The 55740-nt window shown below is 71.0% G+C and carries 53 protein-coding genes (1 of these 53 cut by a window edge); 32 read left to right on the top strand and 21 right to left on the bottom strand.

The features are described from left to right. The 4 genes from ACZ5PB_RS33105 to ACZ5PB_RS33090 all read left to right on the top strand — a co-directional run. A protein-coding gene (locus ACZ5PB_RS33105) for a F0F1 ATP synthase subunit gamma (RefSeq protein WP_468696323.1) crosses the window boundary here: on the top strand, positions 1-221 show its final stretch. 697 nt of this gene lie to the left of the window's left edge; the window shows 221 of its 918 coding nt (coding positions 698-918); the start codon falls outside the window, past its left edge; its stop codon occupies positions 219-221. Beyond that, a complete protein-coding gene (atpD, locus tag ACZ5PB_RS33100) occupies positions 221-1663 on the top strand; it encodes a F0F1 ATP synthase subunit beta (RefSeq protein WP_468696321.1) in 1443 nt (480 codons plus the stop codon). Before ACZ5PB_RS33105 ends, atpD begins: the two co-directional genes overlap by 1 nt. Before the next feature lie 130 nt (positions 1664-1793). Next, positions 1794-2168, top strand: a complete 375-nt coding sequence (locus tag ACZ5PB_RS33095) for a F0F1 ATP synthase subunit epsilon (protein WP_468696319.1) — start codon at positions 1794-1796, stop codon at positions 2166-2168. A gap of 167 nt (positions 2169-2335) precedes the next feature. Then, positions 2336-2782 carry a DUF2550 domain-containing protein gene (locus ACZ5PB_RS33090; RefSeq protein ID WP_468696318.1) on the top strand — a complete coding sequence of 149 codons (447 nt, stop codon included), beginning with the start codon at positions 2336-2338 and terminating at the stop codon, positions 2780-2782. Between the two features lie 89 nt (positions 2783-2871). Here ACZ5PB_RS33090 and ACZ5PB_RS33085 read toward each other — a convergent pair whose 3' ends face one another. After that, positions 2872-4734 carry a glycosyl hydrolase family 18 protein gene (locus ACZ5PB_RS33085; RefSeq protein ID WP_468696316.1) on the bottom strand — a complete coding sequence of 621 codons (1863 nt, stop codon included), beginning with the start codon at positions 4732-4734 and terminating at the stop codon, positions 2872-2874. A gap of 331 nt (positions 4735-5065) precedes the next feature. On the opposite strand from ACZ5PB_RS33085, the gene ACZ5PB_RS33080 reads away from it, so the two are divergent. Beyond that, the gene (locus ACZ5PB_RS33080; protein ID WP_468696314.1) at positions 5066-5707 is read left to right on the top strand and encodes a hypothetical protein; all 642 of its coding nucleotides are present in this window, start codon (positions 5066-5068) and stop codon (positions 5705-5707) included. Between the two features lie 24 nt (positions 5708-5731). Here the strand turns inward: ACZ5PB_RS33080 and ACZ5PB_RS33075 are convergent, their stop codons facing one another. Continuing rightward, on the bottom strand, positions 5732-6304 hold the full coding sequence (locus ACZ5PB_RS33075; RefSeq protein WP_468696312.1) for a cob(I)yrinic acid a,c-diamide adenosyltransferase: 573 nt from the start codon (positions 6302-6304) through the stop codon (positions 5732-5734). Between the two features lie 191 nt (positions 6305-6495). Here ACZ5PB_RS33075 and ACZ5PB_RS33070 point away from each other — a divergent pair, with 191 nt between their 5' ends. The 3 genes from ACZ5PB_RS33070 (at position 6496) to ACZ5PB_RS33060 (ending at position 10724) form a co-directional block, all read left to right on the top strand. Beyond that, on the top strand, positions 6496-7344 hold the full coding sequence (locus ACZ5PB_RS33070; RefSeq protein WP_468696311.1) for a 3-hydroxyacyl-CoA dehydrogenase family protein: 849 nt from the start codon (positions 6496-6498) through the stop codon (positions 7342-7344). 177 nt (positions 7345-7521) lie between these two features. After that, positions 7522-7845, top strand: coding sequence for an STAS domain-containing protein (locus ACZ5PB_RS33065; RefSeq protein WP_468696309.1), 324 nt, complete (start codon positions 7522-7524; stop codon positions 7843-7845). Between the two features lie 260 nt (positions 7846-8105). Beyond that, entirely contained in the window at positions 8106-10724 is a 2619-nt protein-coding gene (locus tag ACZ5PB_RS33060; RefSeq protein ID WP_468696308.1) for an ATP-binding protein, read from the top strand. 89 nt (positions 10725-10813) lie between these two features. Here the strand turns inward: ACZ5PB_RS33060 and nucS are convergent, their stop codons facing one another. Then, a complete protein-coding gene (gene nucS, locus ACZ5PB_RS33055) occupies positions 10814-11485 on the bottom strand; it encodes an endonuclease NucS (RefSeq protein WP_468696306.1) in 672 nt (223 codons plus the stop codon). A gap of 234 nt (positions 11486-11719) precedes the next feature. Here nucS and ACZ5PB_RS33050 point away from each other — a divergent pair, with 234 nt between their 5' ends. After that, positions 11720-12112 carry an SCO5389 family protein gene (locus tag ACZ5PB_RS33050; RefSeq protein ID WP_384351984.1) on the top strand — a complete coding sequence of 131 codons (393 nt, stop codon included), beginning with the start codon at positions 11720-11722 and terminating at the stop codon, positions 12110-12112. A gap of 90 nt (positions 12113-12202) precedes the next feature. On the opposite strand, the gene ACZ5PB_RS33045 is transcribed toward ACZ5PB_RS33050, so the two are convergent. Beyond that, complete coding sequence (locus ACZ5PB_RS33045; RefSeq protein WP_468696304.1) at positions 12203-13237, bottom strand: LLM class flavin-dependent oxidoreductase; 1035 nt, start codon at positions 13235-13237, stop codon at positions 12203-12205. Between the two features lie 217 nt (positions 13238-13454). Between ACZ5PB_RS33045 and ACZ5PB_RS33040 the strand changes: the two genes are divergently transcribed. Beyond that, on the top strand, positions 13455-13790 hold the full coding sequence (locus ACZ5PB_RS33040; protein WP_468696303.1) for an ATP/GTP-binding protein: 336 nt from the start codon (positions 13455-13457) through the stop codon (positions 13788-13790). Between the two features lie 2 nt (positions 13791-13792). On the opposite strand, the gene ACZ5PB_RS33035 is transcribed toward ACZ5PB_RS33040, so the two are convergent. From ACZ5PB_RS33035 to mce, 7 genes are all read right to left on the bottom strand, one after another. Further along, entirely contained in the window at positions 13793-14674 is an 882-nt protein-coding gene (locus tag ACZ5PB_RS33035) for an ABC transporter permease subunit (protein ID WP_468696302.1), read from the bottom strand. Next, the gene (locus ACZ5PB_RS33030; protein WP_468696397.1) at positions 14671-15894 is read right to left on the bottom strand and encodes an ATP-binding cassette domain-containing protein; all 1224 of its coding nucleotides are present in this window, start codon (positions 15892-15894) and stop codon (positions 14671-14673) included. The genes ACZ5PB_RS33035 and ACZ5PB_RS33030 overlap by 4 nt, the downstream gene beginning before the upstream one ends. 153 nt (positions 15895-16047) lie before the next feature. Continuing rightward, complete coding sequence (locus ACZ5PB_RS33025; RefSeq protein ID WP_468696300.1) at positions 16048-16818, bottom strand: ABC transporter permease; 771 nt, start codon at positions 16816-16818, stop codon at positions 16048-16050. A 1-nt stretch (position 16819) separates the two neighbouring features. After that, the gene (locus ACZ5PB_RS33020; protein ID WP_468696298.1) at positions 16820-17749 is read right to left on the bottom strand and encodes an ABC transporter ATP-binding protein; all 930 of its coding nucleotides are present in this window, start codon (positions 17747-17749) and stop codon (positions 16820-16822) included. Positions 17750-17849: 100 nt separating this feature from the next. Next, complete coding sequence (locus tag ACZ5PB_RS33015; RefSeq protein WP_398421386.1) at positions 17850-18791, bottom strand: cellulose-binding protein; 942 nt, start codon at positions 18789-18791, stop codon at positions 17850-17852. Positions 18792-19044: 253 nt separating this feature from the next. Beyond that, positions 19045-23175 (bottom strand): polarized growth protein Scy, encoded by a 4131-nt coding sequence (scy, locus tag ACZ5PB_RS33010; RefSeq protein ID WP_468696296.1) that lies wholly within the window; start codon positions 23173-23175, stop codon positions 19045-19047. A 215-nt stretch (positions 23176-23390) separates the two neighbouring features. Continuing rightward, the gene (mce, locus tag ACZ5PB_RS33005; RefSeq protein WP_468696295.1) at positions 23391-23840 is read right to left on the bottom strand and encodes a methylmalonyl-CoA epimerase; all 450 of its coding nucleotides are present in this window, start codon (positions 23838-23840) and stop codon (positions 23391-23393) included. 138 nt (positions 23841-23978) lie between these two features. Here mce and ACZ5PB_RS33000 point away from each other — a divergent pair, with 138 nt between their 5' ends. Beyond that, positions 23979-25190, top strand: a complete 1212-nt coding sequence (locus tag ACZ5PB_RS33000; protein ID WP_468696294.1) for an acetyl-CoA C-acetyltransferase — start codon at positions 23979-23981, stop codon at positions 25188-25190. A gap of 42 nt (positions 25191-25232) precedes the next feature. Continuing rightward, entirely contained in the window at positions 25233-26189 is a 957-nt protein-coding gene (gene meaB / locus ACZ5PB_RS32995) for a methylmalonyl Co-A mutase-associated GTPase MeaB (RefSeq protein WP_468696292.1), read from the top strand. A 626-nt stretch (positions 26190-26815) separates the two neighbouring features. On the opposite strand, the gene ACZ5PB_RS32990 is transcribed toward meaB, so the two are convergent. After that, positions 26816-27445 (bottom strand): PepSY domain-containing protein, encoded by a 630-nt coding sequence (locus ACZ5PB_RS32990; RefSeq protein ID WP_468696291.1) that lies wholly within the window; start codon positions 27443-27445, stop codon positions 26816-26818. Between the two features lie 118 nt (positions 27446-27563). Between ACZ5PB_RS32990 and ACZ5PB_RS32985 the strand changes: the two genes are divergently transcribed. Next, complete coding sequence (locus tag ACZ5PB_RS32985; RefSeq protein ID WP_468696289.1) at positions 27564-28253, top strand: response regulator transcription factor; 690 nt, start codon at positions 27564-27566, stop codon at positions 28251-28253. Then, complete coding sequence (locus tag ACZ5PB_RS32980) at positions 28253-29668, top strand: sensor histidine kinase (RefSeq protein ID WP_468696395.1); 1416 nt, start codon at positions 28253-28255, stop codon at positions 29666-29668. The genes ACZ5PB_RS32985 and ACZ5PB_RS32980 overlap by 1 nt, the downstream gene beginning before the upstream one ends. A 21-nt stretch (positions 29669-29689) precedes the next feature. Here ACZ5PB_RS32980 and ACZ5PB_RS32975 read toward each other — a convergent pair whose 3' ends face one another. The 4 genes from ACZ5PB_RS32975 to ACZ5PB_RS32960 form a co-directional block, all read right to left on the bottom strand. After that, entirely contained in the window at positions 29690-30181 is a 492-nt protein-coding gene (locus ACZ5PB_RS32975) for a MarR family winged helix-turn-helix transcriptional regulator (protein WP_468696393.1), read from the bottom strand. Between the two features lie 131 nt (positions 30182-30312). After that, positions 30313-31101 (bottom strand): AIM24 family protein, encoded by a 789-nt coding sequence (locus ACZ5PB_RS32970; protein ID WP_468696287.1) that lies wholly within the window; start codon positions 31099-31101, stop codon positions 30313-30315. Further along, a complete protein-coding gene (locus ACZ5PB_RS32965; RefSeq protein ID WP_468696285.1) occupies positions 31098-31748 on the bottom strand; it encodes an AIM24 family protein in 651 nt (216 codons plus the stop codon). Before ACZ5PB_RS32965 ends, ACZ5PB_RS32970 begins: the two co-directional genes overlap by 4 nt. Then, positions 31748-32341: an AIM24 family protein gene (locus ACZ5PB_RS32960; protein WP_468696391.1), complete on the bottom strand. Its 594-nt coding sequence runs from the start codon at positions 32339-32341 to the stop codon at positions 31748-31750. The genes ACZ5PB_RS32965 and ACZ5PB_RS32960 overlap by 1 nt, the downstream gene beginning before the upstream one ends. A gap of 253 nt (positions 32342-32594) precedes the next feature. On the opposite strand from ACZ5PB_RS32960, the gene ACZ5PB_RS32955 reads away from it, so the two are divergent. The 7 genes from ACZ5PB_RS32955 (at position 32595) to glxA (ending at position 39614) form a co-directional block, all read left to right on the top strand. After that, positions 32595-32942: a DUF3817 domain-containing protein gene (locus ACZ5PB_RS32955; protein WP_468696283.1), complete on the top strand. Its 348-nt coding sequence runs from the start codon at positions 32595-32597 to the stop codon at positions 32940-32942. Continuing rightward, positions 32939-33232, top strand: coding sequence for an MTH1187 family thiamine-binding protein (locus ACZ5PB_RS32950; protein WP_468329614.1), 294 nt, complete (start codon positions 32939-32941; stop codon positions 33230-33232). Before ACZ5PB_RS32955 ends, ACZ5PB_RS32950 begins: the two co-directional genes overlap by 4 nt. Positions 33233-33433: 201 nt before the next feature. After that, positions 33434-34147 carry a hypothetical protein gene (locus ACZ5PB_RS32945; RefSeq protein WP_468696281.1) on the top strand — a complete coding sequence of 238 codons (714 nt, stop codon included), beginning with the start codon at positions 33434-33436 and terminating at the stop codon, positions 34145-34147. Continuing rightward, positions 34144-34866 (top strand): DUF4166 domain-containing protein, encoded by a 723-nt coding sequence (locus ACZ5PB_RS32940; RefSeq protein ID WP_468696279.1) that lies wholly within the window; start codon positions 34144-34146, stop codon positions 34864-34866. Before ACZ5PB_RS32945 ends, ACZ5PB_RS32940 begins: the two co-directional genes overlap by 4 nt. Next, entirely contained in the window at positions 34863-35501 is a 639-nt protein-coding gene (locus tag ACZ5PB_RS32935; protein ID WP_468696278.1) for a TetR/AcrR family transcriptional regulator, read from the top strand. Before ACZ5PB_RS32940 ends, ACZ5PB_RS32935 begins: the two co-directional genes overlap by 4 nt. Positions 35502-35662: 161 nt before the next feature. Continuing rightward, positions 35663-37480 carry a glycosyltransferase family 2 protein gene (locus tag ACZ5PB_RS32930; RefSeq protein ID WP_468696276.1) on the top strand — a complete coding sequence of 606 codons (1818 nt, stop codon included), beginning with the start codon at positions 35663-35665 and terminating at the stop codon, positions 37478-37480. Position 37481: 1 nt separating this feature from the next. Continuing rightward, complete coding sequence (gene glxA / locus ACZ5PB_RS32925) at positions 37482-39614, top strand: radical copper oxidase GlxA (RefSeq protein WP_468696275.1); 2133 nt, start codon at positions 37482-37484, stop codon at positions 39612-39614. Between the two features lie 13 nt (positions 39615-39627). Here the strand turns inward: glxA and ACZ5PB_RS32920 are convergent, their stop codons facing one another. Then, positions 39628-40686, bottom strand: coding sequence for a glycoside hydrolase family 6 protein (locus ACZ5PB_RS32920; protein ID WP_468696274.1), 1059 nt, complete (start codon positions 40684-40686; stop codon positions 39628-39630). Positions 40687-40846: 160 nt separating this feature from the next. Here ACZ5PB_RS32920 and ACZ5PB_RS32915 point away from each other — a divergent pair, with 160 nt between their 5' ends. The 4 genes from ACZ5PB_RS32915 to ACZ5PB_RS32900 all read left to right on the top strand — a co-directional run bounded on the left by ACZ5PB_RS32915 (position 40847) and on the right by ACZ5PB_RS32900 (position 44132). After that, positions 40847-41356 carry a MarR family winged helix-turn-helix transcriptional regulator gene (locus ACZ5PB_RS32915; RefSeq protein ID WP_468696273.1) on the top strand — a complete coding sequence of 170 codons (510 nt, stop codon included), beginning with the start codon at positions 40847-40849 and terminating at the stop codon, positions 41354-41356. A gap of 69 nt (positions 41357-41425) precedes the next feature. Continuing rightward, the gene (locus tag ACZ5PB_RS32910; RefSeq protein ID WP_468696272.1) at positions 41426-41764 is read left to right on the top strand and encodes a DUF3817 domain-containing protein; all 339 of its coding nucleotides are present in this window, start codon (positions 41426-41428) and stop codon (positions 41762-41764) included. Between the two features lie 83 nt (positions 41765-41847). After that, positions 41848-43548, top strand: coding sequence for an acyl-CoA mutase large subunit family protein (locus tag ACZ5PB_RS32905; protein ID WP_468696270.1), 1701 nt, complete (start codon positions 41848-41850; stop codon positions 43546-43548). 71 nt (positions 43549-43619) lie between these two features. Continuing rightward, the gene (locus ACZ5PB_RS32900; protein WP_468696268.1) at positions 43620-44132 is read left to right on the top strand and encodes a MarR family winged helix-turn-helix transcriptional regulator; all 513 of its coding nucleotides are present in this window, start codon (positions 43620-43622) and stop codon (positions 44130-44132) included. Positions 44133-44156: 24 nt separating this feature from the next. Here the strand turns inward: ACZ5PB_RS32900 and ACZ5PB_RS32895 are convergent, their stop codons facing one another. The 3 genes from ACZ5PB_RS32895 to ACZ5PB_RS32885 form a co-directional block, all read right to left on the bottom strand. Next, complete coding sequence (locus tag ACZ5PB_RS32895) at positions 44157-45071, bottom strand: aldo/keto reductase (protein ID WP_468696266.1); 915 nt, start codon at positions 45069-45071, stop codon at positions 44157-44159. A 198-nt stretch (positions 45072-45269) separates the two neighbouring features. After that, positions 45270-46685, bottom strand: coding sequence for a HAMP domain-containing sensor histidine kinase (locus ACZ5PB_RS32890; RefSeq protein ID WP_468696264.1), 1416 nt, complete (start codon positions 46683-46685; stop codon positions 45270-45272). Positions 46686-46713: 28 nt separating this feature from the next. Next, the gene (locus ACZ5PB_RS32885; protein WP_468696263.1) at positions 46714-47445 is read right to left on the bottom strand and encodes a response regulator transcription factor; all 732 of its coding nucleotides are present in this window, start codon (positions 47443-47445) and stop codon (positions 46714-46716) included. 64 nt (positions 47446-47509) lie between these two features. Between ACZ5PB_RS32885 and ACZ5PB_RS32880 the strand changes: the two genes are divergently transcribed. Together ACZ5PB_RS32880 and ACZ5PB_RS32875 are read left to right on the top strand one after the other, a co-directional pair. Continuing rightward, the gene (locus ACZ5PB_RS32880; protein ID WP_468696261.1) at positions 47510-48667 is read left to right on the top strand and encodes a UDP-N-acetylglucosamine--N-acetylmuramyl-(pentapeptide) pyrophosphoryl-undecaprenol N-acetylglucosamine transferase; all 1158 of its coding nucleotides are present in this window, start codon (positions 47510-47512) and stop codon (positions 48665-48667) included. After that, positions 48664-49662: a GDP-mannose 4,6-dehydratase gene (locus ACZ5PB_RS32875; RefSeq protein WP_468696259.1), complete on the top strand. Its 999-nt coding sequence runs from the start codon at positions 48664-48666 to the stop codon at positions 49660-49662. Before ACZ5PB_RS32880 ends, ACZ5PB_RS32875 begins: the two co-directional genes overlap by 4 nt. A 10-nt stretch (positions 49663-49672) precedes the next feature. On the opposite strand, the gene ACZ5PB_RS32870 is transcribed toward ACZ5PB_RS32875, so the two are convergent. Beyond that, complete coding sequence (locus ACZ5PB_RS32870) at positions 49673-50317, bottom strand: TetR/AcrR family transcriptional regulator (protein ID WP_468696258.1); 645 nt, start codon at positions 50315-50317, stop codon at positions 49673-49675. A gap of 283 nt (positions 50318-50600) precedes the next feature. On the opposite strand from ACZ5PB_RS32870, the gene ACZ5PB_RS32865 reads away from it, so the two are divergent. From ACZ5PB_RS32865 to ACZ5PB_RS32845, 5 genes are all read left to right on the top strand, one after another. Continuing rightward, complete coding sequence (locus ACZ5PB_RS32865; RefSeq protein ID WP_468696257.1) at positions 50601-51563, top strand: co-chaperone YbbN; 963 nt, start codon at positions 50601-50603, stop codon at positions 51561-51563. 615 nt (positions 51564-52178) lie between these two features. Then, entirely contained in the window at positions 52179-52811 is a 633-nt protein-coding gene (locus tag ACZ5PB_RS32860; protein ID WP_468696256.1) for a DUF6230 family protein, read from the top strand. 116 nt (positions 52812-52927) lie between these two features. Further along, entirely contained in the window at positions 52928-53428 is a 501-nt protein-coding gene (locus tag ACZ5PB_RS32855) for a DUF6114 domain-containing protein (RefSeq protein WP_468696254.1), read from the top strand. Beyond that, positions 53418-54929 (top strand): hypothetical protein, encoded by a 1512-nt coding sequence (locus ACZ5PB_RS32850; RefSeq protein ID WP_468696252.1) that lies wholly within the window; start codon positions 53418-53420, stop codon positions 54927-54929. Before ACZ5PB_RS32855 ends, ACZ5PB_RS32850 begins: the two co-directional genes overlap by 11 nt. A gap of 208 nt (positions 54930-55137) precedes the next feature. After that, on the top strand, positions 55138-55623 hold the full coding sequence (locus tag ACZ5PB_RS32845; RefSeq protein WP_468696251.1) for a hypothetical protein: 486 nt from the start codon (positions 55138-55140) through the stop codon (positions 55621-55623). Positions 55624-55740 lie beyond the last annotated feature (117 nt).

Raw genomic sequence — 55740 nt, 5'->3', positions numbered from 1 at the left:
TCGAAAGCCGTATCTACAACGCACTGCTTCAGGCCGCCGCCTCCGAGCACGCCGCCCGTCGTCGTGCGATGAAGTCGGCGACCGACAACGCCGGGGAGCTCATCAAGAGCCTCTCCCGGCTTGCCAACGCGGCCCGCCAGGCCGAAATCACCCAGGAAATCAGCGAGATCGTCGGTGGCTCCAGCGCCCTCGCCGACGCGAACGCGGGGAGTGACAAGTAATGACGACCACAGTGGAGACGGCCGCCGCCACGGGCCGTGTCGCCCGTGTCATCGGCCCTGTCGTCGACGTGGAGTTCCCCGTCGACGCCATGCCGGAGATCTACAACGCCCTCAAGGTCCAGGTCGCAGACCCGGCCGAGGACGGCAAGCTCAAGACGCTGACCCTGGAAGTCGCCCTGCACCTGGGTGACGGCCTGGTCCGTGCGATCTCGATGCAGCCGACCGACGGTCTGGTCCGCCAGGCCCCGGTCGTCAACACCGGCGAGGGCATCACCGTCCCCGTCGGCGAGATCACCAAGGGCAAGGTGTTCAACACCCTCGGCGAGATCCTGAACAAGCCGGAGGCGAACGCCGAGGTGACCGAGCGGTGGCCCATCCACCGCAAGGCCCCGTCCTTCGACCAGCTTGAGTCGAAGACCGAGATGTTCGAGACCGGCATCAAGGTCATCGACCTTCTCACCCCGTACGTCAAGGGTGGAAAGATCGGTCTGTTCGGTGGTGCCGGTGTCGGCAAGACCGTGCTGATCCAGGAAATGATCTACCGCGTGGCCAACAACCACGACGGTGTGTCGGTGTTCGCCGGTGTCGGTGAGCGCACCCGTGAGGGCAACGACCTCATCGAGGAAATGGCCGACTCGGGCGTCATCGACAAGACGGCCCTTGTCTTCGGCCAGATGGACGAGCCGCCGGGCACGCGTCTTCGCGTCGCGCTCTCGGGTCTGACCATGGCGGAGTACTTCCGCGATGTGCAGAAGCAGGACGTGCTCTTCTTCATCGACAACATCTTCCGCTACACGCAGGCGGGTTCCGAGGTCTCCACGCTCCTCGGCCGCATGCCGTCCGCGGTGGGTTACCAGCCGAACCTGGCCGACGAGATGGGTCTCCTCCAGGAGCGCATCACCTCGACCCGTGGTCACTCGATCACCTCGATGCAGGCGATCTACGTCCCCGCGGACGACCTGACCGACCCGGCGCCGGCCACCACCTTCGCCCACCTGGACGCGACGACCGTTCTGTCGCGCCCGATCTCGGAGAAGGGCATCTACCCCGCGGTGGACCCGCTCGACTCCACGTCGCGCATCCTGGACCCCCGCTACATCGCGGCGGACCACTACGCGACCGCGATGCGCGTCAAGGCGATCCTGCAGAAGTACAAGGACCTCCAGGACATCATCGCGATCCTCGGTATCGACGAGCTGGGCGAGGAGGACAAGCTCGTTGTCCACCGTGCCCGTCGTGTCGAGCGCTTCCTGTCGCAGAACACCCACGTCGCCAAGCAGTTCACCGGCGTGGACGGTTCGGACGTTCCGCTCGACGAGTCGATCACCGCGTTCAACGCGATCTGCGACGGTGACTACGACCACTTCCCCGAGCAGGCGTTCTTCCTGTGCGGTGGCATTGAGGACCTCAAGGCCAACGCCAAGGAGCTCGGCGTCAGCTGACGTCGGGCGGCGCCACCCGTAGTGCCGTACGTGTGAGAGGGGCGGGCCCGCCCGCCCCTCTCCCGTACACCCCCTAGACTTTGACCCAACACCCGGCAGCAGTGCCGGGTGGTGACCCGAGGAGCCACCCTTGGCTGCTGAGCTGCACGTCGAGCTGGTCGCTGCGGACCGCAACGTCTGGTCCGGCGAGGCCACCCTGGTCGTCGCGCGCACCACGTCCGGCGACATCGGCGTCATGCCCGGTCACCAGCCGCTTCTGGGTGTGCTGGAATCGGGCCCCGTGACCATCCGTACGAGTGAGGGCGACACCGTCGTCGCCGCCGTCCACGGCGGTTTCATCTCGTTCGCCGACAACAAGCTGTCTCTGCTCGCGGAGATCGCCGAGCTGGCCGACGAGATCGACCAGGCCCGTGCGGAGCGGGCGCTGGAGCGCGCGAAGGAGGCCGCGGACGCGGCTGCCGAGCGTCGCGCCGACGTCCGTCTGCGTGCGGTGGCGGGACACTGAGTCCCGCCGCACGACACGAGAATTAACCTCAGCCGCGGCTCGTACTGGATACTTCCGGGACGGGTCGCGGCTGAGGCGATGCAGGTGCGGGTGCAGGTGCAGGTGCTGTTGCAGTTCTGAAGTGCTTTTCCGTAGTGGTACTGGATGAGGCGAGGAGGTCGTAGGAGATGATCCTCGCTCTGCTTGTGTGCGGCTCTGTCGTCCTGCTGGTGCTGGTGGGACTCTTCGTCTTCGGACTGCGCAGGAGGCTGATCCAGCGCTCCGGCGGCACCTTCGACTGTTCCCTGCGCTGGGACACCACCGAGGAGCTGGACACGTCCGGCAAGGGGTGGGTCTACGGCGTCGCCCGCTACAGCGGCGACCGGATCGCCTGGTTCCGGGTCTTCTCGTACGCGCCCAAGCCGCGCCGGGTCCTGGAGCGTTCGGCCATCGAGGTCGTCACCCGCCGCTCGCCCGAGGGCGAGGAGGAGCTGGCGCTGCTGTCCGACGCGCACATCCTGGGCTGTGTCCACCGGGGTACGCGTCTGGAGCTGGCGATGAGCGAGGACGCGCTGACCGGTTTCCTGGCGTGGCTGGAGGCGGCGCCGCCCGGCCAGCGGGTGAACGTGGCTTAGCGGTCGGTGAACCGGACGTACGAAGGCCGGGAAGTCGGGGGCGGACCCGACTTCCCGGCCTTCTGCCTTGAGGGGCTGTCCTACGGGGCCTACTTCAGGCCGGAGTCGATGGCCGTGACCAGCTCGCCGTTGGCGGTGTCACCGCTGAACTCCCAGAAGAAGGCGCCGCCCAGGCCCTGGGCCTTCGACCAGGCCATCTTGGAGTTGATGGTGGCCGGGGTGTCGTAGCTCCACCAGTTGGTGCCGCAGTGGGCGTAGGCGGTGCCGGCGACGGTGCCGTTGGAGGGGCAGCTGTTCTTGAGGACCTTGTAGTCCTCGATGCCCTGCTCGTACGTTCCTGCGGCCGGACCCGTGGCGGTGCCGCCCGGCTCCTTCTGGGTGACGCCGGTCCAGCCGCGGCCGTAGAAGCCGATGCCGAGCAGCAGCTTCTTGGCCGGAACGCCCTTGGCCTTCAGCTTGGCGATGGCGTCGGCGGAGTTGAAGCCGGCCTGCGGGATGCCCGGGTAGGAGGTGAGCGGGGAGTGCGGGGCCGTCGGGCCCTTGGCCGCCCAGGCGCCGAAGAAGTCGTACGTCATCACGTTGTACCAGTCGAAGGACTTGGCGGCCGTGGCGTAGTCGGCGGCGTCGATCTTGCCGCCGTCCGAGGCGTCGGCGGTGATGGCGGCGGTGACCAGGTTGTTGGCACCGAACTTGGTGCGCAGTGCGGAGGCCAGGTTGCCGAGTGCGGCGGGACCGCTGGTGTCGCAGGTCAGGCCGCAGGCGTTCGGGTACTCCCAGTCGATGTCGATGCCGTCGAAGACGTCGGCCCAGCGCGGGTCCTCGACCAGCTTGTAGCAGGAGTCGGCGAACGCGGCCGGGTTCTGCGCCGCCTGGCCGAAGCCGCCGGACCAGGTCCAGCCGCCGAACGACCAGATCACCTTGATGTGCGGGTACTTGGCCTTGAGCTTGCGCAGCTGGTTGAAGTTGCCGCGCAGCGGCTGGTCCCAGGTGTCGGCGACGCCGTCGACGGACTGGTCGGCGGTGTAGGCCTTGTCGTAGTCGGCGAAGGCGTCACCGATGGTGCACTTGCCGCCCTGGACGTTGCCGAAGGCGTAGTTGATGTGCGTGATCTTCGCTGCGGAGCCGGAGGTGACCAGGTTCTTGACGTGGTAATTGCGCCCGTAGACGCCCCAGTTGGTGAAGTAGCCGAGCTTCACCTGGTCGCCGGGTCCGGGGCCCGGGTCGGTGCCGCCGCCAGTGGTCTTGACCGCGACGGAGCCGCTGGCCGGGCCCGTCTGGTCGGCGGTGTCGCGGGCCTGGATCGCGTACGAGTAACTGGTGCCCTTGGTGAGGGAGTTGTCGGTGTACGTGAGGCCGGTGACGGTGGCGACCTTGGCGCCGTCGCGCAGGACGTCGTAGTTCTTGATGCCCTTGTCGTCGGTGGCGGCGGTCCAGGTCAGCTTGGCCGAGGTGTCGGTGATGTCACTGGCGACCGGGGTGCCGGGGGCGCTGGGGGCGGCGTCACCGGGCTGTGAACCGCCGTCGCAGGAGGCTCCGTTGAGCTTGCAGCCGGTCGGGTTGCCGGAGCCGGTGCCGTTGAAGCCGAAGGTCACGGCGGCACCGGGGGCCAGGGTGCCGTTCCAGGAGAGGTTCTTGGCGGTGTAGTGGTTGCCGGTGGAGGTGAGGGAGGCGTCCCAGGCGGAGCCCGCCTTGGTGCCGGTGGGGAAGTCCCACTCCACGGTCCACGAGGAAAGGGTGGTGGTACCGGTGTTCTTGACGGTCCAGGAGCCCTCGAAGCCGGTGCCCCAGTCGGACTTCTTGGTGTACGTCGCCGTCGCGGCGGGGGCGGCCTCTGCGGGGGAGGCGAGGCCGACCATCGCGGCGAGGGGAAGGGCGAGCGCGGTGAGCGTGGCCGTCAGGCGCCTTCTCAAGCGCGAGGGGCGTGGGGGACTAAGGGGGGTTGCAGTACTCAAGGGTTGCTCCCGAGAGAGAGGTCCGACATGACGGGGATGGGACCTGCGCCGCCAGGTGAGCACGCCCGGAAACCGGGGAGGCATTGTCATGGCGTGCTCACCACTGCAGTGCCGCGAGCGTGCCAAGGTCTGGACCAATCGTCAAGAGGTCTGGACCAGAGAAGGCGAATCCCCTGGCGCGCGCCGAGCCACGGTCGAGCGGGCCCCAACTGCCCCGCCGGGAGGCCCGGTCTCTCCTTCGAAGGGTGCACAGCGGTTTCGTCACTAGGGACGATGCCGGGGGAGATCCGGGCTGTGATCCTTGGGGGTACTAACGGGAGGTGTGCTGGTCATGGTCGTCGGATTGATCATTGCGTGCGAGGTCGGTTTCTGGGTCCTGCTCGTCGCCGGGCTCGCGCTGCGCTATCTGGCGAAGATGCCCCGGCTGGGAGCCGCGGTGCTGCTGTGCGAACCGCTGCTTGAGGTGCTGCTGCTCGCGGTGACCGCGATCGACCTGAAGAACGGTGCCCAGGCGGACTGGAAGCACGGTCTGGCGGCGGCCTACATCGGCTTCACGGTGGCCATGGGCCATCACACGATAAAGCTGATCGACGTACGGTTCGCCCACCGGTTCGCGGGCGGCCCGCCGCCGGTGAAGGCACCGAAGTACGGCAAGCCGCGCATGATCCACGAGTGGAGGACCGCCGCCCGCTGGATCCTGGCCTGCGGCATCGCGGCGGGGCTGCTCCAGCTCGCGGTGCTCTATGTGGGCGACGCCGGCCAGGTGAGCTCGCTGAAGAGCTGGCAGAACACGGCGGGCATCGTGGCCCTGATCAACCTGATCATCGCGATCAGCTACACCGTGCACCCCAAGGTCGACCCGAACGCGGACGCGGAGCAGCGCCCGGAGGCCGAAGCGACGACGGCCGGCCCCGGAGCGGACCGGCAGAGCGCCGCACCCTCGGAGCCGGCCGGACCGTCGCTCAGGAAGTGAGACCGGCCCAGGACACGCCCTGGCTCAGCGCTCGCCGCCCGGCACCCACAGGACGTCGCCCACCGACTTGTTGGCCGTCCTGGCAAGGATGAAGAGCAGGTCGGACAGCCGGTTCAGATACGTGGCGGTCAGCGGGTTCATGGTGTCGCCGTGCACCTCGAAGGCCGCCCACGTCGAGCGCTCCGCGCGCCGTACCACCGTGCACGCCTGGTGCAGCAGGGCCGCGCCCGGCGTGCCCGCCGGGAGGATGAAGGAACGCAGCTTCTCCAGCTCCGCCAGATAGCTGTCGCAGTCGGACTCCAGCTTGTCGATGTACGACTGCTCGACGCGCAGCGGCGGGTACTTGGGGTCCTCGACGACCGGGGTGGACAGGTCCGCGCCCACGTCGAACAGGTCGTTCTGGATCCGGGTGAGGACCTTCACCACGTCCTCGTCGAGGTTGCCCAGGGCGATCGCCGTCCCGATGACCGCATTGGCCTCGTTGGCGTCCGCGTACGCCGAGATCCGCAGATCGGTCTTGGCGGTACGGCTCATGTCACCGAGAGCCGTGGTGCCCTTGTCGCCGGTACGGGTGTAGATGCGCGTCAGATTGACCATGCCACGAGCCTAGGCGTTCGCCGCCGCTGTGCCCGCCGTCACTCGTACCAGTGTGATGTCCGTCATGTGAGACGTGACGCGCATCTCTTCGCCGCCCCCAGGGGCTGATCCGGCGATAGCCTCCGGCACAGGACAACGATTACGCGGTCACCGGCCGTTGGTGACGGAGCAGCAGTCAAGGGGAGTGTGCAGTGGCCAGGAAGCTAGCCGTCATCGGTGCCGGTCTCATGGGGTCGGGCATCGCCCAGGTCTCGGCGCAGGCGGGCTGGGACGTGGTCCTGCGCGATGTGACCGACGAGGCGCTGACCCGGGGCACCGACGGCATCAAGGCTTCGTACGACAGGTTCGTCGCCAAGGGCAAGCTGTCGGCCGAGGACGCCGAGGCCGCGCTCGCGCGGATCACCACGACGACGCGGCTGGAGGACGTCGCCGACGCGGACATCGTCGTCGAGGCCGTCTTCGAGAAGCTGGAGGTCAAGCACGAGATCTTCCGCGCCCTGGACAAGATCGTGCGCCCGGACGCGGTGCTCGCCTCCAACACCTCCGCCATCCCGATCACCAAGATCGCCGCCGCCACGGAGCACCCGGAGCGCGTCGTCGGCGCGCACTTCTTCTCGCCGGTGCCGATGATGCAGCTCTGCGAGCTCGTCCGGGGCTACAAGACCAGCGACGAAACCCTCGCCACCGCACGCGAGTTCGCCGAGTCCGTCGGCAAGACCTGCATCGTCGTCAACCGCGACGTGGCCGGCTTCGTGACGACCCGGCTGATCTCCGCGCTCGTCGTCGAGGCGGCGAAGCTGTACGAGTCGGGCGTGGCCAGCGCCGAGGACATCGACATCGCCTGCAAGCTGGGCTTCGGCCACGCCATGGGCCCGCTCGCCACCGCCGACCTGACCGGCGTCGACATCCTGCTGCACGCCACGAGCAACATCTACACCGAGTCCCAGGACGAGAAGTTCGCACCGCCGGAGCTGATGCGCCGCATGGTCGACGCGGGCGACATCGGCCGCAAGAGCGGACAGGGCTTCTACAAGCACTGATCGAGTGGGGTGGCGGAGATCGAATCGGGTTCACCCTCTGGGGTGAACTTCGCATCGATTCGCTCACAGACGGCAACTTCTCCGGCCCTTCGGCCGTCAGTTGAGGGACAACTGACTGCCGGACGGCCGGTTCGAAGGTGTGAAGGCAGACAACTCAAGCACTCGTGGGGAGCGCACATGCACATCAGGGGCGATCACGTCGAGCTGGTCGTCGGGGGCCGCCTCGATGTCCGCAGCGCGGCGGACGCCCGTACGGTCCTGCACACGGCCGTCGACGACGGCGCGGGCGACCTGGTGCTCGATCTGACCGAGCTGGACTCCTGGGACGCCACCGGACTCGGCGTCATCATGGGCGCCCACCGCAGGGCCGGCCGGTGCGGGCGACGCCTGGTGCTGCGCGGTGTGCCCCCGCAGATGCAGCGGCTGCTGGTGGCGACCCGGCTGCACCGGATCCTGGCGATCGAGGGCGGTCTGGCGGCGGATTCGCTGCCCCGGGTCTGACCACCCGGGCACCTCACCGGGGGACGTCGGCAAGGGTCTTTTCGCGGCTCAATCCACACAGGACTGTGACGTCCCGAAGACCCCGTTCCCCCCGGTGCTCATAGATAATGTGCGAAGGTCTAGGGTTCGGTCGCCTGCCGCTTGACGAGCCCGGTTAATGGATGCACCGACGTCGGCGGGCACCGGACCAGAAGCGACAGCGAGCGTGCGAAAGGCCGGGAGGGGCAGTCAGCACGCAACGCATCTGGGGGGCTTTGACCATGGACCCGATGAACCGGGGACCCGAAGAGTACGGCCAGGAAAACAACGGCAACCACGACGAGCGGGAGGGTTCGCGCCAGCGCGACCCACTGACCCGTGATCTCGGACCGAGCGCGTCGCCCGCGCCCGTCCGCACCGTTCAGCTCACGTCCGGCGACTTCCTGCTGACCATCAACCCGGTGGACGGCAGCGAGATCGAGCCCTGCCCGCCCGGCGAGCGCCCCGGGGCGCCCGTCCGGCACCCGGCTGCCGACCGCGCCGAACTGGCGCGCGCGGCCAAACCGCCGCTGCCTCCGGGGCCCGCCCTGCCCGAACTGCCGCTCCTGGAACGCCAGGAGGAGCGCGAGCGCCTGGTGGCGCTGGTCTCCCGTGGCCGGTCGGTGCGGCTGGTGGGGTCAGGCGGATCGGGCCGCACCGCACTGCTCGACGCCGTCGCCGAGGACTGCGCGGACCTCGCGCCGGACGGCGTCGTACGGCTCTGTGGCCGTCGGCGTACGTCGGCGGAGCTGCTGCAGGACCTGTTCGCGGCCGTCTTCCGGGCGCCGCTGCACCGGCCCGACACCGACGAACTGCACCGGTACGTGCACGAGATCGGTGCCGTCGTCGTCCTGGACGACCTGGAGTTCGGCGGGAGCGCGCTCCAGGAGATGCTGGACGCGACGCCCGAGTGCGCGTTCCTGATCTCCATGACGCCCGAGGTCGCCGCCGAGTCGCCGGCCGGGCTCCTCGAAGAGGTGCTGCTGGGCGGGCTCGGCCGGGGTTCCTCGCTGGAGCTCCTGGAGCGGGCCGTGGACCGGCCGCTCACCGACGAGGAGGCCAACTGGGCGGGTGACCTCTGGTTCGAGTCGGAGGGCCTGCCGCTGCGCTTCGTGCAGGCTGGTGCGCTGCTGCGGCAGCGGGACGCGCTGCGTGCCGATCCGGGGGCCTTCGACGAGTACGGGTACTTCACCGAGGCGCCGCTGGACGCGCCCTTCGATGCCGAGGACGGGCACGACGTACCGCTGCCGACGCTCGCGGAGGGCATGGCTCCGGTCGCGCCGCTCGCGGCCAGACTGAGCGAGTCCGCGCGGGCCACGCTGCGGTTCGCGCTGGCGCTCGGCGGCGAGGTGCCGCACCAGGCGCACCTGCCGGCGCTGGTGGGGGACACCCACGCGGACGCCGCGCTGGGCGAGCTGCTCGCGTGCGGGCTGCTGTCGCCGACCGGGGCGCGCTACCGGCTGGCCGCCGGGGCCGACGTACAACTGCATGACGCGGGGTACGCCGACGACGCGGCCGAGCAGGCGCTGAACGCGGCCCAGCACTACGCCTGGTGGGCCGGGCACCCCTCGGTGACGCCCGAGCGGATCGCCGCCGAGTCGGACGCCGTGCTGGCCGCGCTCGCGGTGCTGGTGCCGGGGACCGAGGCGGGCCACCCGAGCGCCGCCGTGCTGCTGGCCCGTACGGCAGCGCCCGCGTTCGCCGCGGGGATGCAGTGGGGCGCCTGGGAGCGGGCTCTGCGGACCGGCGCGGAGGCGTCCCGGGTCGCGGGGGAGGTGGGCGAAGAGGCCTACTTCCACCACGAGCTGGGGATCGTCGCGCTGTGCGGCGGTCAACTGGACCGGGCGCGCGCCGAGTTGGAGACCTCGATCGGGCTGCGCGGTGCGCTCGCCGACAAGCGGGGCACGGTGGCCGCGCGTCGGGCGCTGGCGCTGGTGACGGACCGCAGCGGTTCGGCGCCGGGGCCCGTGATCGTGAGCGGATTCGCCGCGGGCGCGCACTCCTCCTCCTCGACGGTGTCGCGGTCGCCCTTCGAGGCGCCCTACGACCCGTTCACCGAGCGTTCGTCGGCGGGCGAGGAGATGCCGGCCGCACGGTACGAGGAGTCCGCCTCGCCGCCCGCAGGGGTCGCGATGGGTGGCCTCTCGCTGCCCGAACTGCCGGACTCCGACGAGCCGTTGGTGACCCGGCCCAGCGGGGCGGGGGCCGCCTCGGCGCCGCCGTCGCGCCGTTCGATGCTCAGTGGCGCCCGGCGGAACCTGGTCGCGGCGGGGGCGGGCGCACTGCTCGTCGCCGTACTGGGCACCGTGGTCACGCTCGGTGCGACCGGCAACAAGCTGGGCGGCGAGGGCGACAAGGTCGTCCCCGAGCAGTCCGCCAACCAGGACTCCGGCAAGGGCGGTCTGGACGCCGACAAGGCCGGCGGCTCCGAGGGCAACGGCTCCGGCGGTGGCAGCGACGGCCCCGGCGAAGCCGGTATACCCGCCGCGGACAGCACCAGCCGGGGCAAGAACACCGGATCGCCGGACCCGGCGGCGTCGTCGTCGAGCGACCCCGGCACCAGCGACCCGACCACCGGGCCGACCAAGCCGCCCACCACGAGCGGCAAGCCGACGGACCCGCCGACCAAGCCGACGGACCCGCCCACGAAGCCGACCGATCCGCCGACCAAGCCGACGGACCCGCCGACCAAGCCGACCGATCCGCCGACGAAACCGACGGACCCGCCGACGAAGCCGACCGATCCGCCGACCAAGCCGGACCCGGACCCCGACCCGCCGACCTCGCCGAACTCGCCGCCCACTTCCCCGGACAAGCCGACCAGTTCGCAGCCGGTGCCGACGGGGACCACGACGGCCTGAGGCAGTTGACGCACAGAGGGCGGCGGCCCACCCGGTTCAAGGGTGGGCCGCCGCCCTCGTCGCGTACCCGGATCAGTCGCGTACCCGGCTCAGAAGAGCCGGAGCTTGTCGTCCTCGATGCCGCGCATCGCGTCGTAGTCCAGCACCACGCAGCGGATGCCCCGGTCGGTGGCCAGCACGCGCGCCTGGGGCTTGATCTCCTGGGCGGCGAAGACTCCGGTGACCGGCGCCAAGTGCGGGTCGCGGTTGAGGAGTTCGAGGTACCGGGTCAGCTGCTCGACACCGTCGATGTCGCCGCGCCGCTTCAGCTCGACGGCCACCGTCGCCCCGTCCGCGTCGCGGCACAGGATGTCGACCGGGCCGATCGCCGTCATGTACTCGCGGCGGATCAGCGTGTAACCCTCACCGAGCGTTTCGATGCGGTCGGCCAGCAGTTCCTGGAGGTGCGCTTCCACGCCGTCCTTGATGAGACCGGGGTCGACGCCCAGTTCGTAGGACGAGTCGTGGAGGACTTCCTCCATCGTGATGATCAGTTTCTCGCCCGCCTTGTTGATCACGGTCCAGACACCGGCGTCGTCGCCGGTGCCCTCCTTGAGGGTGCAGGGCGGGGACATCCAGTTGAGCGGCTTGTAGGCCCTGTCGTCCGCGTGAATGGAGACGCTGCCGTCCGCCTTCACCAGGATCAGACGGGGGGCGGAGGGCAGATGGGCGGTGAGCCGGCCCGCGTAGTCCACGGAGCAGCGGGCGATGACGAGACGCATGGGGAGCAACGCTACTCGACTCGGCGGGGTGCACGCGATTCGCCCCGTACGACCCCCTTCTCCGCGCCAGTACGCCCCTCGGCAATGGCCGGTTGTATGCGCAATCCCCTGTCGCGGTACGGACGCCGCGCTTACCGTGGATGCAGGAGGTCGCCGCGCGTGCACGCTGCGTCGCCGCTCTCCTGCCCTGCCCGGAAGACCCCGTCTCTGTGCGGGGTCGCGAGAGGAGAACCCATGTCGCTCGACGTCTCACCGGCTCTGTTGGAACAGGCCGAGCGAGGCGAGGTCGACGAAGCGGAATTCGTCGATTGCGTCCGGACCTCCCTGCCCTTCGCATGGGAGATGATCAGCTCGTTGGTGGCACAGCTGAAGGTCGACGGTGGACAGTTCGCCGACAACCAGACGCCGCCGCCGGACGAGCAGGCTCGTGGCCAGCTGCTGCGGGCCCTGGCGAGTGACGCCATCCGTGGTTCGCTGGAGCGTCACTTCGGAGTACGTCTCGCATTCCAGAACTGCCACCGCGTAGCGGTGTTCCCGCTGGATTCCTCGGTCGACGAGCGGCTCGCCCGCTTCACCTCGATCCGCGGCCAGCTGCTCAACCAATCGCCGGAACTGCGGGACTGCTGACGGCTGTAGCTGCCGCTCCCGTATCGCGGGAGGTGTATTGATGCCGGGGCGGCAGCTCCCCAGGTAGCCACCCCTTCTTCCCGGCCGTCCTCAGGTGAGCAGGTACCGGACCTCCGTACCCATCCTCCGGACGTTCTCCTCGGTGCAGGCGAGGTCGCCCGAGCCCTCGGTGAGCAGTGAGAAGCGGGTGATCCCGGTCAGCTCCGCGGTCCGTGCCAGCCGGTCGGCCGCCAACTGCGGTGTCCCCACCGGGTGCAGGTCGCACAGCTTCTCCGTGTACGCCACCGGGTCGCGCATCGCCCGGTGTCTGCCGTCGACCGTGACGTGTGCGTCCAGCCCCTGCTTCAGCCAGCCGGGCATCGCCTTGGTGAGGGCCTCGCGGGCGTCCTCGGTGGTGTCCGCGATCTGGGCGACCCCGGCGGAGACATGGCCGCGCGCACCGGCCTCGACCTCCGCCGCCGTACGACCGCAGGCGCGGGCGTGGGAGCGCCACAGGGCGGTCATGCCGGCCTTGTCCTCGTCCCCGCAGTGCATGCCGAGCAGCATGGACAGGCCCCGCTCGGCGGCCAGCTTCACGCTCTTCGGCGAGGTGCACGCGACGACGACCTCGGGTCCGGGAGTGCCTTCCAGCAGCTCCTCGGGCCGGGGTACGACCGCGACCTCGCGGAACCGGTAGCGCTCGCCGTCGGCCGCCACCCGCTCCTCGCGCAGCCAGCGCAGCAGCAGGTCGAGGGATTCCGGGAAGCCCTCCTCGTACGCCTTCAGGCCGCTGCCGAAGACCTCCAGGTCGACCCACGGGCCGCCGCGCCCCACGCCGAGCGTGAACCGGCCGCCCGAGGTGACGTGCAGCAGGGCCGCCTGCTCCGCGACGTTGACCGGGTGGGCGGTGGGCAGCACCGTCACCGCCGTACCCACCCTGATCCGGCGGGTGCGGCCGAGCAGCAGCGCCGCGAGCGTCACCGCGGACGGGCAGACCCCGTAGGGAACGAAGTGGTGCTCGGCCAGCCAGACCGAGTCGAGGCCCGATTCCTCCGCGACCTCCGCGGTGCGTACCGCACGGTGCAGGGTCTCCCCCTGCCCCTGACCCGGGAACTGGGCCGCCAGTACAAAAGCTCCAATGTGCATCGCCCTCTGCCTCCTTCTTCAGGCTCCGAATCGGCGATCCCCCACTGGCAATAACGGCTGACAAGTGCCAAAGGCACGGGCACGCGCGAAGTTCTTGTGATTTTCCGGCTACTGGTGCCCCGGGGGTACCGGAGTACCTTCTTCAGTGGTACGCCTACCCCTCCCCGATGGGCCTAGGCTGTGGGAAAACAGTCCGTACGGCCCCATGAGGTGCTACGTGTCCCCGCGCCACAACCGCCCCCGAGGCGGCGCCAGTCCGACCCCGTACACCGGAGGCGGCGGTGACTCGCCGGACCGCTACGGACTCCAGCACACGGAGTCCTGGCGGGGGGAGGAGTGGCTGGTACGGCAGGTGAGCGGGGCGAGTGCCCAGGGCAAGCGCTACCGCTGCCCAGGCTGTGACCAGGAGATCCCCTCGGGCGTCCCGCACGTGGTGGCCTGGCCGGACTACGGCGGCGTCGACGACCGCAGGCACTGGCACAAGGCGTGCTGGAACGCGAAGGACCGCCGCACCACACAGGTGCAGCGGTCCCGTAACGCACCCCGTTACTAGGGTCAGACGTCGCGCTTGTTCTGGACGAAGAAGGCCAGTCCCAGGAACACCGCCACCAGGAGGCCCATGATGCCCAGCGGCGCCCAGCCGGAGGGGCCGCTGTCGGTCATCGACGTGCCGTACAGGACGCCGAGCTGACTGGGGATCGAGTACTCCAGCAGGAACAGCTGCACGTCGCGCAGCGACTCCGACATCATGAACAGCGCCATCACCAGGGGCATCAGCACCAGGCCGATCATGATGGTGATCGCGCCCGCCGAGTGCCGGATGAGCGAGCCGACGGCGAGCGAGAGCAGGCCGGTCAGGGCGACGTACGCACTGACTCCCACGGTCGCCCGCAGCCACAGCGTGCCGCCCGTGCTGCCGCCGAGCACGGCCGACATCATGCCGGAGACCAGCACGGTCGCCACCAGCGTGATCCCGAAGCTGAGCAGCGCGAAGACGATCGCCTTCGCGGCCAGCACCCGGCCCCGGCTGGGGCAGGCGGTCAGGGTGGTGCGGATCATGCCCGTGCCGTACTCGGAGGCGATGGTCATCACGCCGAGGGTGATCACCGGGATGATGCCGAGCATCACGCCCACGAAGCCGAGGGTGAGCGGTGACTCGCCGTCCGGGACCGACGTCGACGTACCGCTGAGGGCGAGGGTGATGAGCGCGCCGACGCCGACGACGAGGCCGACCATCACGCCGAGCGTCCAGATCGTGGAGCGCACCGAGCGGATCTTGGTCCACTCGGAGGCGAGCGCGTCCATCAGGGTCGCGCGGCGCAGCGGTACGGGGGAGACGTAGCCGGGGCCGCCGCCGTGCTGCTGCGGGCCCGCCCACTGCTGCTGCGGCGCGGAGAGCGCGCCCTGCTGCTGGTAGGGGGTCGAGGGAGTCGTCATCGGGCGTCCTCGGGGGTGTCGCTGCTGGTGTCTTCGCTCTTGGTGAGGCGGGGGGTGGCGGCGGGGGCGGCCGGGGGCGCCGCCGGGGGAGTGGCAGCCGCGTACGGGTTCTGATCCGCCGGTACGGGGCCGGGGGCCGCCGCCGTCGGAGGCACCCCGGGGTGCGGCTGCCCGGGCTGGGGCGGCGGCGGGGCGTACCAGCCGTGCTGCGGCGGGGCCGGTGCGGGCACCGGCTGACCGGGCAGCGGCTGTCCCGGCAGCAGTCCGGCGGGCTGGTCCTGTTCGAAGCCGGCGAGCTGGTCGTCGGTGGAGCGGTAGTCGACGGCGGCCTGCGTCATCCGCATGTACGCCTCCTCCAGCGACGCCTGGTGCGGCGCCAGCTCCCACAGCCGTACGTCCGCCTCGTGCGCCAGGTCGGAGATCCGGGGCAGCGCGAGGCCGGTGACGCGCAGCGCGCCGTCCGGCTCGGGCAGCACCTGGCCGCCCGCCTCGGTGAGCACCGTGGAGAGCTTCTCGCGCTGGGCGGGGTCGGTCTGCGGGGTGCGCACCCGGGCGAAACCGGCGGAGTTGGCGGCGATGAAGTCGCGGACGCTCATGTCGGCGAGCAACTGGCCGCGCCCGATCACGATCAGGTGCTCGGCGGTGAGTGCCATCTCGCTCATCAGGTGCGAGGAGACGAAGACCGTACGGCCCTCGGCGGCGAGCATCTTCATCAGGTTGCGCACCCAGAGGATGCCCTCGGGGTCCAGGCCGTTGACCGGCTCGTCGAAGAGCAGCACCTGCGGGTCGCCCAGCAGGGCGGCGGCGATGCCGAGCCGCTGGCCCATGCCGAGCGAGAAGCCGTTGGAGCGCTGGCGTGCCACGTCCTGGAGGCCGACGACACCGAGCACCTCGTCGACCCGGCTCGCCGGGATGCCGGAGAGCTGGGCGAGCGACAGGAGGTGGTTGCGGGCGCTGCGCCCGCCGTGCACGGCCTTGGCGTCGAGCAGGGCGCCGACCTGGCGGGGGGCGTTGGGCAGCTCGCGGAAGGGGTGGCCGCCGATGGTGACCTGGCCCTCGGTCGGCGTGTCCAGGCCGAGGATCATGCGCATGGTGGTGGATTTGCCCGAGCCGTTGGGCCCCAGGAAGCCGGTCACCGTACCCGGTCGTACCTGGAAGGAAAGGTTGTACACGGCCGTCTTGGCGCCGTAGCGCTTCGTCAGGCCGACTGCCTCGATCATTCTCCAGAGCCCCATCGACAGATCGTCGGGGCCACGATCACGTGCGGTACAGCGATCTGTTTCGCCCCCGTAAGCACTAGGAGCTTAACCAGGGGTGGGCGGTTCCGGCCAAGAACGACTGTTCGGCAGGTAGGCGCGGGACGCCCGGCGGGCTCAGGCGTCCCGCTGCCTCAGCACCAGCCAGCCCGCCAGCAGGGCGACCGCGACCCAGATCACCATGATCCCGAGCCCGCCCCACGGCCCGTACGGCGCGGTGTCGTTCTCCGGCGCGACCACCTGCATGATCTTGCTGCCGGCCTGGTCGGGGAGGAACTGGCCGATCTTGCGGGTGGCCTCCACATTGCCCAGGATCGGTGCGAGCAGGAAGAAGAGCGGCATCAGGATGCCGAGCGAGAGCATCGGCGAGCGCAGGACCGTGGTGACTCCCATCGCGAGCACCGCGATCAGCGTCATGTACAGCGCGCAGCCGAAGACCGCCCGCAGCACGTCCGTATCGTCGATCGACGCCTTGTAAGGGCCGAGCGCCGCCTGCCCGACGAAGAACGTCACGAAGCTGGTGGCCAGCGCGACCACGAAAGCGAGCAGTGTCGCAATTCCGATCTTGCTGAAGAGGAAAGTGCCGCGCCGGGGCACCGCCGCGAGCGAGGTGCGGATCATTCCGGTGCTGTATTCGTTGCCGACCACCATCACACCGAAAACGATCATTGCGAGCTGGCCGAGACTCGTACCCGCGAAACTGGTGAACACCGGATCCGCGAACTGCAGCTCCTTCGCGTTCATCTTCTGGAACTCGCTCTTCGACAGCAGACTGATCAGAAAACCGAGCCCGATGGTGAACACCACGGCAAGAGCGAGCGTCATCCCGGTGGACCGGACCGACCTGATCTTGGTCCATTCCGACTTCAGTACGTATGCGGCGTGCATGTCAGGTCCGCCATCCCGTGGTCGGCTCCGCATGGGCGTGGTACTCGACCGACTCGGCGGTGAGCTGCATGAACGCTTCCTCCAGCGACGCCTGCTGCGGGCTCAGCTCGTGCAGGACGACCTGGTGCCGCGCGGCCAGCTCACCGAGCTGCTCCGGCCCGGCCCCGTCCACTTCGAGGGTCCCGTTGCCCGCGGTGACCGCGGTGATCCCGGCCTGGTGCAGCACGTCCAGCAGCCGCTCCTGCTGCGGGCTGCGCAGCCGTACGTACGACCGTGAATTGGTGCGGATGAACTCGGCCATCGACGTGTCCGCCAGCAGCCTGCCCTGCCCGATGACCACCAGATGGTCGGCGGTCAGCGCCATCTCGCTCATCAGGTGCGAGGAGACGAAGACCGTACGGCCCTGGGCGGCGAGGGACTTCATCAGATTGCGGATCCAGTGGATGCCCTCGGGGTCGAGCCCGTTGACCGGCTCGTCGAACATCAGGATCTCCGGGTCGCCGAGCAGCGCGCCCGCGATGCCCAGGCGCTGGCCCATGCCCAGCGAGAACCCCTTGGAGCGCTTCCTGGCGACCGCCGTGAGCCCGACGGTGTCCAGCACCTGACCGACCCGGGACGCCGGGATGCCGTTGCTCTGCGCCAGGCACAGCAGGTGGTTGTACGCGCTGCGCCCGCCGTGCAGGGCCTTGGCGTCCAGGAGTGCCCCCACGTACTTCAGGGGCTCCCTGAGGTCCGTGTAGCGCTTGCCGTCGATCCGTACGTGACCCGCCGTGGGGCGGTCCAGATCCAGCATCATGCGCATCGTGGTGGACTTGCCCGCGCCGTTGGGGCCGAGGAAGCCGGTGACGATGCCGGGACTCACGTGGAAGTTCAGGCCGTCGACCGCGACCTTCTCGCCGTACCGCTTCGTCAGGCCGGAAACCTCAATCATGCCCGCCACGCTAAATGCGGACAAAGCCCCCCGCCACCGGAGGGGCGGCGAGGGGCTCCGAGACCGTACGCGAGGTACGGCAGGGGGTACTGAAGGGGTACTAGCGGGACTGCTGGGCCGGGACTCCGCGGGAGATCGGCTCGTCGTCCGCCGGGGCACCGGCGGCGGCCACGGCCGCACCGGTCAGCGTCGCCAGCATCTCGCGGACGTTGGTCAGCTGGGCGTTGATCGAGTCGCGGCGGTTGGTGAGCGCCGCCAGCTCGCGCTCGGACTCGCTGCGGATCCGGTCGGCCTTGGCATTGGCGTCGGCCACGATGTCCTCGGCCTGGCGCTGCGCCGTCTCCACCGTCTGACGGGCGCGGCGCTCCGCGTCCGTACGCAGCTTCTCGGCCTCCAGGCGCAGCTGCTCCGCCCGGTGCTCGATCTCCGCGAGACGCTTCTCCGCCTTCGCCTGACGCGACGCGAGGTCACGCTCGGACTGCTCGCGGCGCTTGGCCAGGTTGGTCTCGAAGTCGGCCGCGGCCTGGGCGGCCTTGGCACGGGTCTCCTCGAAGAGCGCGTCCGCCTCCTCGCGCTTGGACTGCGCGTCCTTCTGCGCCTCGGAACGCAGCTGGGCGGAGTCGCCCTTCGCCTTCTCGACGATGCGGACACCCTCGTCCTCGGCCTTCGCCTTGCGCTCGGCCGCGAACGACTCCGCGTCGTTGCGCACCTGCTGGGCGGCCGACTCGGCCAGCTCGCGGTGCTGCTCGGCGGCGCGACGGGCCTCCTCACGCAGGTCCTTCGCCTCCTCCTCGGCAAGGCGGAGGATCTTCTCTACGCGGGCGCCGAGGCCGGCGTACGACGGCTCGGCGTCGTTGACCTGGGCCTGGGCGTTCTGCGTTTCGAGGTGGAGCTCCTCGATGCGCTTTTCCAGAGAGGTGATTCGGGCGAGAGCACTGTCACGGTCGGCGAGCAGCTTGGCAATGCGGTCGTCCACCTGACCGCGGTCGTAACCACGCCGCACCTGCTCGAAGCCGTATGGGGAGGCGGAAGTGTCGCTCATGAGGTTCCTGTCGAATGAGACCGGTGAGGTGATAGGGGAATCCTAGGGGCCTAAGCGGCGTGTCATCGAGCCAATGCCGGTTTGATCTGGAGAATGACCCTCCTTTTGAGTGGCAACCTGGCGGAGTGCTTGCCACCCGCACGGATGAACACCTCGTCAAACCTGGCTGGAATCACAGCTCAATCACAGAATTGCTCTGCCGGCCCCCGGTCGCTTCCGCACCGTGAATCACCGTCAAGTGCCATGACACCGGCTAGCCGTCCGAAGACTTGCCACCCGATCGAGTCCCGCCCGCCGCCGCCCCGGCCTTGACGCCGCTCGCTGACGGGCCGCCGGCCGGCTTGCCGCCCCCGGACGGTGCCTCGAATGATTCCAACGCCTCAAGTACGTCCTGGACACGGGAGATCTCGGCCTGGATGTCCTCGCGCCTGCGCACCAGGACATCCAGTTCGCGCTGCCCCTCGGCCACCATGCGGTCCGCCTCGGCCTTCGCCTCGTCCCGCAGCTTCGTCGCCTCGCGGACCAGTTCGGCCTTCTTCTGCTCGGCCTCCTTGAGCAGCTGCTCGGCCTTCTTCACCGCCGCGATCCGGACCTTGCCGGCCTCGGAACTCGCCTCGGAGACCATCGACTTGGCCTTGGCCTCGGCCTGCGCCTGCTGTTCGGTGGCCGCCTTCATCAGCTTGTCGACGCGCTCGCCGGCGGTCTTCATCTGCTCGGCGGTCTCGCGGCGCGCACGCTCGTGCAGCTCCTCGATCTCGCCCTCCAGCCGGGACCGCAGCTCCTCGGCCCGCTCCCTTATGGCGGTGGCGTCCCGGCGGGCCCCGACCAGCAGCTCGTCGGCGTCCGTACGGGCCTTCTCCACCAGGGAGTTGCCCTCGACCTTGGACTCCGAGACCAGCCGCCCGGCCTCCTTGCGGGCCGCGCCGACCATCGTGTCGGCCTGCTCCTCGGCCTGGGTGGCGGCACGCAGCGCCTCCTCCTGGGCCTTGGCGACCAGCTGGTCCGCCTGCTCGGCGGCATCGGCGCGCCGCTTGGCGGCGGCCCGGCGCGCCTCGTCCAGCAGCCGGTCCGCCTCGGCACGCGCCTCGCTGCGCAGCTGCTCGGCGGCCGAGTCGGTGTCCTCGCGGTGCTTGGCGGCCTCGGTGCGGATCCGTTCGGCGGCCTGCTGGGCGGAGCCCACCGTGTCCGCCGCCTCGGCGCGCAGCCGCTCGGCCTCGCCGGTGGCGTCCGCGACCAGCCGGTCGGCCTGCGCGGTCGCCTCGGCGACCAGCTTCTCCGCCTCACCCGCCGCTTCCGTGATGAGCTTGTCGGCCTGTTCGGCGGCGTCCGTGCGCCGCTTGTCGGCGGCCTTGCGCGCCTCGTCGAGCACCTGCTCGCCGTCCCCGCGCGCGGCTGCCCGCAACTGCTCGGCCTGGGCCTCGCCGTCCGCCTTGACCTGCTCGGCCTCGGCGCGCAGCCGCTCCGCGTCCTGCTCGGCGGAGGCCAGCGTGGCCGATGCCTGCGCGGCGATCCGCTCGGCCTCGTCGGTGGCCTCGGCCAGCTTCGCGGCGGTGTCCTGGTCGGCCTTCGCCCGTACCTCCGCCGCCTCGGCCTGGATCCGCTCGGCCTCGGTGCGGGCCTCGCCGATCAGCAGGTCCGCCTGGGCCGCCGCGTCGCCACGGATGCGGTTGGCGTCCTCACGGGCCTCCGCCCGGGACTTCGCCGCCGCTTCCTCGGCCGCCGCGAGGGCGTCCGACGCCTCGGTACGGAGCTGCTGGGCGCGCTCCTGGGAGTCCGACCGCAGCCGCTCCGCCTCGGCGATGGCATCGCCCACGGTGCGCTCGGCCAGCGCCTTCGCGGCGTCCGACTCCTCCTGCGACCTGGCCCGGATCCGGCTCGCGTCCTCGGCGGCCCGCTCCCGCTCGGCGTGCGCGTCGGCGCGGACCCGGTCCGCCTCCTCCTGCGCCTCGCCCGTGGTGCGCTCCGCCGCGTGCTCGGCGGCACTGCGCAGCCCGGCGATCTCCTGCTCGGCCTGCTCCTGCAGCCCGGCCACCGCGTCCCGCACCTGCTGGGCGGTCTGCTCGGCGGCCGACACCAGCTCGGAGGCCCGCCGGTCCGCGTCCTCCACCAGCCGCTGCGCCTCGGTCTGCGCCTCCTCGACCCGCTTGCGGGCGGAGGCCAGCAGCTCCTCGCTCTGCTCGCGGGCCTGGGTGCGCTCCCGCTCGGCCTCGGCGCGGGCGCCCTCCAGCGTCTCGGCGGCCTCCCGACGGCGTCGTACGGCCTCCTCCTGCGCGGCGGCCAGGGCCTCGGCGGCCTCGCCGGACACCCGCTCAGCGGCGGCGGCCGCCTCCGCGCGCACCCGGTCCGCGCTCTCCTGCGCCTCCGCCTTCAGCCGCTCGGCCTCCGAGGACGCCTCGGTGCGCAGCCGCACGGCCGCGCTCTCGCCCTCGGCGCGCGACTGCGCGGCGTCGGACGCGGCCTCGGTGCGCAGCCGCTCGGCCTCCTGCTCGGCCTGCGCCTGGAGCGTACGGACCCGCTCGGCGGCCTCGGCGCGCAGCCGTTCGACCTCCTCGCCGGCCTCCCGGCGGATGCCCTCGGCCTCCGCGCGGGCGCCGATCAGCGCCTCCTCGGAGGCGGTCAGCCGCTGCTCGGCCTCGGTGCGCAGCCGCGCCAGCTCTTCGGTGGCCTCGGCCCGGCGGGTCTCGATGCCCCGGTCGGCCTCCTCGCGGAGCGACCGTACGGACTCCTCGGCCTCGGCCCTGGTGTGCTCGGCCTGCTCCTCGGCCTCGGCGCGCAGCCGGTCGGCCTCGGCGCGGGTGCGCTCCAGGAGCTCCTCGGCCTGCTTGCGCAGGGCGTTCGCCCGCTCGGTGGCCTCGCCCCTGACCCGCTCGCTGTCGGTGCCGGCGGCCGCCCGCAGTTCCTCGGCGTCGGTACGGGCCTTGGTGAGCAGCTCCTCGGCGGTACGGGCCGCCTCCTCGATCTGCTGGACGGCCTCCCGCCTGGCCTCGCCCCGGATCCGCTCGCCCTCGGCGACGGCCTCGGCGCGCAGCTGCTCGGCCTCGCCGCGCAGCCTGCGGGCCTCCTCCTGGAGCTCGACCGTCCTGGCCCGGTACTCCTTGGTGTCGTCCTTGGCGGCGCCCTTGAGCTCGTCGGCCTGCTCGGCGGCGTCCCCGCGCAGCCGCTCGGCCTCGGCGGCGGCCTCGCTGCGGATCCGCTCGGCCTCCTCGGCGGCCTTGCGGGTGGTCTCCCGGGCGTCCTCGGACGCCTTGGTGAGGACCTCCTCGGCGGACCTGGCGGCCTTGGCGAGCTGGGCGGCGGAGTCCTCGGCGGCGACGGTGCGGGCCGTGTCCGCGGCCTCGTTGACCAGCCGCTCGGCCTCGGCGCGGGCGTCCGCGAGGGCCTGCTCGGCCTCCGCCTTGAGCGCCTCGGAGTCCTTGGTGGCCTCGCCGACCAGCCGGGCGATCTCGGACTTGGCGGTACGGGTGCGCTGCTCGTTGACGGACTCGGCGCCGGCCAGCTGCTTGGCGGCGGCCTCCTTCGCCTCGGAGAGGACCTTCTCCGCTTCGAGCCGGGCCTCGCGCAGTGCCGTCTCGGCCTCCTGCATCCGCGCCTCGGCGGTGCGGGACAGCTCGGCCGCCTGCTTGCGGGCCTGCTCGGACTCGGTGGTGGTGCTGGTACGGAGCTGCTCGGCGTGGGTGGTGGCCTCCTGCGCCTGCGTGGACGCGGCGTTCAGCAGCCGCTCGGCGTCCTTGCGGGCCCGCAGCAGCGTGGCCTCGGCCTCGCTGCGGGCGGCCTCCGCGTCCGAGCTCAGCCGCTGGCGGGCCTCCTCGGCGATCCGGGTCGCCTCGGCGCGCGCGGTGGCCAGGGCCTGCTCGGCCTCGGCGCGGGACTCCTCCAGGAGCCGGCGGGCCTGCGCCTCGGTACGGGCGCGGAGCTGTTCGGCCCACGCCACGTTCTCGTTGACGTGCGACTCGACGGTCTGGCGGCGCTCGGAGAGCTCCTGGTCCAGGCGCTGGCGGCGGGTGACCGCCTCCTGGTGCAACTCGGCCTGGAGACGGGCCTGGTGCTCGGCGTGCTCCTGGAGGATGCGTTGCGTCTGGGCGCGGGCGTCGCGCAGCTCACGCTCGGCGTCGGTGCGCAGTTGGTCGGCCTGGACCTGGGCGTTGCGGAGCAACTGCTCGGCCTGGTAGCCGATGTCCGCCGCGTCGTAGGCAGGACGGGACGCGAGGTTGCGGCGCGCCTCGTGGAGCTTGGCGCGCAACACCTCGACCTGGTAGCCGAGGTCCTCGGCATGCTGGACCGCCTTCTCCCGCTCGGTCTTCAGCCGGTCCATCTCGGCCTCGAACCGCGAGAGATGGTCGGACTCAGCCCGCTGAGGGCTCTCCTGGCGTTCGTAGCCCCGCACTGCGCGGTCCCATCCGTCCCCTGGTCGCAACTGTCTGTCCTGACTCACCCTGTCAGTGGGCGGGCCTCCGGGGAATGGTGTCAGATCAACTGCGGGCCACAAGTCGCAGGCCCTTGTCCCGGCCCCGGCCCGGAACGGCCCACTCTACCGGCCGGGTGGGGCGGGGGTCGGCGGTCCTCCTCAGTCCTCCGTTCCCGGTGGCTTCCCGGGTTCTCTCAGTGCTCGCCGTCGGCGTCGGCGGCGGGCGGGGCGGCGGTGACCAGTTCGGTCAGCACGCCGTGGCAGTCCTTGGGGTGCAGGAACGTGATGCGCGAGCCCATCGAGCCGGTCCGGGGCTCGTCGTACAGCACTCGAACTCCCTTGCTGCGGATGTCGTTCGCGTCCCCGTCGACGTCCTCGGTGCCGAAGGCGATGTGGTGCACGCCCTCGCCGTTCTTGGCCAGCCACTTGCCGACCGCCGAGTCGGGGCGGGTGGGCTCCAGGAGCTGGAGGTAGGAGGCGCCGCCGTCCGAGGTGCCATTGATCTTGATCATGGCCTCGCGGACGCCCTGCTCCTCGTTGATCTCGGAGTGGAAGACCTCGAAGCCGTAGGTGGCCCGGTAGAACTCGACGGTCTTGTCGAGGTCGTGACAGGCAATTCCGATGTGGTCGATTCGCGTCAGCATGCGTCCAGTGCAGCGCGGTTGACGGTGGTTACGCAACGTGCGCGCGATCACACTCGATGGCCGGTGACGGGCGCGTACCGCGTCAGTACATTCAAGTAAACCCTCGTTCACTCCCAACCTCCCAAGGGGCCGAGCCTCATGCCTGGAACTCCCGGAACGACTCGCAACACCTCCGTCATCGTGGCGGGCGCCCGTACTCCCATGGGCCGTCTGCTGGGATCCCTCAAGTCCTTCTCCGGAACCGACCTCGGCGGTTTCGCGATCAAGGCGGCCATCGAGCGTGCGGGCATCGGTGGCGACCAGGTCCAGTACGTGATCATGGGCCAGGTGCTCACCGCGGGCGCCGGCCAGATCCCGGCCCGCCAGGCCGCCGTCAAGGCGGGCATCCCGATGAACGTGCCGGCGCTGACCGTCAACAAGGTCTGCCTCTCCGGTCTCGACGCCATCGCGCTGGCCGACCAGCTGATCCGCGCGGGTGAGTTCGACATCGTCGTCGCGGGCGGCCAGGAGTCCATGAGCAACGCCCCGCACCTGCTGCCGAAGTCCCGTGAGGGCCACAAGTACGGCGCGATCGAGATGATCGACTCGATGGCGTACGACGGTCTGACCGACTCCTTCGACAACATCCCGATGGGCGAGTCGACCGAGCGCCACAACAAGCGCCTGGGCATCGAGCGCGCCCCGCAGGACGAGTTCGGCGCCCGCTCGCACCAGCTGGCCGCCGCCGCGCAGAAGAACGGCGTCTTCGAGGCGGAGATCACCCCCGTCGAGGTGCCGCAGCGCAAGGGCGACCCGGTGCTGGTCTCCAAGGACGAGGGCATCCGCCCCGAGACCACCGTCGAGGGCCTCGCCAAGCTGCGTCCCGCCTTCGGCAAGGACGGCACGATCACGGCCGGTACGGCCTCGCAGATCTCGGACGGCGCCGCCGCCGTGGTCGTCATGAGCAAGGCCAAGGCCGAGGAGCTCGGCCTGGAGTGGATCGCCGAGATCGGTGCGCACGGCAACGTGGCGGGCCCGGACAGCTCCCTCCAGTCGCAGCCGTCGAACGCGATCCTGCACGCGCTCGGCAAGGAGGGCCTGGGCGTCGAGGACCTGGATCTGCTGGAGATCAACGAGGCCTTCTCCGCCGTCGCACTCCAGTCAATGAAGGACCTCGGCGTCTCCCCGGAAAAGGTGAATGTCAACGGTGGCGCGCTCGCGCTCGGCCACCCCATCGGCATGTCCGGCGCCAGGCTGGTGCTGCACCTCGCCCTCGAACTGAAGCGGCGCGGCGGCGGCGTCGGCGCTGCGGCGCTGTGCGGCGGCGGCGGCCAGGGCGACGCGCTGATCGTGCGGGTTCCGGGCAAGTAGCAGGCAGTTGTACGTACGTACCTGAGTGAGCGGAGCGACACGATGCAGGACGTCCCCACGCTGGTCGAGCAGGCCCGGGAGGGCCGGCCCAGGGCAGTGGCCCGGCTGATCTCGCTGGTCGAGGGGGCGTCCCCGCAGCTCCGCGAGGTGATGGCGGCGCTGGCGCCGCTGGCGGGCAACGCCTACGTGGTCGGGCTGACCGGCTCGCCCGGGGTCGGCAAGTCGACCTCCACGTCGGCCCTGGTGGCCGCGTACCGCAAGGCCGGGAAGCGGGTGGCGGTGCTCGCCGTCGACCCCTCCTCGCCGTTCAGCGGCGGCGCGCTGCTCGGCGACCGGATCCGGATGGCCGACCACGCCTCGGACCCCGGCGTCTACATCCGCTCGATGGCCACCCGCGGCCATCTGGGCGGGCTGGCGTGGGCGGCTCCGCAGGCGATCCGGGTGCTGGACGCGGCGGGCTTCGACATCGTGCTCGTCGAGACCGTGGGCGTCGGACAGTCCGAGGTGGAGATCGCCTCGCAGGCCGACACGTCGATGGTGCTGCTGGCGCCCGGGATGGGGGACGGGATCCAGGCCGCCAAGGCCGGCATCCTGGAGATCGGCGACGTGTACGTCGTCAACAAGGCGGACCGGGACGGCGCCGACGCGACGGTGCGCGAGCTGAACCACATGCTCGGCCTCGGGGAGTCCCGGGGGCCCGGCGACTGGCGCCCGCCGATCGTGAAGACGGTGGCGGCGCGGGGCGAGGGCATCGAGGAGGTCGTCGAGGCCCTGGAGAAGCACCGGGCCTGGATGGAGGAGCGGGGAGTGCTCGGTGAGCGCCGGGCCGCCAGGGCGGCGCACGAGGTGGAGACGATCGCGGTCACCGCGCTGCGGGAGCGCATCGGCGACCTGAGCGGGGACCGGCGACTGGGAGCGCTGGCCGGGCGGATCGTGGCAGGGGAACTGGACCCGTACTCGGCGGCGGACGAGCTGGTGGCGGGGGTCACGGAGGCCTGAGGGGGCGGCGCGCTCGCGGCGGAGGTCGTACGGGCCGCCGGTCATGCGCGACTGCGCGGCAGCTGTCGGGTGGCGGTGGTCGCCGCGTACAGGGAGCAGGGGGGACTGCCGGTGGCCGTGGGCTTCGGTGCCGGGATCGTGGTCGGCGGGGTCGAGCTGCTCGGGGTGACCTTCACCGAGGGGTACGGGCGGCCCGAGGCCGTCGCCTGGGTGATGGCCTCGGGCTCTCGCTCGGCAGCGCGGTGGGCGGGCTCGCCAACGGGGCAGTCGACCGGCGTTCGGCGGTCCGGCCCCGGCTCGCGGTCCCCGCGTCGGTGTTCGGGCTCGCGCTGAGCGCGACCGGGCTGTCCCTGGGGGTGTACGTGCTTGCGCCGCCGTCACTGGGCTCTTCACCGCTCCGGCGATCACCGGGGCCTGTCTGATCGCCGAGGAGGCGGCCGGCCCCGGATCCCGTACCCGGGCCGGCGCCTGGGTCAACGCCGGGCTGAACGGCGGGAGTTCGCTCGGGGCGGCGGCCGTCGGGATGCTCGGGGGCGGCTGCCGATGATCCTGTGCTTCGTACTCGTCGCCGTGCCCGTGCGGTGTTCCTCGGCGGGCTTCCTGGTGGGGCGAAAGGGGGCCGGAGGTCAGTCGTCCGAGCCGCGGCCGTCGTCGTTGCCCGTGTCGCCCGCCGAGGCGGCGGCTCCGGCCCCGTCGTCCGCGGCGGCGTCGTCGTCGCTGCCGTCGGAGTCCTGATCCTTCACGACCGTTGCCTTGGCGGACTTGGCGTCCACGTTGACGTCCGTGTGCCGGCCGTTGTCGCCGCGTACCTCGATCTCCCAGTGACCGCGCTCCAGGTCGGCCTCGGTCACCTGGCCGGGGGTCGCCTTCAGGGCCGCGTCCATGGCCTGCTGGAGCGTGACGGGGGCGCTGCGCGGGGCGTGGTCGTCGCGGCCGTCGTTGTCTTCGTCGAGGTGGTTGTTGACGACCTTGGTGCCGGCGGCGTCCACCGTCACGTCGTGCCACTTGCCGTCCTTGCCGAACACGTCGACGTCCCACTCCCGGCCGTCGTCCTCCAGGTCCACGCCCGTGACCGTGCCGGGGACGGCGGAGGCGGCAGTGCCGATGGCCTTGCCGGCGTTGCCGTTCGCTTGACCGGCCGCGGCCGCGGGGTTCGCCGGGGCGTCGTCGCCCGGCGCGCTCAGTGCCGTCGCCGTGCCCGCACCGGCCAGTACCACTACGGCCGCGGCGGCGATGACGTACTTGCGCTTCAGCATGGGATTTCCTCCGTTGCACGGTTCGATCGATTGCGTTCACCAATCTGGACCGGTGCGGCTGAACGCCACCTGAAGGCGCCTGAAGCGTCCTTCAGCTTCGGCCTGCGACCCTGGGGCCATGCGCCTGTTGATCGTGGAGGACGAGAAGCGGCTCGCGGTGTCCCTGGCCAAGGGCCTCACCGCCGAGGGCTTCGCCGTGGACGTCGTGCACGACGGTCTGGAGGGCCTGCACCTCGCCGGTGAGCGGCCGTACGACCTGGTCGTCCTCGACATCATGCTGCCCGGCATGAACGGCTACCGGGTCTGCGCCACCCTCCGCGCCGCCGGGAACGACGTACCGATCCTGATGCTCACCGCGAAGGACGGCGAGTACGACGAGGCCGAGGGGCTCGACACCGGCGCCGACGACTACCTCACCAAGCCCTTCTCGTACGTCGTCCTGCTCGCCCGCATCCGCGCCCTGATCCGCCGCAGGGGCACCGCCGCCTCGGCGTCCCCGCTGCTCACCGTCGGTGCGCTCACGCTCGACACCGCCGCCCGGCGGGTGCACCGGGACGGGGACGAAGTCACCCTCACCGCAAAGGAGTTCGCGGTGCTTGAGCAGCTCGCGCTGCGCCCCGGGGCCGTCGTCAGCAAGGCCGAGATGCTGGAGCACGTCTGGGACTTCGCCTACGACGGCGACCCCAACATCGTCGAGGTCTACATCTCCACCCTGCGCCGCAAGCTGGGCGCCGCCCGCATCCAGACCGTGCGCGGCGCCGGGTACCGGCTGGTCGCGGTGGCCGGCGAGGGCGGGAGCGGGGCGTGATGCGTTCGGTACGGGCCAGGGCCGCGCTCGGCGCCACCGCGGTCGTCGCCGTCGCCCTGATCGGCGCGGGCCTCGCGGTGCTGCTGGTGCTGGTCAGCAAGCTGACCGACCAGACCGACCTCCAGGCGGAGGTGGCGGCCCAGGAGGTCGCCTCGCAAGTGGCGCTGGGTGTCACGTACGACAGGCTGGAACTGCCGGACAAGGAGGACAACCCCGTCCAGGTGGTGACGGAGGACGGGCGGGTGGTGGCCGTCAGCGAGAAGCTGGAGGCGATCTCCGGCGCCGGAAGCCCGCAGGTCAGGCCCGTCCCGGCGGGGAGCGCCCCGGCCGACGGGGACGACGATGCCGACGACCGCGCCGACCCCGGGCGCGGTGAGGTCTCCCGCGACGAACCCCGGTTCACCTCCGGCACCGCCACCGTCGACGGCGAGAGCGCCGACTACCGGTTCGCCGCCGTCGAGGCCACCAACAGTGCGGGGGTCACCGTCACCGTGTACGCGGGCGCACCGCTCGCCGCCGAGCAGGACGCCGTCGGTACGGTGCGCTCCGCGATGCTGGTGGGGCTGCCGGTGCTGCTGGTGGTCGTGGCCGGGGTGACCTGGCTGGTCACCCGCAGGGCGCTGCGGCCCGTCGAGGGCATCCGGCGCGAGATGGCGGCCATCACCGCGTCCGAGGACCTGTCCCGGCGGGTGCCCGTGCCCGGCACGCGCGACGAGGTGGACCGGCTCGCCGTCACCACCAACGCGACGCTGGCCGCGCTGGAGTCCTCCGTCGAGCGCCAGCGCCGCTTCGTCGCGGATGCCTCGCACGAGCTGCGCAGCCCCATCGCCTCGCTGCGCACCCAGCTCGAAGTGGCGTCGGCGCACCCGGAGTTGCTCGACCTGGCGGGGGCCGTCGAGGACACCGTACGGCTCCAGGACCTGGCGGCGGACCTGCTGCTGCTCGCGCGGCTGGACGCGGGGGAGAAGCCGGGGGCGGCGCGGGTCGACCTCTCGGCGCTCGTACGGTCGCAGGTCGCGCAGCGTGACGGTCGCGACCGGCACCCGGTCGTGGTGGCGGTGCCGGACGGGGTCGAAGTGGCCGGATCCCGGGGTCAGTTGGCGCGGGTGCTCGGCAATCTGCTCGACAACGCGCAGCGGCACGCGGAGAGTTCGGTGGCCGTGGAGCTGCGGAGCGGGGCCGGGACGGTGGCCCTGTCCGTCACGGACGACGGGGCCGGGGTGCCGGAGGCGGAGCGGGCGCGGATCTTCGAGCGGTTCGTACGGCTCGACGACGCGCGCAGCCGGGACGACGGCGGGGCCGGTCTCGGCCTCGCCATCGCCCGGGACGTGGCGCAGCGGCACGGCGGTTCGCTGACGGTGGGTCAGGCGCCGGGCGGGGGAGCGGTGTTCACGCTCGTGCTGCCGGGGCTGTGATCCGGGGCGCCCGGGGCGGTGTCAGAGCCGGCCGCGCTTGCCGCGCAGTTCCTCCGTCATCGGGGTGAGCGCGGTGCGCAGCTGGAGCAGCTGGTCGGTCGTCATGGTGTCGACGAAGTGGCGGCGGACCGAGGCCACGTGGTGCGGGGCGACCTGCTGCATCACCTTGTCGCCCTCCTCGGTGAGGACCGCGTACAGACCGCGCCGGTCGGACTCGCAGTTCTCGCGCCGGACCAGGCCCGCGTTCTCCATGCGGGTGATCTGGTGGGAGAGGCGGCTCTTCGACTGGAGGGTGGCCGTCGCCAGATCGCTCATCCGCAGCCGCTTGTCGGCGGACTCGGAGAGGTTGACCAGGATCTCGTAGTCGTTGTTGGTCAGACCGAAGGGCTGGAGGTCCTTCTCCAGCTGGTGCATCAGCAGCTTGCTGGATTCGAGGTAGGTGCGCCAGGCGGACTGCTCGGCATCGCTGAGCCAGCGGGTGTCGGCAGGGTCGTGGGACGGGGCGCTGTCCATGGGGGGCATGTCAGCATTCTACCTAAGAAGTTGAATTCTGGACAAAAATATCTGTCCTTACGGGTGTGACGCCCGGCACCCCCGGTGCCGGTGGGCCCTTCGGTGGGGCGTCACACTGCGCAGCCTACCCCTTACAGCCCGAAACGCCTTTGCAGGTCGCCCAGTTGGCCCGGAAGGCGGGGTGCTGAGCCGCTTTGTCCCGGTGTGTGGCCGCCGCCCGGCACCCCGGCGTTCTGCCCGCCGGCCCCGGTGCCGACCGCGCCCACGTTCTGCTCGGCCATCAGCTGTTCGGTCGACTGGAGCAGGACCGTACCCGCCCCGACGAACTCGAACTGGTGCTCCTCGCCGGAGGCCCCGCCGATGCCGGTCATGGCGCGCAGGCCGCCCATCACGCCCGTCATGTAGCTGTGGTCGTAGTGGTGGCAGGGGGAGGGGCAGTCGGCCCAGCCGACCAGGGCCTGCGGGTCGACGCGGATCGGCGGCTCCATGAAGACCACCGGGCCGTTGGAGGCCGCGACGAACTTCCCCGTACCGATCAGGGTGAGGAAGCCGGGCACGATCGACTGCTTCAGGGCCAGCGTCGGCTGGTAGGCGAGCAGGTTCCCGGCCCGGATGGTCAGGTTGCCCTCCTCCAGGTCGAAGGAGTTCACGTCGAAGGCGCGGTCGGCGAGCAGCATCTTGCCGCTGCCCTCGGCCACCACCCAGTCGCCGGCGTGCAGGGGGGAGTGGAAGGAGGTGCGCAGCAGGCGGTCGAAGCGGCCGTGGCCGATGCCGTTGAAGTCGATCTGCCCGTAATAGGCGATCATCTTGCCCTTCTGCAGGAACCACTGGCTCCCCTTGAGCTCCACGCAGAAGGTGTACGCGTTGACGTTGTCGTCGGAGGGGAGGGTGTGCGGGTCGAACACCGTGGGACCGGTCACAGCTTTTCCTCCGAGGCCTGTACGAACACCGTGCCGTTGCCGGACAGCTCCAGCTGGAACGCCTCGCCGGAGCCACGGCCCACCATGTCGCGCCAGCCGAGCGCGGTGGAGAGCTTGTTGCGGACGTCGCCGTGGTGGGCGACGTACGCCTGCGGGTCGACGTGCACCGGGCGCTGCGGGGTGATCGGCAGCTCGATCACGCCGCCGTGCGCCATCACCGCGACCGCGCCGTGGCCCTTGAGGGTGGTGGTGAACAGGCCCTGGCCGCTGACCTGGCCGCGCACCATGCCCATCACACCGCCCTGCGAGCCCATGAACATGGTGCCCTGCTGGAGGGTGCCGTCGAAGGCGAGCAGCCGGTCCGCCTCGACGTAGAGGGTGTCGCCGGCCAGGTTGATCACCTGGATGTGGTGGCCGCCGTGGCCGAACATCACCGTGCCGCTGCCCTCGACGGTCATCAGCGGGGTCTGCTCGTTGGCCACCCGGCGGCCGATCATCGACATGACGCCGCCCTGGCCGCCGGTGATGCTCGGGGTGAAGGAGACGTCGCCCTTGTACGCGAGCATCGCGCCGCGCTGGCTGAACATCTTCTGGCCGGGCGCGACCTGCGCCTCGACCATCCTCGAATTGATCTCGCGGAACGGCATCAGACGTCGCCCCCGATGGTGTTGCGCTCGCTGGGCTGGACGTACACCAGGCCCTCGCCCTCGAAGCGGATCTGGAACGCCTCGCCGGAACCCTCGCCGATGAAGGTGCGGAAGTTGACGCCGGACTGGAAGGACTGGCGGAGGCCGCCGGTGTGCGCGATGTACGCACCGGGGTCGACCATCAGCGGGTACTGCGCGCTGACGCGGAGCACCACCGCCGTGCCGTCGGAGAGTATGGCCGCCTGGCCGGTCCCCTCGACGGTCGTGGTGAACAGACCGTTGCCGGTCGCGCCGCCGCGCAGTCCGGTGAACGAGGTGCCGGTGCGCAGGCCCGCGTCGGTGCACAGCAGGTTGCTGGACTCGACGTAGAGCTTGTCGCCGGTGAGGTTCACCAGGCTGATCTCGCTGGCGCGGTCGGCGAAGTAGCACGTGCCGTGCCCCTTCGCCTCCATCACCGTCATCTGCTCGCCGGTGAGACGGCGGGTGACCATGCCTCGGACACCCTCGCCGCCGCCGGTCATCTTCTTGAAGGCGATCTGGCCGTCGTACGCCACCATGGAGCCGTTTTTCGCCTTGACGGCGTCCCCGGTCATGTCGACGGCGAGCACCTTGCTGCCTTGGAGTCGGAACTGAGCCACAAGGACGAAGGTATCGGGCGGTCGGCGCCGCGACCAGGGTCTTCCGGAGGAGAGGGACCCCGAACGGTCCCCGACCCGACCCTGGGCCAAGGAGTGGTAAAGGCGGATGCCACAATGGGCCGGGCTTGTGCGCGCGTTCACAAGATCAGTTCCTGCCGCGTTCCGCCCAGCTCCGCCGTGCCCCCGCAGACCCCTAAGGTGCCTCCTCGTGGACATCAAGACCGCCGCCGCCCTTCACCGGCTCCGCCTCGTCTCCATCCCGGAGGCGATCTCCTTCCCGCTGCTGCTGATCTTCGGCTCGCTGCTCAGCCGTGTCTCGGACATCGACCTGGTGATGCCGCTGGGGATCCTGCACGCGGTGCTGTTCCTGCTGTACCTGGTGATGCTCGCCGACGTGTGGGCCAAGGCGAAGTGGTCCTTCAAGCGGGTGCTGTTCTTCGGCTTCCTCGCGGTGATCCCGTTCGGCGGTCTGTACGGCGACAAGATCCTCAAGCGCGAGGAGCAGGACGGCGTCATCGCCGCGCGCGCGCGCAAGGAGAGCGGGGCCGTCGCATGATCGTCGCCTTCTCCGTCACTCCGCTGGGTGTGGGCGAGGACGTCGGGGAGTACGTCGCCGACGCGGTGCGCGTGGTCCGCGAGTCCGGTCTGCCGAACCGCACCGACGCGATGTTCACCTCGGTCGAAGGCGAGTGGGACGAGGTGATGGACGTGGTGAAACGTGCGGTCGCCGCCGTCGAGGCGCGGGCGCCGAGGGTGTCCGTCGTCATGAAGGCGGACATCAGGCCGGGTGTCACCGACGGTCTGACCTCCAAGGTCGAGACGGTGGAGCGGCACCTGTCGGCCTGATCCGACGTAGGAAGTGCACGTGAGAAGTGCACGTAAGAAGTGCGGGAAAACCCCTGGTCCGGTGGGCCAGGGGTTTTTTGCTGCCGTCATCGTCCTCACCGGATTGAGCGAGTGCTCAAAGCCACATTGAGCACTCGCTCAAAAAGACGTACCTTGCATTTGAGCGACCGCTCAAAACGATTCGGTGCAGGGGGCAGACCCGTGAAACAGCTGTACGTCGAGGCGCTGATCCGCGCGGACCAGGACGTCCTCTGGGAGCGCACCCAGGAACCGGACCAGCACAGCCGCTGGGACCTGCGCTTCACCGAGATCGACTACCTCCCGCCCGTCGAGGGGCAGCCGCAGCGCTTCCGGTACGCCACCCGGGTGCTGCCCTGGCTGACGATCGCCGGGATCGGCATCGCCGCGGGGGAGCGGCACCGCCCCGACGGCACCCGCACCTCCGCCCTGCGGTTCTCCTCCGCGCACCCGCTCTCGCTGCTCGCCGAGGGCAGCGGCTACTGGCGCTACGTGCCGACCGCCGACGGCGTCCGCTTCCTCACCGGGTACGACTACCGGCCCCGCTGGGGTGCCTTCGGCGCGGTCGCCGACCGGTTCCTGTTCCGCCCGCTGATGGGCTGGGCCACCGCCTGGTCCTTCGACCGGCTGCGGCTCTGGCTGGAGCGCGGCAGCACCCCCGCGCGCACCCTGCTGTACGCGCTGGGCGAGCTGGTGGTCCGTACCGCCGCCGCCGTACTCGCCGTCGTCCTCGCGGGCAGTGCTCCGGTGGCCGCGGCCGGGCTGCTCGCGGCGGCGCTCTTCCTGCCGCCGCTGCCCGGCACCCCGGCCGCCCGGCGCTGTCTGCGCCGCCCGCCCGCCCCCGTACGCACGCCGTCCGTGCTCACCGAACTCACCCGTCAGGAGCTGCGCGCATGACCACGCCCGCGACCACGCCCACCACTCCCGCCCCGCAGCCCTCGATCTTCCGTACCGCCATGGGCGACGACGTCTTCGGCCGGCTGCACCCCCAGCTCCAGCGCCGCTTCTCGGTCGGGCTCGGCAGCGGCGAGGCGTGCACCGGGCGGGGCGTCATGGAGCAGATATGGCACGGCGGCCGGTGGGTGCGCCCGTTCCTGGCGCTCGGTGCGACCCGCAACATCCTGGTGCCGCGCGAGGGCCGCCGGATCCCCTTCGTCATCGAGAACGTGCCCTACCGCGACGCGTACGGCCGCGAGACCGTCACCTTCGTGCGCACCTTCGACTTCCCCGACGGGCCCCGCCGCTTCGACGCGACCATGGTCCACAGCCCCGAGCGCGCCTGCGTCCTGGACTACCTCGGCACCCACCAGCACCTCGCCAGCGACCTCCACTTCGCCGCCGACCCGGCGGGCGGCCTGGTCATCCGCTCCGGCGAGCACCGCTTCCGCGAGGGGCCCCTCGACGTCCGGGTGCCGGACCTGATCGGCGGCGACGCCGAGGTCCGCGAGAGCTTCGACGAGCGGTCCGGGCGCTTCCGGATCCGTGTCAGGGTGACCAACAGACGGTTCGGCCCGCTGTTCGGGTACGAAGGCTCCTTCCGGGCCGAGTACCGGGACGTCCGGGGCCGCGAACCGCGCCCGGGGCTGCGGCCGATCAGAGAGGAAGCGCGCGCATGAGTTCGGCGGACACCAAGGAGAAGCTGCTGGCCGGGGCGTTGCGTACGCTCACCGAGCAGGGCATCGCGAAGACCTCCGCCCGCTCGGTCGCCGCCACCGCCGGAGTCAACCAGGCGCTGGTCTTCTACCACTTCGGCTCGGTCGACGAACTCCTCGCCGCCGCCTGCCGGTACGGGGCTCAGCAGCGCGTCGACGAGTACCGTCCCCGGCTCGACCGGGTCACCAGCCTCGCCGAACTGCTCGCCCTCGGCCGGACGCTGCACGCCGAGGAGAAGACCCGGGGCCACGTCGCCTTCCTCGGCCAGCTGCTCGCCGGCGCGCAGACCCACCCGGCCCTGGCCCCGGCCACCGCCGCCGGGCTCGACCTCTGGATCGAGGAGATCGAGAAGGTGCTCGGCCGGGTCCTCGCCCAGAGCCCCGTCGGCGAGTTCGCCGACGCGCCGGGCCTCGCCCGCGCCGTGGCCGCCGCCTTCGTCGGGCTGGAGCTGTACGAAGGAGTGGACGCCCTGGGCGCCGACGCGGCCTTCGGCGCGCTGGAGCAACTGGCGGGCCTGGTCGCCGTACTCGACGAACTCGGGCCCGTCGCCCAGCGCGCGGTCCGCCACCAGCTCCGCCGCAGGACCCAGCGCGGCTGACCGGGCGCGGCTGTCCGGGCAAGGCTGACCGGGCGTGCGCCGCGTCCGGAGCCGACCCGTCCCCGTAACCCTTCTGCCCTTCATGAGTCGACACGCCCCGACATCTGACCTTTTGTTGGTTTCGTGAGGTATGGGCCTCGCGAGACCCGCTTGGAGGCAGTGTGTTGCCGGAGGGCTACGACTACGAGAAGCACAGCCGCCTGGCCGGGCCGCTGACGGACCCGGGGAGTGGCCCCTACACGGTCCAGTACACGAGCCTGCTCTCGAAGGAGCCCCACCGAATACGAGCCGTCCTCCTGATGCTGCTCGCGCCCGCCCTCTCGGCGGTGCTGCTCGCGTATCTGATCTGGCCCACGCACTGGACCGAGCGGGAGAACGCCGACCCCTGGCTGGTGCGCGCCGACCACGTGATGCTCGGCTCGATCGCTTTCATCATGTTCTTCATGCTGGTCAACGTGACGTCGATCGCGCACGCCACGCTGGTCGCCCGCGACCCGGTACCGGTGACCGCCGAGAAGGGGACGCGGGTCGCGTTCCTGACGACGTACGTCCCGGGCAAGGAACCCCTCGGGATGGTCCGCGCCACCCTCGAAGGCGCCGTCAAGGTGCGGCACGACGGGCCGCTGGACGTGTGGCTGCTCGACGAGGGCGACGACGCCGCCGCCAAGGCGCTCTGCGCCGAGCTGGGCGTACGGCACTTCACCCGCAAGGGCATCCCCGACTGGAACCAGAAGAAGGGCGTGCACCGCGCGAAGACCAAGCACGGCAACTACAACGCCTGGCTGGCCATGCACGGCGGCTCCTACGACTACTTCGCCTCCGTCGACACCGACCACATCCCGCTGCCCAACTACCTGGAGCGGATGCTCGGCTACCTCCGCGACCCGGACGTCGCCTTCGTCGTCGGCCCGCAGGTGTACGGCAACTACACCGCGGCCGTCACCAAGGCCGCCGAATCGCAGCAGTACCTCTTCCACGCCCTCATCCAGCGGGCCGGGAACCGGTACCGCGCGCCGATGTTCGTGGGGACCAACAACGTGGTGCGGGTCAGCGCCCTCACCCAGGTCGGCGGGCTGTACGACTCGATCACCGAGGACATGGCGACCGGCTTCGAGCTGCACCGCCGCAGGAACCCGCGCACCGGCCGCTTCTGGCGCTCGGTCTACACCCCCGACGTGCTCGCGGTCGGCGAGGGCCCGGCGTCCTGGACGGACTTCTTCACCCAGCAGATGCGCTGGTCAAGGGGTACGTACGAGACGGTCTTCAAGCAGTTCTGGAAGGCGCCCTTCCGGGTGCCGCCGGGGCGGCTCCTCAACTACGGCCTGATGCTCGTGTACTACCCCATGACGGCGGTCAACTGGCTGCTGGGCATCCTGAGCTGCGTGCTCTTCCTGTGGTTCGGCGCGTCCGGCACCCAGGTCTCCACCTCGGTGTGGCTGATGCTCTACAGCGACGCCGTCGCCCTCCAGATCTGCCTGTACCTGTGGAACCGCCGCCACAACGTCTCCCCGCACGAGCCCGAGGGCTCCGGCGGACTGGCCGGGATGGCGATGTCCGCGATCTGCGCGCCGATCTACCTCAAGTCGCTGGGTGCGGCCGTGGTCGGCAGGCGCGGCAAGTTCGTGGTCACGCCCAAGGGCGGCCAGGCCAGCCCCGACCGGCTGCTGACCTTCCGTATCCACTTCTTCTGGGCGGTCGTGCTGATCGCCTCGCTGTGGGCGTCGGTGCACTACGGCCACACCCACGCGGCGATGCGCACCTGGGCCGTACTGGCGCTGGTCATCACGCTCGCCCCGGTGTCGATCTGGCTGTGGAGCAGGTCCGCCGAGCGCCGGGCGGGCGCACAGTCCGCGGAGCCGGCCCGTACCCACGTCGACGTCGGCCCGGAGACCGCGATCAGTACGCCGGCGACCCCGGCGACAGCGACAGCGACCCCGGCGACCGCCACCGCGAGCGCCACCACCACCGGAGGGAAGTGACATGGGGTTCCGCCCGACCAGCAGGCCGAAGCCGGGCAAGTCAGGCCCGCCGGACAAGCCCGGCGGCAAGCCCGGCGGCCAGGCAGGCGCAGGTGCAGGCGGGGACGGCGAGAACGGCGCCGGTACCGCGAAGGACCGGGCCGGCAAGCCGCCCAGGAAGCTGCGCAACACCCTCCTCGGCGGCGGCGCGGTCGTCCTCCTCGTCGGCCTCAACGCGCCCGCCGCACTGGACTTCGCGCAGGACAAGTACCACGCGTACAAGATCGACCAGCCCGGCTACAAGGCCGAGTTCGGCTCCTGGGAGATGCTCGACGTCCCCGGTGACTACCAGCTCAACGCCATTCACGCCGCCCTGCTGCACTCCGGCAAGGTGCTGCTCATCGCGGGCTCCGGCAACGACCAGAAGAAGTTCGACTCCGGCACCTTCGAGAGCGTGCTGTGGGACCCGAAGAAGAACACCTTCAAGAAGATCCCCACCCCCGAGGACTTCTTCTGCGCCGGGCACGCCCAGCTCCCCGACGGACAGCTCCTGGTGGCCGGCGGCACCGCCCGCTACGAGGTGCTCGACGGCAAGGTCACCCGGGCCGGCGGCGGTATGCGGGTCAAGAACGAGTCGCCGGACAAGGCCATCACCCTCAAGAAGGGCACGCGGTTCCGCTCCCCGTCGGGCGTCGAGTACGTGTCGAAGTTCGACGTCACCGTCCCCAGGGCCAAGCGCGACTTCAAGATCGGCTACTTCGCCTCCGGCCAGATGAAGCCCTGGGAGACCAAGGTGACGGCCGCCGAGTCGCGGGTGTTCGTCGAGGCCGTCAAGCCCGGCGCGAGCGCGCTCACCACCCAGGCCGCGCAGTACGAGGTCGTCGGTCTCGACGAGGACGACGCCGACAACGTCTACGGCCTCGCCCAGAAGATCACCACCGAGAAGCAGGACTTCCAGGGCATCAAGGCGGCGTACGAGTTCGACCCCAAGGCCGAGAAGTACGTCCCGGTCGCCCCCATGAAGGACGCCCGCTGGTACCCGACCCTGACCACCCTGGAGGACGGCCGGGTACTGGCCGCCTCCGGCCTCAACGACGTCGGCGACGTGGTCCCCGGCGACAACGAGATCTACGACCCCAGGACCAAGAAGTGGGGCAAGGGCCCCTTCCGCTACTTCCCCACCTACCCCGCCCTCTTCCTCACCAAGGGCGGCAAGCTCTTCTACTCCGGCTCCAACGCGGGCTACGGCCCCGCCGAGAAGGGCCGCGAGCCGGGCATGTGGGACGTGGAGACCAACAAGTTCAGCAAGGTCGGCGGTCTGACCGACACCGACCAGCTGGAGACCTCCGCCTCCGTGCTGCTGCCGCCCGCGCAGGACCAGAAGGTGATGGTGCTGGGCGGCGGCGGCGTCGGCGAGTCCGAGAAGGCCACCACCCGTACTGCCATCGCCGACCTGAAGGCCGACAACCCGGCCTTCAGGACCGGACCGCAGCTCGCCCAGGGCACCCGCTACCTCTCCTCCGTCCTGATGCCCGACGACTCCGTCTTCACCAGCGGCGGCTCCAGGGACTACCGGGGCAGGGGCGCCAGTGACATCCTGGCCGCCCAGTTCTACGACCCGAAGTCCAACGCCTTCAAGGACGCGGCCGAGCCCACGGTCGGCCGCAACTACCACTCCGAGGCGCTCCTCCTGCCCGACGGCCGGGTCGCCACCTTCGGCTCCGACCCGCTCTACGGCGACGAGGACAACACCAAGCTGGGCACCTTCGAGCAGCGGGTGGAGATCTTCACCCCGCCCTATCTGCACAAGGGCAAGGACCGCCCGGTGCTGGACAGCGGCCCGGCCGCCTTCGACGACGAGCGGGCCACCTTCCGGACCAAGGACGCGGACCGGATCGTCAAGGCACGGCTGATGCGGCCGAGCGCGGTCACCCACACCACCGACGTCGAGCAGCGCTCGATCGAACTGGGCCTGAAGAAGGACCCCAGGGGCGGCGGCATCACGGTGACCGTGCCGGACGACCGCACGCTGGTCCCGGCCGGCTGGTACATGCTCTTCGTCACGGACAAGGAGGGCGTGCCGTCCGAGGCGAAGTGGATCCAGGTGACCGAGGAAGAGGTGGACCGCGGAACGGGTGGACCGCGGAACAGGTGAGGCGTACGGCCGCTCAGCGCGACTTGCGGGCCAGCCCCAGCGCGTAGTCCGGCCACCACGTACCCGCCGAAGGACCGCCCCGGCACTCGCCGTCCGAGTCGCCGGGGCGCTTGATCCACAGGTACGCGTCGAGCAGCGGGTCCCCGGTCCGGTCGGTGGGCGGGGTGCCCAGGGCGCGGCCGGTCGGATTGCACCAGGCGTCGGCGCGGGTCCCGGGCAGCGGGCCCGCGCCGTTCCTGCTGGAGTCGACGACGTAGTGGGCGCCGCCGAGCAGCCCGGCCAGCTTGGCGCCGTACGCCCGGACCGCGGCGTCGCGCTGGAAGTTCGAGACGTTCAGCGAGAACCCGTCGGCCTTGTCGACACCGGCCCGCTTCAGCGGGTCCACCAGCTTGCCCGGGTCGTCGATCCAGGCCGGGTTCCCCGCGTCCAGGTACACCTTGGTGCGCGGCTGCCGCTTCAGCCGCTCGATCGCTCCGGTGAGCAGGGCGTTGCGCTCGGCGTGCGCCTCGGCGGGGGTGCAGCCGTCGACGATGTGCGGCACGGCGTCCGGCTCCAGGACGACGGTGGCGGGGGCGTTGCCGATGGCCCCGGCGAACGCGTCGAGCCATCTGCGGTAGGCGTCGGCGTCGGCGGCGCCGCCCGCGCTGTGCTGGCCGCAGTCGCGGTGCGGGATGTTGTACGCGACCAGGACGGCGGTCCGGCCCTCCTTCGCGGCGCCCGCGGTGACCCGGCGGACGTCCGGGACCGGGTTGTCCCCGGCGGGCCAGTCGGCGATCGGCCGGTCGGCGATCTTCCGGATCTCCGCGGCGTCGTCGGTACGCCCCTGCGCCGCCCACTCCCTGGCCTGCCGCGCCGCACTGGAATCGGGGTCGACCCAGAAGGGGGAGGTGTTGACGGGCGGCCCGGCGGACTCCGGGGCCTGCTGCTTCTCGACGGGGTCCGCGGAACCGGAACCGGATCCCGCGCCGGATCCGGAGCCGCAGCCCGCCGCGACGGTCAGCAGGGCGGCGAGCGCGAGTGCGTGCGCGAGCGCGTGCGACGTACGCGCCGGGAAGTTCCTTCGGCCGGACATCCAGCCCCCTCGGGACGACTGCTGACTGGCGGACACGGGACGCCCAATCGTGACATAGCAGACATCTGATGCGGCGCTGCGACCCGGGCCGCGACTCGGGCCGTATACCGATCGGCGAGACAGGGCTGACCGCCATATGACCGACGGGTAGGGTCGCCCTGTGCCGAAGCCGCTCAGCCTTCCCTTCGATCCCATCGCCCGCGCCGACGAGCTCTGGCAGCAGCGCTGGGGCCCCGTGCCCTCGATGGGGGCGATCACCTCGATCATGCGCGCCCACCAGATCCTGCTGGGCGAGGTCGACGCCGTCGTCAAGCCGTACGGGCTGACCTTCGCGCGGTACGAGGCTCTGGTGCTGCTCACCTTCTCCAAGGCCGGCGAGCTGCCCATGTCGAAGATCGGCGAGCGGCTGATGGTCCACCCGACCTCGGTGACCAACACCGTCGACCGGCTGGTGAAGTCCGGTCTCGTCGACAAGCGGCCGAACCCCAACGACGGGCGCGGCACGCTCGCCTCCATCACCGACAAGGGGCGCGAGGTCGTGGAGAACGCCACCCGCGACCTGATGGCCATGGAGTTCGGACTCGGGGCGTACGACGCCGAGGAGTGCGCGGAGATCTTCGCGATGCTGCGGCCGCTGCGGGTGGCCGCGAAGGACTTCGACGAGGCGTAGCGGGCGGGGTGACCGGAACCGTACGGGCCGCCTCAAGATCGCCCCGTACGTCCGGTTAGGCTCGACGGCATGAAACGAAGCGTGCTGACCCGCTACCGCGTGATGGCCTACGTCACCGGCGTCCTGCTGATCCTGCTGACCGGCGGTTTCATCGCCAAGCGTCTTTTCGGCATGGACAGTGCGGCGGGCTTCACCACCGTCGTCGGCATCGCCCACGGCTGGCTGTACGTCCTGTACCTGGTCTTCGCCTTCGACCTGGGGTCCAAGGCGAAGTGGCCGGTGAAGAAGCAGCTCTGGGTGCTGATCGCCGGAACCATTCCGACCGCCGCCTTCTTCGTGGAGCGCAAGGTCGTCCGCGAGGTCGAGCCGCTGGTCAAGGACGAGGGTCCGGTCGCCGCCCGGGCGTGAGTGACCGGCACGACCCCCGCCGTACGGATTCGTACGGCGGTTGTCCATCGACATTTACTAGGACGTCCTAGTAAATTGGAGTCATGGACGCCGATCGGATCGAAGAGGGCCGCCAGCGCTGGCAGGCCAGGTACGACAAGGCCCGCAAGCGCGACGCGGACTTCAGCACGCTGTCCGGGGACGAGGTCGAGCCGGTCTACGGTCCACGCCCCGGCGACACGTACGAGGGCTTCGAGCGCATCGGCTGGCCGGGTGAGTACCCCTACACCCGCGGCCTGCACGCCACCGGGTACCGGGGCCGGACCTGGACCATCCGCCAGTTCGCCGGCTTCGGCAACGCCGAGCAGACCAACGAGCGCTACAAGATGATCCTGGCGGCCGGCGGCGGCGGGCTCTCCGTCGCCTTCGACATGCCCACCCTGATGGGCCGCGACTCCGACGAGCCGCGCTCGCTCGGCGAGGTCGGGCACTGCGGTGTCGCCATCGACTCGGCCGCCGACATGGAGATCCTGTTCAAGGACATCCCGCTCGGTGACGTCACGACCTCGATGACGATCAGCGGGCCCGCCGTGCCCGTCTTCTGCATGTACCTGGTGGCCGCCGAGCGGCAGGGCGTCGACCCCGCCGTACTCAACGGCACGCTCCAGACCGACATCTTCAAGGAGTACATCGCGCAGAAGGAGTGGCTCTTCCAGCCGGAGCCGCACCTGCGCCTGATCGGCGACCTGATGGAGCACTGCGCGGCGGGCATCCCCGCGTACAAGCCGCTCTCGGTCTCCGGCTACCACATCCGCGAGGCCGGTGCGACGGCCGCGCAGGAACTGGCGTACACCCTCGCCGACGGATTCGGGTACGTGGAGCTGGGCCTGTCCCGCGGGCTCGACGTCGACGTCTTCGCCCCCGGCCTCTCCTTCTTCTTCGACGCGCACCTGGACTTCTTCGAGGAGATCGCCAAGTTCCGCGCCGCGCGCCGGATCTGGGCCCGCTGGATGAAGGAGGTGTACGGGGCGAAGACCGACAAGGCGCAGTGGCTCCGCTTCCACACCCAGACCGCGGGCGTCTCCCTGACCGCCCAGCAGCCGTACAACAACGTCGTCCGCACGGCGGTCGAGGCCCTGTCCGCCGTCCTCGGCGGCACCAACTCCCTGCACACCAACGCCCTCGACGAGACCCTCGCCCTGCCCAGCGAGCAGGCCGCCGAGATCGCGCTGCGCACGCAGCAGGTGCTGATGGAGGAGACGGGTGTGGCCAACGTGGCCGACCCGCTGGGCGGTTCCTGGTACGTGGAGCAGCTCACCGACCGCATCGAGGCCGACGCCGAGAAGATCTTCGAGCAGATCAAGGAGCGCGGACTGCGCGCCCACCCGGACGGGCAGCACCCGATCGGACCGATCACCTCGGGCATCCTGCGCGGCATCGAGGACGGCTGGTTCACCGGCGAGATCGCCGAGTCCGCCTTCCAGTACCAGCGTTCCCTGGAGAAGGGCGACAAGAAGGTCGTCGGCGTGAACACCGCGACCGGCTCGGTCACCGGCGATCTGGAGATCCTGCGGGTCAGCCACGAGGTCGAGACCGAGCAGGTACGCGTGCTCACCGAGCGCAAGTCGCGCCGGGACGACGAGAAGGTCCGGGCCTCGCTGGACGCGATGCTGGCCGCCGCCCGGGACGGCTCCAACATGATCGAACCGATGCTGGACGCGGTACGGGCAGAGGCGTCGCTGGGCGAGATCTGCGGCGTACTGAGGGACGAATGGGGGGTCTACACGGAGCCGCCGGGGTTCTGATTCCGGCCTGAATCCCCTTGTGGCGGCGGGCTGTTGACCTCAACCCTGGTTGAGGTCATAGCTTCGTCCCCATGACCACCACAGACACGACTCCCGCCACCCCCGCCGCCCCCACCGTCCAGGCCTCGGCCGACCCGCTGGCCGCCGACGCCGACCTCGCCTCCCAGCCCGTCGCCTACTGGACCGGGGTGGCGAGCGTCGCCGTGAAGAACCTGCTGCGCGACGAGATGGCGCGCCTCGACGTCACCCAGCCGCAGTGGTGGGTGCTGAACCGGGTCGAGGGGGCGTCCGGCACCCGTGCGGAGGTGGCCGCGGCGCTCGCGGACGTCGCCGAGAGTCCGTACGACATCCCCCGCGTCGTCGACCAGCTCCTGCACCGGGGCTGGATCGCCGCCGACGCGGGTACGCAACGGCTGTCGCTCACGGACGCGGGCCGTGCGGGCAAGGCGGAGATCAAGCAGCTGGTGAACGGGTTGCGGGCGCGGGTGCACGAGGGGGTCAGCGACGAGGAGTACGTCGCGGCGCTCAAGGTGCTGCGCCGGATGATCGCCAACGCGGCCCGTGCCGACTCCCCTTGGCAGTGAGGCCCCCAGGCACAGGCGCCCTGACTAGCCCAGCAGGGCCAGTTCCTCCGCGGTCAGGCGCAGTGAGGCGGCGGCCACGTTGGCGGCCAGGTGGGCCGGGTCGCCGGTGCCGGGGATGGCCAGTACGTGCGGGCCCTGTTGCAGGGTCCAGGCCAGCCGGACCTGGGCGGGCGAGACGTCGTGCGCCCGCGCGACCTCGGTGACCTTGGCGTCCTCGGCGCCCGTCGCACCGGTCTCCCGCCCGGCGCCCGCGATGGCGTAGAAGGGCACGAACGCGATGCCCTGTTCGCCGCAGGAGCGCAGCAGCGCGGTGTCCTCGGCGGAGGCGCCCAGGCCGTACAGGTTCTGGACGCAGACCACCGGGGCGATCGTCCTGGCCTCGGCGAGGTGGGCGGCGGTGACGTTGGAGAGGCCGAGGTGGCGGATGAGGCCCTCGGTACGGAGCTCGGCGAGCGCGCCGAAGTGCTCGGCGATCGAACCGGTGCTCCTGCTGCGCGGGATGCGGAGGTTCACCACGTCGAGGTGGTCGCGGCCCAGCTGGCGGAGGTTCTCCTCGACCTGGTCGCGGAGCTGGTGCGGCTCGGCGTACCACCAGTCGCCGGCCGGGGTGCGGGCCGGCCACACCTTCGTGGTGATGACCAGGTCGTCGGCGTACGGGGAGAAGGCGTCGCGGAGCAGTTCGCCCGCGGAGTGAGCCGAGGAGAAGTAGAAGGCGGCGGTGTCGAAGTGGTTCACGCCGAGCTCCACCGCGCGGTGGAGCAGGGCGAGGGCCTGGTCGCGGTCGCGCGGGGCGGAGCCGACGTCGAGTGCGGTGCCGTACTGGGGCAGGCGCATGGTGCCGTAGCCGAGCCGGTTGACGGTGAGGTCACCGCCGAGTGTCCAGGTTCCTGCCCCGGCTGCGGGCAGGGTCGCGGCAGGGGCGTTCGTGCTCTCCAGCAATGCGGGTCCTTCGGGTCGGGGTCGCGTGCACTGGGCTCCGGGTGGAGGCCGCAACGGAGTATCGGGGTACGGCGGGGCCGGGGAGAAGGCCTGTGGAGGCGGGCAAGAGTCACACCGGAAACGGGAATTCCCGGGTGCGGTACTGCTGTTGACGCTTGACAGAAGCGCCGACGGAAACGGGCGGCCGGGCCGTTCCGGTCAGCCGCCCGCCCCGCCCCCGAACCGCATACGGAACAACGCCCCGCCCCCCGGCGCCCGTTCCGCCGTGAGCTCCGCCCCGTGCGCGCGGGCGATCTGGCGGGCCATCGCCAGTCCGAGGCCCGAGCCCGGGAGTGCGCGGGCCGCCTCGGCCCGGTAGAAGCGGTCGAAGACGTACGGCAGGTCCTGCGGCGCGATACCGGGGCCGTGGTCCCGTACGGTCAGCTCCAGCCCGCCGCCCGACAGCAGCAGTTCGGTCTCCACCGGGGCTCCGGAAGGGCTGAACTTCGCCGCGTTGTCGAGCAGGTTCGTCAGGAGGCGGGTCAGCCTGGCGGGAACCCCGGGGAGGGTGACCGGGGCCGCGTCGGGGGCCACTTCCAGCGGGAAGGGCGTCGAGGGCCAGTGCGCCGCCGCCGCTGCCACCGCGTGCTCCACCAGGGCGGAGAGCCTGACCTCCTCCAGGAGTGGCTGCGGCTCCTCGTCCCTGGCCAGCTCGATCAGGTCGTTGACCAGACCGGTCACTTCGCGGAGCTGACGGGACAGCGCCCCCGACGCGCGGTCGCGCTGGGCGGGGGAGAGACGGTCGGCCCTGGCGAGGAGCTCGGCGTTGGTGCGCAGGGCGGTGAGCGGGGTGCGCAGCTCGTGGGAGGCGTCGGCGACCAGCCGGCGCTGGGCGGAGACGGACTGCTCCAGCTCGCCCAGCATGGTGTTGAAGCTGGCGGCCAGCCGGGTCACCTCGTCCTCGCGGCCCGGCGGACCGCTGGGCAGCTCGATGCGGTGCCGGGGATCGCGGGTGGCGGCGATGCGCTCGGCGGTCGCGGTCAGCCGGGCGACCGGGGCGAGACCGGTGCGCGACACCCAGTACCCGAGCGCGGCGGCCAGCAGTACCCCGGCCGCGCCCACCGCCGAGAGCAGCAGCGCGGCCTGCCGGATGCCCCGCTCCACCGAGTCGGCGCGCAGCGCGAGCTCCAGGGCGCGGCCCTTGCCGATCGGCGTGACCGCGAGCCGGGCCGGATGGCCCTCGTAGGTGAAGTTGGAGAAGTACGGGATGCGCCGCCCGTCCGCCACCTCGCGCACCGGCGCCGTCACGGGCAGCACGTACTCCTCGCGGGGGTCCTTCGCCGGATCCGCCGGTACGACCTGGGCACAGGCGGGCGCGGACAGATAGCGGCACTCACCCGCGAGCACACCGGTCTGCGGGTTGCGGTCGGCCTGGATGATGCGGGTCGCGGACTGGGTGAGGTTGAGGTCGAGCTGGTGGTACATCTCGTACCGGATCACGAAGTACGCGGCCGTGCACACGCCGATCGCGACCAGTGCGACAGCGGCGGACGTGGCCACCGCGAGCCGGGTGCGCAGCGGGCGGTGCCGCCGCCAGCGGGCCCCGAGGGCGCGTCTGCGCCGCCCGCCGCTCACGCGGAGTACCCCTGTGCGCGGCGCCCGGTCACGCTTCCTCCAGGCGGTAGCCCACGCCGTGGACCGTGTGGACGAGGCGGGGTTCGCCCGCGGCCTCCAGCTTGCGGCGCAGGTAACCCACGTACACCGCGAGGGAGTTGGAGTCAGGGCCGAAGTCGCGGCCCCAGACCAGTTCGAGGATGGTCTCGCGGGGGAGGACCTGGCCCGGGTGGCGCAGCAGGAGCTCCAGGAGGGCGGATTCCGTGCGGCTGAACTCCAGGGGGCGGCCCGCCCGGCTGCCGGTCCGGGTCAGCGGGTCCAGGGTGAGGTCGCCGTAGGAGAGGGAGTCCGGGGAGTCGGTGTCCGAGGCGGGGGCGGCGCGGCGCAGCAGGGCGCGCACCCGGGCCACCAGTTCGTCCAGGGCGAAGGGTTTGACCAGGTAGTCGTCCGCGCCCGCGTCGAGGCCGTCGACGCGTTCGCTCACCGAGTCCAGCGCCGTCAGGACCAGGACGGGGGTGCGGTCGTACAGGGCGCGCAGTCTGCGGCAGACCGCCAGGCCGTCCAGGACCGGCATCATCACGTCCAGGACCAGTGCGTCCGGCTGCCAGGCGGCCACCTCCGAGAGCGCCGCCAGGCCGTCCGCGACGCCCCGGACCTCGTACCCCTCGATCGTCAGGCCGTCCTCGACGGCGGCCCGCACCTCCGGTTCGTCGTCGACGACGAGGATCCTCGGCGCGGCGGGCACCTGAGGTGTCCGTGGGGCGTGCGGTGCGGTCGGCATGGGATGAATCCTGCCAAACACGGCTCTTAGAACCCTCTTAGGGATCCCGTCGAGTGTGGCGGCCATGCGCACACCACTCTCAGTCGTGATCGGAGCGGGCGGCACCGGGGGCCACATCTACCCGGGGCTCGCGCTCGCCGAAGCCCTGCGGCGGGCCGTGCCCGACGCCGTCGTCTCCTTCGTCGGGACCACCCGGGGCCTGGAGACGGACCTGATACCCGCCGCCGGATACCGGCTGCACACCGTCGACATGATCCCGTTCGACCCGTCGCTGGGCGCGAAGAGATTCCTGCTGCCCGCAGCCCTGCTGAAGTCGGGTGCGCAGGCCCGCGCGATCCTCAAGGCACAGGGCGCGCACGTCGCCGTCGGAATGGGCGGCTATCCGAGCGCGCCCGTCATCGTCGGCGCGAAGATGGCCGGGCTGCCCAGCCTCATCCACGAGTCGAACGCGGTCCCCGGCCGTGCCAACCAGTTCGCGGCCCGCCTCACCTCGAACATCGCCCTCGCCTTCGACCGCAGCCGGGCCCACCTCTCGGGCGGCCAGGACGCGATCACCGTCGGCATGCCGATCGCCGCCTCCCTCGCCCGCCTCGACCGGGACGGCCTGCGCGCCGAGGCCCGGCGTGCGCTGGGCGTGCCGGACGGTGCGCGCCTCGTGCTGTTCAACGGGGGCAGCCTGGGTGCCGTACGGCTGACCGAGGCGGCGATCGGGCTCGCGGAGCGGTGGCGCGACCGGCCGGACGTACACCTGCTGATCAAGACCGGTCCGGCCAAGCTGGAGGAGACGCGGGCGCGGATCGGGGCCAACCCCGTCGCCACGGTGGTGAAGTACCTCGACCGGATGGACCTGGCGTACGCCGCCGCCGACCTGGTCGTCTGCCGGGCCGGGTCCGCGACCGTCGCGGAGCTGGAGAGCGTCGGCGTACCCGCCGTGCTCGTGCCCTACCCGCACGCCCCCGGCGACCACCAGACCCACAACGCCCGGGTGCTCTCCGACGCGGGCGCCGCCCAGCTGCTGCCCGACGGCGAGACCACCGCCGACCGGCTCGCCGCCCTGGTGGAACCCCTCCTGGCCGACCCCGCACGGCTGCACGCGATGGGCCGGGCCGCCGGCCCCAGCACCCACGCCCACGCCGCCGACCTGCTCGCCGCACAGGTGCTGCGGCTCGCCGGACTTCCCGAACTCGCCTACGTACAGCACGCATTGGAGCACACAGCATGATCAACCGCATCGACTGGAACGGCCGCAAGGTCCTCGTCACGGGCGCCGAGGGTTTCATCGGCTCGACGCTGGTGGACCTGCTCGTGGAACAGGGCGCGCAGGTCCGTGCCTTCGTGCACTACAAGCCGTACGCCGAGAAGGGCTTCCTGAAGCACCACCTGAACAACCCGCAGGTGGAGATGTTCACCGGCGACGTGCGCGACGCGGGACGGGTGTCCGACGCCGTCGCCGGCATGGACACCGTCTTCCACCTCGCCGCCCTCATCGGCATCCCGTACAGCTACTCCTCGCCCGGCGCGTACGTCCAGACCAACGTCGTCGGTACGGAGAACATCGCCGAGGCCTGCCGCCGGCACTCCGTGCGCCGCCTCGTCCACACCTCCACCAGCGAGTGCTACGGGACCGCCCTGACCGCCCCGATCAGCGAGCAGCACCCGCTCCAGCCGCAGTCGCCGTACTCCGCGTCGAAGATCGGCGCCGACATGATGGCGCTCAGTTTCCACCACGCCTTCGAGCTGCCGGTGACGGTGGTGCGGCCCTTCAACACCTACGGCCCGCGCCAGTCCGCCCGCGCCGTCATCCCGACCATCCTGGCCCAGCTCCACTCCGGGGCGCGGCAGATCAAGCTCGGCTCGCTCACCCCGACCCGCGACTTCACCTACGTCACCGACACCGCGCGCGGCTTCCTCGCGATGGCGGACTGCGACCGGGCGCTCGGCGAGACCGTCAACCTGGGCACGGGGCGCGAGATCGCCATCGGCGAGCTGGCCACCGCGCTGATCGCCGCCTCCGGGCGGGACGCGGAGATCGTCGTCGACCCGGCGCGGCTGCGCCCCTCGGGCAGCGAGGTCGAGCGGCTGCTCTCCGACAACACCCGGGCGCGCGAATGGGCGGGCTGGGAGCCGCAGATGTCCCTGGAGGACGGGCTGAAGCGGACCAGCGAGTGGGTCGCGGAGAACGTGCACCTCTTCGCCCCGGACCGCTACCAGGTCTGAGGCCTCTCCGTTACGGCCTCGGCGGGATTCCGCCCAGGCCGCTCACCAGCAGCAGCGTGAAGCTCTGCGCCCACGCCTCGTCCACCGGTTCCGCACTCACCAGCGCCCGGTGGACGACGGCACCGGCGATCACGTCGAAGATCAGGTCCGCGTTGCGGGCGGCCTGTGCGGGGGACTCCTCGTACGGCAGCTCCCCGCGGGCCTGCGCGCGTTCCCGGCCCAGCAGCACCAGGCGCTTCTGCCGGTCCACGATCGCCGAGCGGATCCGCTCCCGCAGCGCCACGTCCCGGGTGGACTCCGCGACCACCGCCATCAGCGCCGTCTTGGTCTCCGGCCGCTCCAGGAGCGCCGCGAACTGCAGGACCACGCCCTGCACGTCCTGAAGCAGGCTGCCCCGGTCCGGGAGTTCGAGCTCGTCGAAGAGGACCGCGACCGCGTCGACGACCAGCTCGTTCTTGTTCGCCCAGCGCCGGTAGAGCGTCGTCTTGGCCACCCCGGCCCGCTGTGCCACGTCCCCCATCGTCAGCTTCGACCAGCCCAGATCCACCAGCGCGTCCCGGGTCGCCGCCAGGATCGCGGCGTCGGCGGTGAGGCTGCGGGGGCGGCCGGTGCGGGGTTGGTGGGGAGTGGCGGGGGTGGACATGCCGGAGACCATACCGGCGAGTAGGTCCGGTTCCGCACGCCCCTCGCAAGAGGCCGGGAATGATCGTGAGGGAGATCACCGTGCACGCGCGGAGGCCTTCGAGTTACGCTACGACCTGTAGCGAAAGCCCGTCCGGAACCACGGCCGGGCCGAGCGACAACCACTGGCGCCAGGTGGGGACCCGGCGCCCCTCATCAATACCGTGCGAAGCCGTCCGGCGGGAGTAGTACGGCAGCAGTACCGCAGTACAGTCACGGCTTTTCTGAACCGGCCGCCGAGGGGGGAGGATGTACGCATGCAGCCTAGGAACATGTCCATGAGCGGCGTCGTAGACCTCGCCGCGGTGAAAGCGGCCAACGAGGCCAAGCAGAAAGCGGAAGCAGCGCGCGCCGAAGCCGCCCGGCAGGGCGGCACCGCAGCCGTACCCGCCTCGAACCTCGTGTTCGACGTCGACGAGGCCGGCTTCGAGACCACCGCCCTCCAGCTGGCCTCCGAGGTGCCGGTCGTCGTGGCCTTCTGGTCGCGGCGCTCCGAGCAGAGCGAGCAGCTCGTCAGGACGATGGAGAGCCTCGCGCAGGAGTACCGGGGACGCTTCGTCCTCGGCCGGGTCGAGGCCGAGACGGCCCCGTCGCTGGCGCAGCAGTTCCAGATCCAGGGCATCCCGGCCGTCTTCGCCGTCGTCGCGGGCCAGGCCCTGCCGCTCTTCCAGGGCGTCGCCCCCGAGCAGCAGATCCGCGAGACCCTCGACCAGCTGATCCAGGTCGGCGAGGAGCGCTTCGGGCTGACCGGGGTGCAGGTCGCCGAGGGGGACGCGCCCGCCGAGACCGCGGCACCGGTCGGCCCGTACGACGCGCTGCTCGACGCGGCGATGGACGCGCTGAACGCCGATGACTTCGCCGGCGCCGTCCAGGCGTACAAGAACGTCCTCGTGGACGACCCGGCGAACCCGGACGCGAGGACCGGTCTCGTACAGGCCGAACTCCTCGCCAAGGTCACCAAGTTGGACCCGCAGCAGACCCGCAAGGACGCGGCCGAGAAGCCGGCCGACCCGGCCGCGCAGATCGCCGCCGCCGAGCTGGACCTCGCGGGCGGCCATGTCGAGGACGCCTTCTCCCGGCTCGTCGACACGGTGCGCGTCACCTTCGGGGACGACCGCGACAAGGTCAGGCTCCGGCTCCTGGAGTTCTTCGAGGTCGTCGGCGCCGACGACCCCCGGGTGAGCGCGGCCCGTACGGCGCTCGCGCGGGTGCTCTTCTGAGGGCCGCCGGGGCATTCCGCATCTGAGTTCCACCCCGCCCCACCTCGCGATGATTTGGCGACAGAGTGACAAAACGCGGCCGCGCTTTACCAAAACTTGGTAATCGCGGCCGCTGTTACTCGCAGTAAAGCGAACTCGCCCTTCTGTCCGCCTTCTTGCGGCAATCACCCGCTTTTCCGCGTTACCCCGCGCAGCCGTCCGCGACCCTGCGAGACCGGGCAGCGGTCCTTCGGTTATCCCCCCGTTACTAGCGAGTAACGAACCCCCTTGTGCCGAGCCCGTGAATGCACCACGATCGGCCACGCTCGGTCCTTTACCCACACCTGACAAGCCGGTCGGGCTGCGGGCACCAGGGTCCCCACCGGGCGGGCCGGCAGCAGTGGTGCCGGCTCTGGACAGGGGGGTCTCCGCTTTCATCGGCGGGGCCTGTCCAGCAGGTTGCGCGAACGCGTGGCCAGTGGTTGTCGCTCGGGGGTGATCGCCGGTGATTCGGACATGGCTCGCGCCTGACGATCCGACGCGGGCGCTCGTACTCCGAGGACGTAGCACTTCTCCCATCCCAGGACGGGCCTTTGCCCGCATCCGGAGATGTACGTCCGAGAAGGAGGAAAGTACATGAGCTCAGCAGTACGCGGTGGAACCAGATGGCGTCGCTTCGCGGTCGTGATGGTGCCGAGCGTGGCCGCGACCGCGGCGATAGGCGTGGCCATGGCCCAGGGTGCGCTGGCGGCTTCGTTCAGCGTCTCCGGCCAGGACTTCAAGGTCACGGCCGACAGGCTGGACGGCACCGGCTTCGTGCAGTACGGCAGCATCGCCGAGGGCACCGACCTGAAGGGGAACCCGGCCGCTCACCCGGTCGCGGTCTCCGGCTTCAAGACCGCCGACATCACGAACATGTGCCAGTCGGTCGTCACGCCGGACGTCCCGATCTTCGGCAGCGTCAGCCTGATGCTGAAGGCCGGTACGGGCGCCACCCCGGTGCACGCCGAGAACATCTACCTCGACGTCGCAGACCTCGACGCCGACGCGGAGTTCACGAACATCGACATCGGTGTCGCGGCGGGCAAGGCGACCAAGGGCCCCGGCATCCAGAAGGGCACGAAGGCCAACCCCTTCGGCTTCGCCCAGCAGGCCGACAAGGCCGTGCTGACCAAGGTGAAGCAGCGCGCCTGGGCGACCTCGGCGGGCACCTTCAAGCTCAGCGGTCTGAGCCTGCGCCTGCACAAGGGCGTCAAGGAGTGCTACTAAGCACTCCCTCGCGGGCGGGGCACTCCAGCGGGTCCTAGCAAGGTCCCGGCGGCGTCCCGCCCGCACTCCCTCCCTCTTCTTCTGCACAGCAACACCGGTTCCAGGGAGCTGTTTTCATGAGCGCCGAGACCTCGGTTCCGAGCCAGAGCCGCGATTTCCACTACTGGCGGCTGCGCTTTCGCGCATGGCGAGGCGTCCGGCCGTTCTGGGCGGGACTCTTCACCATCATCGGTGGCGTCCCGATCATGTATTTCCCGTACAACGACCTCAAGATGGGCGCGCTCACGCTCACCATGGCGACCACGGCGGGTGCCGGATCGCTGATCATCGGGGTCCTGCTGATCACGCTGGGCCTCACGATGTGGTTCCACTCCATCGTGCGGATCTTCGCCGGGGTGGCGGCGATCCTGCTGGCGCTGGTGTCCATTCCGGTGTCGAACATCGGCGGATTCCTGGTCGGCTTCCTGTTCGCGCTGCTGGGCGGTGCGATGTCCATCGCCTGGGCGCCGGCGAAGACGACGAACCTCTCGAAGAGCGAGGGGCCGGGGACCGGCCCGGACACGAACACGACCGACACAACTGTCGACGCCGATGGCGGGAGGAACAGTGCGGGGTGACGAGGCCCAGGAATCCGTGGGTGGGGGAGAGGAGGCGCGCGGTAGAAGCGGGCCGCGCCACGCGGCCCCCAGGAAGTCGCTGCTGACCAAGCTCCACATGCCGGCGGGCAAGGCCCTGGCCCTCGCGGCGATGCCGACGGCGGTGTTCGTCGGGATGAGCCTCACGCCGAAGCTGGCGATGGCCGCCGACGAACCGTCGAACCCGTTCGCCCCCGGCCCCTGCGTGACCGCGCCGGACGCGGTCGACGAGGACGGCGACGGCAAGCCGGACAAGGACGAGGCGGACAAGGACGAGGCCAAGGACAAGGCGGACCAGGACAAGGCCAAGGACGACGCCGGCAAGGCGAAGGACGAGGCCGAGGACGACGCCGCCGACGGTACGAAGCCGGACGCGACCCCGTCCCCGGGTGCCACCGAGCCCTCCGGTGAGGCCGGTACGCCGGACAAGGCGGACGGCGCCGGCCCGGCGGCCGAGAAGCCCGCCGGGAACCCGGCCCCCGCCCCGACGCCCACCCCCTCCGAGACGGAGAGCAGGAACCCGCTCGACCCGCTGGGTGTCGGACCCAAGATCAAGGACTTCTTCGAGGGCCTCGGCGGCAAGAAGGAGGAGGCCCCGGCGACCCCGGCGCCGACCACTTCGGCCCCGGCCCCGAAGGAGACGCCGAAGGCGGACGCCCCGGCCGACAAGCCCGCCGATCCGGCGAAGGCACCCGCGGCCGACAAGGCCGACGGCGCCAAGGCCGGTGACGCCAAGGACGACGCGAAGGCCGACGACGCCGAGGCGGCCGCCAAGGCCGACAAGGCCGCCAAGGCCGACAAGGCCGCCAAGGACAAGCTTGACAAGGCGGCCGAAGAGGCCGAGGAGAAGGCCGAGAAGGCAGCGGCCAAGACCGAGCAGCAGATCCGCGAGGCCGCCGAGAAGCTGGGCATCAAGGTCGCGGACCTCGACCAGGACGGCGACGGCAAGCCCGACCTCGTACCGAACGCCGACGGCACGATCCCCTTCCCCTGTCCCACCGCCGACCCCAAGGCACTCGCGGACGCCAAGCTGGAGCCGGGCATCCCGGACCTGCCGGACGACCCGTGGACCCTGGAAACGTCGATGCTCACCCTGCGCGGCCTCAACTACGAGGGCATCGTGGAGGTGCGCACCGCGGGCGGGAAGATCAAGAAGGTCCTGAAGTTCACCGCCAAGGAAACGGACATCAAGGACCTGCACCAGACCACCGTCGGACCCAACGGCACCACCGGTCACGTCCAGGCGAGCAAGGGGTCCACCTCGACGCTCCGTCAGGGCACGGTCACCATGTACACGGAGGAGCTGAAGGGGAACCTCTTCGGCCTCATCCCGGTGACCTTCAGCCCTCAGACCCCGCCGCCGCTTAACGTTCCCATCGCCATGTTCACCAAGGCGAAGGTGACCCAGGCGGGCCAGTTCGGCGGCACGCTGACCGTCCCCGGACTGCACAACTACTTCACCGGGGCGGGTACTGGTCAGTAGCACGTACGCGGGTTCACGCGGACGTACGAGGGCCCGGCCGGACGATCACCGTCAGGCCGGGCCCTCGGTCTGTCGCCGCATTGCCCGTGCAACGGGGCCCGGCGGCGGTTTCTGAAGCTCCGTCAGAGGGGTTGACCTGTGACATGGCCATGCCTATTTTCTCGTTACCGCCGGTAATGGACCGGCGCGAACGCGGAGGTAATCCCCAATGCCCCGTCTCAACACCCCCCACAAGGCCGTCGGCGTGCTCGTGGGCGCGCTGACCGTGGCCGCACTCGCGACCGGCCCGGCCAGCGCCGCCCAGGGCAAGGTCGACGGCACCATCGGAGCGGGCGACAAGTCCTGCAGCTGGACCAACGGCGTCACCAGCAACACCGCGCCCAACGCCCTCACGGTGGACCGCAACACCATCAACACCCCCGGCGGCAACCTGAGTTGCTCCGGAATCAGCGCGAAGCTCAACAACAACCCCGCGCTGACCTTCAACGACGCGGCGGGCACCGCCACCGCCGACGCCCTGGACGTCTCGGTCACGGTCATCGGCGTCACCTGCCGCTACAAGGCCGTGAACCTGACCGCACAGCGCAGCGGCACCACCCGCAACTACTCGGCGACCGCCACCGCGGCACTGATGTCGGGCGGCTTCCTCTGTCCGGCCAGCCAGACGGTCACCGCCACCTTGGCCTTCCGCTGACGGAAACGGAAAACGGAAAACGGTGAGCCGAGCGCTCGCGCAAAGGGGCGGGGGGGGGGGGGGGGGGGGGGGGGGGGGGGGGGCTCCGGTCTGTGGTCCCCCCCCCCTCGCTCCGTG

This window comes from Streptomyces sp. NPDC032721 (assembly GCF_055579625.1).
The sequence above is the reverse complement of the archived record's forward strand: the minus strand, read 5'-3'. Positions and strand labels throughout refer to the sequence as shown.

Excerpts from the sequence above, each read along its gene's own strand:
- ACZ5PB_RS33045 (WP_468696304.1), bottom strand. The coding sequence starts at position 13,237 with ATGCACATTGGAGCTTTTGTACTGGCGGCCCAGTTCCCGGGTCAGGGG.
- ACZ5PB_RS32870 (WP_468696258.1), bottom strand. The coding sequence starts at position 50,317 with ATGGTCTCCGGCATGTCCACCCCCGCCACTCCCCACCAACCCCGCACC.
- ACZ5PB_RS33075 (WP_468696312.1), bottom strand. The coding sequence starts at position 6,304 with ATGGTCAATCTGACGCGCATCTACACCCGTACCGGCGACAAGGGCACC.
- ACZ5PB_RS32875 (WP_468696259.1), top strand. The coding sequence starts at position 48,664 with ATGATCAACCGCATCGACTGGAACGGCCGCAAGGTCCTCGTCACGGGC.
- ACZ5PB_RS32845 (WP_468696251.1), top strand. The coding sequence starts at position 55,138 with ATGCCCCGTCTCAACACCCCCCACAAGGCCGTCGGCGTGCTCGTGGGC.
- ACZ5PB_RS32910 (WP_468696272.1), top strand. The coding sequence starts at position 41,426 with ATGAAACGAAGCGTGCTGACCCGCTACCGCGTGATGGCCTACGTCACC.
- ACZ5PB_RS33090 (WP_468696318.1), top strand. The coding sequence starts at position 2,336 with ATGATCCTCGCTCTGCTTGTGTGCGGCTCTGTCGTCCTGCTGGTGCTG.
- ACZ5PB_RS33030 (WP_468696397.1), bottom strand. The coding sequence starts at position 15,894 with ATGATCGAGGCAGTCGGCCTGACGAAGCGCTACGGCGCCAAGACGGCC.
- ACZ5PB_RS33000 (WP_468696294.1), top strand. The coding sequence starts at position 23,979 with ATGCCTGGAACTCCCGGAACGACTCGCAACACCTCCGTCATCGTGGCG.
- ACZ5PB_RS33065 (WP_468696309.1), top strand. The coding sequence starts at position 7,522 with ATGCACATCAGGGGCGATCACGTCGAGCTGGTCGTCGGGGGCCGCCTC.
- ACZ5PB_RS32960 (WP_468696391.1), bottom strand. The coding sequence starts at position 32,341 with ATGACCGGGGACGCCGTCAAGGCGAAAAACGGCTCCATGGTGGCGTAC.
- ACZ5PB_RS33050 (WP_384351984.1), top strand. The coding sequence starts at position 11,720 with ATGTCGCTCGACGTCTCACCGGCTCTGTTGGAACAGGCCGAGCGAGGC.
- ACZ5PB_RS32885 (WP_468696263.1), bottom strand. The coding sequence starts at position 47,445 with ATGCCGACCGCACCGCACGCCCCACGGACACCTCAGGTGCCCGCCGCG.
- ACZ5PB_RS32900 (WP_468696268.1), top strand. The coding sequence starts at position 43,620 with ATGACCACCACAGACACGACTCCCGCCACCCCCGCCGCCCCCACCGTC.
- ACZ5PB_RS32980 (WP_468696395.1), top strand. The coding sequence starts at position 28,253 with ATGCGTTCGGTACGGGCCAGGGCCGCGCTCGGCGCCACCGCGGTCGTC.
- mce (WP_468696295.1), bottom strand. The coding sequence starts at position 23,840 with ATGCTGACGCGAATCGACCACATCGGAATTGCCTGTCACGACCTCGAC.
- ACZ5PB_RS32920 (WP_468696274.1), bottom strand. The coding sequence starts at position 40,686 with ATGTCCGGCCGAAGGAACTTCCCGGCGCGTACGTCGCACGCGCTCGCG.
- ACZ5PB_RS32950 (WP_468329614.1), top strand. The coding sequence starts at position 32,939 with ATGATCGTCGCCTTCTCCGTCACTCCGCTGGGTGTGGGCGAGGACGTC.
- ACZ5PB_RS32865 (WP_468696257.1), top strand. The coding sequence starts at position 50,601 with ATGCAGCCTAGGAACATGTCCATGAGCGGCGTCGTAGACCTCGCCGCG.
- atpD (WP_468696321.1), top strand. The coding sequence starts at position 221 with ATGACGACCACAGTGGAGACGGCCGCCGCCACGGGCCGTGTCGCCCGT.
- ACZ5PB_RS33060 (WP_468696308.1), top strand. The coding sequence starts at position 8,106 with ATGGACCCGATGAACCGGGGACCCGAAGAGTACGGCCAGGAAAACAAC.
- ACZ5PB_RS33025 (WP_468696300.1), bottom strand. The coding sequence starts at position 16,818 with ATGCACGCCGCATACGTACTGAAGTCGGAATGGACCAAGATCAGGTCG.
- ACZ5PB_RS32880 (WP_468696261.1), top strand. The coding sequence starts at position 47,510 with ATGCGCACACCACTCTCAGTCGTGATCGGAGCGGGCGGCACCGGGGGC.
- ACZ5PB_RS32860 (WP_468696256.1), top strand. The coding sequence starts at position 52,179 with ATGAGCTCAGCAGTACGCGGTGGAACCAGATGGCGTCGCTTCGCGGTC.
- ACZ5PB_RS32940 (WP_468696279.1), top strand. The coding sequence starts at position 34,144 with ATGACCACGCCCGCGACCACGCCCACCACTCCCGCCCCGCAGCCCTCG.
- nucS (WP_468696306.1), bottom strand. The coding sequence starts at position 11,485 with ATGCGTCTCGTCATCGCCCGCTGCTCCGTGGACTACGCGGGCCGGCTC.
- glxA (WP_468696275.1), top strand. The coding sequence starts at position 37,482 with ATGGGGTTCCGCCCGACCAGCAGGCCGAAGCCGGGCAAGTCAGGCCCG.
- ACZ5PB_RS32905 (WP_468696270.1), top strand. The coding sequence starts at position 41,848 with ATGGACGCCGATCGGATCGAAGAGGGCCGCCAGCGCTGGCAGGCCAGG.
- ACZ5PB_RS33015 (WP_398421386.1), bottom strand. The coding sequence starts at position 18,791 with ATGAGCGACACTTCCGCCTCCCCATACGGCTTCGAGCAGGTGCGGCGT.
- ACZ5PB_RS33080 (WP_468696314.1), top strand. The coding sequence starts at position 5,066 with ATGGTCGTCGGATTGATCATTGCGTGCGAGGTCGGTTTCTGGGTCCTG.
- ACZ5PB_RS32935 (WP_468696278.1), top strand. The coding sequence starts at position 34,863 with ATGAGTTCGGCGGACACCAAGGAGAAGCTGCTGGCCGGGGCGTTGCGT.
- ACZ5PB_RS32985 (WP_468696289.1), top strand. The coding sequence starts at position 27,564 with ATGCGCCTGTTGATCGTGGAGGACGAGAAGCGGCTCGCGGTGTCCCTG.
- ACZ5PB_RS32965 (WP_468696285.1), bottom strand. The coding sequence starts at position 31,748 with ATGCCGTTCCGCGAGATCAATTCGAGGATGGTCGAGGCGCAGGTCGCG.
- ACZ5PB_RS33035 (WP_468696302.1), bottom strand. The coding sequence starts at position 14,674 with ATGACGACTCCCTCGACCCCCTACCAGCAGCAGGGCGCGCTCTCCGCG.
- ACZ5PB_RS32855 (WP_468696254.1), top strand. The coding sequence starts at position 52,928 with ATGAGCGCCGAGACCTCGGTTCCGAGCCAGAGCCGCGATTTCCACTAC.
- ACZ5PB_RS32990 (WP_468696291.1), bottom strand. The coding sequence starts at position 27,445 with ATGCTGAAGCGCAAGTACGTCATCGCCGCCGCGGCCGTAGTGGTACTG.
- ACZ5PB_RS32975 (WP_468696393.1), bottom strand. The coding sequence starts at position 30,181 with ATGGACAGCGCCCCGTCCCACGACCCTGCCGACACCCGCTGGCTCAGC.
- meaB (WP_468696292.1), top strand. The coding sequence starts at position 25,233 with ATGCAGGACGTCCCCACGCTGGTCGAGCAGGCCCGGGAGGGCCGGCCC.
- ACZ5PB_RS33020 (WP_468696298.1), bottom strand. The coding sequence starts at position 17,749 with ATGATTGAGGTTTCCGGCCTGACGAAGCGGTACGGCGAGAAGGTCGCG.